The organism is Thermogymnomonas acidicola JCM 13583 (assembly GCF_001316105.1).
In the GTDB taxonomy this organism is placed as follows: Archaea; Thermoplasmatota; Thermoplasmata; order Thermoplasmatales; family Thermoplasmataceae; genus Thermogymnomonas; species Thermogymnomonas acidicola.
On record NZ_BBCP01000012.1, the window covers coordinates 1 to 50,011 of the forward strand.

Consider the following 50,011-nt stretch of genomic DNA (forward strand, 5'->3'; position numbering starts at 1 on the left):
CCTCAGCTTGTCATCCATGTTCTTCAACATGTGCCTGAGCTTTAAAGGGTTTTTGCTGGGCCGCAGAGCGGTGGAATCAGTGTCCTGACCGCATTAGTCACTCCTGAAATGCGGGGGGGAGAAATGATCACCCTTTCATCACTTTCGTGATACCGATTCAAAAACCTAATTATGCGGGGCAGCTGATAAGGTGCCATTGATAACTCCGTACCTTGTGCTCTTCGGTGTGGTGCTCGGGGGTGTCCCTCGCCGCGCCTCCGGGCCCTATAAACGCCATGATAATATCTGAGGCCAGGCGCAGCGTCCTCAGGGCTGTACTGATAGGCTTCGGTGCCATGACAGCGGACCTAATATTCCTGATCATCGTCTTCCTCTTCGGCTCTGCCTGGACCTGTCAAGGTACGATCCGTATATCTACACAATAGGTGGGTCGGCGTTCATAGTGCTGGCCTACCTCACACTCAGGAGCGGGGAGACCGAAAGTGGGGGGGTTAGGGGGGGCATCGGATACCTGAAGGGCCTGGGCGTCGGCATCGGCAACCCTGCCCAGATAGGCTGGTGGCTCAGCGCTGGCCTTAGCACTCTTGAAAGGTTCGGGATATTCCCATTCTATTTCCTCTTTGTCGGCACGACGGTCTGGGTCGTCTCCCTCAGCTACCTGATAAGGCTGGGAGAGCTGAGGTACGGTTCAAGGATGCAGATAGCGGTCAAGGTCTTCAGCACGGCCGTTTTCGCCATATTTGGGGGGGCTGTATTCCTCTATCTCGGTGTCTCCTTACTTCTCTCCGGTATGAGGTAGGAGTGAGCTCCGTGCAGAGCGACGGTAAATGGCCACGGACCTAAAGGCCTCTTGAAAAATGCATTGGCGGCACACGGTGTATTCAGGAGACTAGAAGGCTTGGCGCACCATCTTTACCTCGGGTCTCCATGACTTCGTTGGGGGTCTCACTCATACTCCGGGAGGTCGCTGAAGGCCTTGTCCCCCCCATGTTCCCTAACCCATTCGTCCCTGCTGTACTTTCCCAGAGGTCTTACAGGGTCAAAGGCCTTGCTCCCGCATAGGGGGGGGCACTGGAACAGGAGCTCGTTGAACACATGCGGTCTCAGGATATCCGATGCCCTGAAGACGTGCTCGAACTTCCCATGGCAGTGGTTGCACTCCACCTCCCAGACATGTACGTATTTCGCCATCCCAGACCATACCTGTGCCACACATAAAACATTTCCGACTTGTGTTCCTTGGTGGACAGGCCCTTGAATGCCCCCCGCGTATCGGTCTGACAGTTGAGGACAAGTCCGCATGGCCAGAAATGGCCGGAAACAAGGAGAGGGAAGAAAATGGGGGGGGACAGAAAAGTTAGAGGCCGGTGGCCCGGTCAGTGTGCTATGATCTTGTCCGCAAAGGTCAGGTCCGGGTCAACCGGGGGGGTGTAGCCCTCTGCGTCGAGTATCCTCTGCTTTGCGGGAGGTACCTCAAGGTAGTTCGGCACGAACTCGTTGAGCCTCTTCGTGAAAGGCGGTATGGTCCTGTTATCGTAGAATATGCCCGTCGGTATCCTGTCTCCCCCCCACTCGAGGCTCTTCCTGTAAGCCCTCTCGAACTTCGCCTGTGCCTCCGGGTCGTCGGGCGACGCTATCACCGGGTCCCAGCTCTTGTCGTCCTCCAGCTTGTAAACCCTCTTCCTGTACCACTCCATGGTGTTGATGTTGTTGTATGTGGGGCATGGCTGCAGGACATCAATGAGTGCGGAGCCTCGTGATTTATTGCAGTCTTTATTATTTCCTTGAGCTGCTTCATGTCAAACGAGAATCCCCTGGCAACGAAGGAGTACCCTGCGCTCAGGGCCAGAGTAAGCGGGTTGATCTTGCCGAATATGTTCGCCCTCGTGAGCGACTTTGTCTTCTCACCCATCTCCATCGTCGGTGCTGCCTGGCCCTTTGTGAGGCCGTAGACGGCATTGTCGAAGAGTATCACGGTGAGGCCCGTGTTTCTCCTACCTTCCGCCACGAAGTGGCCGGCGCCGATGCCCAGGAGGTCACCGTCGCCACCCATGACCAGGACCTTGAGGTCAGGGTTCGCGAGCTTGACGCCCGTGGCATAGGGTATGGCCCTCCCGTGGAGGGTGTGGACGCCTGCTATGTTCAGGTAGTGTGGCGTCTTTCCGGAGCACCCTATTCCTGAGACAGAGACCACACTCTTAGTCCATGTCCAGTTCCGTCAGTGCCTGGATGACAGAGGTCAGGATACCAAAGTCCCCCCCGCACCCAGGGCACCAGTCAACCGTTATGTCATTCTTGAAGTTATGCACCATTCACAAGCACCTCCTCAACCTTCTCCTCCTTACCAAATATGATCTCCTTCGCCGCCCTGTATATTTCGTCCTCCGTCATGTGCCTTCCGTTGTACTTCAGTATATGCTTCTTTATCTCTATGCCGGTGTTCATCCTTATTACCCTTGCCGCCTGTGCCAGCATGTTGCTCTCCACGTTTATTACGAGCTTTGCCTTTTTGAGCACGCTGGAGACGAACTCGGACGGGAACGGGGAGAACATCTTCAGGTAAAGCAGGTTTGCGGTCACACCGTCATTCTTAAGGTCTTCGATCACATCGAGTATCGGGCCCTTCTGGCTGCCCCCCCATGTGACGAAGGTCACATCCGCACTGGATGGGCCCATGAGCTGGGCCTTGTCCTCCAGGGGTATCTCCCTGTCAGCAGTGACGAGCTTCTGGAACCTCTTCCTCATCATGGCGTCCCTGATCACCGGGTCCTCCGTCACGTGCCCGAGCTCGTCATGTTCGTCCCCCCCGGTCATCCAGAAGATGTCGCGGCCGAATATGCCGAAACCTGAAATGCCTGTGTCCGTGTCCAGGTCGTACCTCTTGAACGGTTCCTTTTCAACCCTCACCGGGGGGCACTATCTTGACCCTCTTCCTGTCTATTTCAGGTATGAGGTCCATGGTGTTTGCCAGGTTCTTGTCGATCATGTGTATCACGGGCATCTGGTACCTCTGCGCATAGTTCAGTGCCTTCATGGCGTCGTATATGCACTCCTCCACATCACCGGAGGAGAAGACGATCCTCGGGAACTCACCGTGGCCAGTGTTAAGCGCGAACAGGAGGTCTGACTGGCCATTCCTCGTCGGCAGACCAGTGCTAGGGCCCCCCCTCTGGTAGAGTGTGACCACAAGGGGGGGCACCTCATCCATGCCAGCGAAGCCAATGCCCTCGGCCATAAGTGAAAAGCCAGGGCCGCTGGTTGCGGTTGCGGACCTCACGCCTGTGAGCGCCGCACCTGACGCCATTGTGACAGCAGATATCTCGTCCTCCGTCTGCACAACGACTACTCCCGCTTCCTTGAGCTTCTCCGTCTCCTTCTGTATCCATTTCAGCGCCTCGTGCTCCTCGAGTATGGTGCTCTCATCGCTTGCTGGAGTTATCGGGTAATATGTCTGGAACCTGAGGCCACCCAGAACCTTGCCTATTGCTGAACCATCGTTGCCTGTGAGCAGGAACCTCTTCCCCACCTTCAGTTCCGGAAGCTCCTTCCCTGCAAGCCCCTTATTCATGCAGAACTCGTAGGCGGCCTGCACTACCGCCACGTTCAGCTTCACGACCTGCTCCTTGTTCGCGAAGACTGCCTTGACACCCTCTATGGTGTGCTCCACCTTCAGGCCCGCAATACCGAGGGTTATGGCGGCACCGAGCGTGTTGAAGTACCTCGATGCAGGGCCCTCCTTAACAGCGGAGTTCACAAGGTCGTCAAAGGGCACACCGATGAGCCTCGCCCCCCCCTGTCCTCCATGAGCTTCAGGGCGCCCTTGACGTTCCTCTCGTATCCCCCCCCTCCTCCAGGGTCTTCCTTATCCTCTCCGCCGTGTCCCTCATTATCATTCTTGCAGAGGCCAGGTCGCTCCTCTCGAAGGAGAGGTCATAGATCACCTTTGTTCCCTGGGAGACGTCCTCTAAGTGCTCGAATATGGTGTCCGCGTCCAGTGCCACCAGGTAGTCCACCGGGTACCTCAGGGACCTGGGCTGTTTCTCCTTGATCCTGAGGTGTATGTAGCTGTGCCTCCCCCCCTTGATGTTGGAGTGATACTCTCTCACCCCCCAAAGACCCCCCCGTAGCCAGAAGATGCAAAAGCCCTGCTTATCATGTTGGCAGAAGTGTCTATTCCTCCCCCCCCTGAGGGCCTCCTACAGCGAGACTTATGTCAAGTTCAGACATTGTTCTCATGATTTCAATGGAATTAAAATAGTTTGTTAAAAATCTAAGAGGGACACAGAAATATTGCTATCCAGCGTGTATCTTTGGGGGTCAGAAGTAGTCTATGGTATTGTATACCGGTATATCACATAGATGCCTGACATGTGAGGGCGAACGGTGTACGCCCCCCCAGGAGACACCCCCCCTTCGGGCTACAAAACAATAATACCATACAAAAAATAGGGGCACTATGTACAGGGTACTGAAACTGTCAGGCGAAAACAGGAAACTGAAGGACGCAATAGTTTCTGATGACATCGTCGGGAGGCAGACGTTGGTGCTGAAGGCAGGGGGGGAGAGCGTTGGGGGGGAAGAGCCCGGATCAGTTATAATCATCGTGGAAGGTGGCAGCGAGGCCCTTGCTGCAGTGGACAGGTTCGTATCCTCCGGCGCTGAGGAGCTGAGGGACGAGGCTGCCCAGAGGGTGTACTCGAAGGTGAAGGAAGAGGAAGACTCCGCAGAAGGTGGCATGGGCTTCATTTTCGGGTGAAATCTCTTGATAGTCGTAACCGGCATGCCCGGGGCCGGAAAGGATGAGTTCATAGCGGTTGCCAGGTCCGTGGGCTTCATGGACGTGCACATGGGGGGGGAGAGTGTCAGGCACTACGCCAGGCTGCGCGGGATACCCTTCACTGACGGCGATATAGGCAGGTTCGCAGCATCGGAGAGAGAGAAGTACGGCATGGACATCTGGGCCAGGCGGACAGCGGAGATGATAAGGGATCCAGAAAGGACGGTGGTGGACGGCGTCAGGAACATGGAAGAGGTCGATGCATTCCGGGAAAGGGACAGGAACCTGATAGTTATAGCGATTTTTGCCAACAGGGAGGAGCGCTTCAGGCGCATACTGGGCAGGCAGAGGCCAGACGATGTCAGGAGCATGGCGGAACTCGTTCTGAGGGACAAGAGGGAACTGAGCTTCGGCATAGGCTCTGTGATAGCTCTGGCCGACGTAATGATAGTGAACGATGGCACGCTGGAGGAGTTCAGGGAGAAGAGCCGGAAGGTCCTCCAGTCCCTCCCAAGGCCGTGACGCCCACACTACTTCCTTATGGCGTACCTTACAATGGCGTCAAAGAATGTTTTTCCAGGGCCATATATTGAGGCCCTCTCCGCCCCGGCCATCTGGAAGCCGTAGTAAGCCCTCTCCGGGTGTGGCATTAGGCCTATCACATTACCTTCCCTGTTTGATATCCCAGCGATGTTCATTGCTGACCCATTGGGGGGGTTCCAGGGATACCCGGCATCGGTCCCGCCCGGGCTGCAGTATGTGAAGAGCACCTGGCCCCCCCCTTCCTGGAGGCGCTCCAGGACCTGTTCCCGAGATGCTGTGAACCTGCCCTCCGCGTGGGCAACTGGTACCTGGAACACCGTGCCCGCTGGCATAAGGTCCCCCCCGATCACCCTGTTCCTTGACATAACTTTGACGTAAGTGTGCCTGCACTCGAACCTGTTCGACCTGTTGAACGACAGTGAAATGACCCTCTCCTCATATCCAAGATCCGGGAGGAGGTTGGCCTCTGCCAGTACCTGGTAGCCGTTGCACACACCGATCACGGGCCTGCCTTCATCCACAAATCTCTTTACTTGGTTCCCGGCAGCCGCCATAAGCCTGCTTGCGAATATGACGCCTGCCCTTATGTAGTCGCCTGCTGAGAAACCCCCGGGTATGAAGAGGATGTCGAAATCTCCTATCCTGACCTTGCCAGTTTCCACCTGTTTCACGTGCACGTACTGCGGAGATGCGCCGCTCCTCAGGAATGAAAGGTACGCCTCCTCCTCGCAGTTAGTACCCTCCATCCTCAGGACTGCGACCTTCGGGCCATCAGGCATTTAAGTTACTGTCCTCCCCCCCTTCTCTCTTTCGCCTTGGGCCTAAGGCCCTTGTAACCGCACTTGCGGCACCTCTCTGCCTTCGGTGGGTTCCTTGCGTTACACCTCATGCATATCATTTTGTTGAGCCTTCTCTCAACGGCTTCAGGAAATGCCATTGCATTCACCCTTGTGAGATTGACCTCACCGGTTCCCGGGTTAATGGCATCTCTTGTTTTAAACCCTTCTCTAGGCCTATATTATGTGCGGTACTATGATCTCCCAGAGGAGCAGGAATAGCACCAGAACGCCGAGGGCATTGGTGACGTTGCCAGCGACCTTCGGCCTCTTGAATGCCCCCAAGCATCCTGTGCCTCCCCGCTATCACTATTGTATCTTTCAGGAACTGGGCACCGTCAAGGATGGACAGTGGCAGCGCGTTTGTAATGCCGAGGAGGAAGTTGATCCAGAACATCCAGTAGAGGACGTTCAGGGCCCCCCCCAGAAGAACGTTGGGTTCACGGGCACCGAAAACATGGATGCAAGGTAGGAGGGCACCGGGGGGGAGAGGCCGGAGAACGGGAGCCCTATGAACTCTATGAACCCGTCCCACGGGGGGGAGGAGAGCATTGCTGTGCCGAACACCTCGGTCTTCATGTCTGCCAGGGGCACGTACCCTATACCTGCATAATCTATCTCCACCCCCCCAATGAAGCTCTCGTTCTTATAGGCGGGTTTATTGGCCAGTGGATCGTACTTCTCGTAGTAGGAATAGACAGAGACCGTCTTTACATCGTAGTACTTTAGCCCGGGGGGGCTGTTGCCGTACGGAACGAAAACGGTTAGGTTCACAGTACTGCCGGGTGGGATTGCATCCAGAACCTGTGCTAGCCCGGTCTCGTTGTATATGACAGCACTGTTGATCTTGACTATTATGGAGTTAGCCGGTACACCGGCACTGGCTGCAGGGAAGCCATCTATGGTGTCGACAATTGCCACCCCCCGCGTAACCCTTCACAGTGTGCACCTCGCCCTTGTAGTAGACCGAGGCGTTGTACTCCCTGCCTGGCATCAAGGTACTGTTGTAAACAAGGTTGCTGAGGGTGCTCCCAGAGTACGGGCCGAACGATATCAGCTCAGAACCAGAAGGCACTGACGGTGCCAGGGCGCCGTCAGAACTTTCCACAACAACGCCAGGGTGGTGCGGTACCGCCGCTGGAGCGAACGCAAAGAGGATCAGGAGGAGGCAGACTATCGCTATGATTATGTTGGTGCCGGGCCCGCTGGCGTAGATCCTCCTCCTAACGACAGGCTCAGCGTTCTGTAGTTCCTCTTCCTTTGGTTCCACAAACGCCCCTACGGGCACTATGAAGAAGAGACCGCCCACCGATTTGACCTCAAGCTTGTGGCCCTCAGACACGATGCCGTGCATTATTTCATGTACAAATACTCCAACCATGAGTGCAACGATCCCGTAAGAAATGGGTATGACGGGGGGGTTTATGCCAGGGAGTGCCAGTATGAGGCTCAGTGACGGTGCCTGGGAAGGCCTTATGAAAGAGGCAAGGTATGCCCCGTACGCGAGGAAGCCTATGGCGAAGAAGAACGAGAGCAGGACAATCACCACAGAGACCTTCGAATAGGTCCTCCACGGAAAATGGTTGCTGATCGCCTTCAGGATGCCCCTCCTCTTTATTGCCTTAACCATGAGTGCTGGGCCCAAGAGGTCTAGGTGCTTGCTCTCCCTTATCCTGGGGGGGCCAGGTAGAGGATCAGCATGATCCAGAACATTATGACTATCAGTGCTATTTCGAGTCCGCTGATCATTACGTACCACAAAAGAGAAAAGGCATTTATAACATTTGAGCAGTTGCCCATTCTCATCTTTTTCGACAGATAACGGAACTGAGTCTTAACGAAAGACAGAATTTGCATACACCTGTGCGTAAATGACGTATTGAGGAATTAAAATAATAAGCTATGTGACGTATAGAACGTTGAATCATGTCAACATTTTTATACTATATGATTGATATGTAATGTATGAAGGTAACAATTTCGCACATAAAAGCGGATATAGGGAGCCTGCCCGGTCACTCAACGGTATTCAAGCCTGTCGTGGACGAAGTCGAGGGCTATGTGAAGGAGCACGGGAGCAGCTTGTTGAAGTCCTACTATATCTCTCACGTCGGTGATGACATTCAAATAACTATGATTCACACACGGGGGGGACGGATGACGAGGAGGTCCACAGGCTAGCCTGGGAAGCCTTCAAGGCGGGCACCGTTGTTGCCAAGAAGTATGGCCTGTACGGGGCGGGCCAGGACCTGCTGAAGGACTCTTTCTCAGGGAACGTGAAGGGCATGGGCCCTGGAGTTGCGGAGATGGAGATAAATGCGAGACCCTCAGAGCCTTTCATTGTCTTCATGATGGATAAGACCGAGCCCGGTGCCTTCAACCTGCCCATCTTCAGGATGTTTGGAGACCCGTTCAACACACCTGGCCTTGTGATCGACCCGAACATGCACGAGGGTTTCATTTTCGAGATATGGGACATAATAGAGGGAAAGAAGATCAAGCTGGCTACGCCGGAGAACACCTATGACATCCTGGGGCTGATAGGTTCGAAGAGCAGGTATGTGATAAAGAGGGTATACACCAAGAAGACCCATGAGAAGCTGCCGGACGAGAACGTTGCTGTCATTTCCACAGACAAACTCTCCCTCATAGCCGGGGGGGAATATGTTGGTAAGGACGACCCTGCTGGCGTCGTGAGGATACAGTCCGGTCTACCGGCTGCCGGCGAGGTTCTCGAGGCCTTTGCGCACCCCCCCTACCTTGTATCAGGGTGGATGCGCGGCTCATTCAACGGCCCACTGATGCCTGTGGGCATGAAGGATGCGAAGATGACCAGATTTGACGGCCCGCCGAGGGTTGTGGCCCTGGGTTTTGTCTACAAGGACGGTGCACTAAGTGGGCCCGTGGATATGTTCGATGACCCCCCCGCATTCGATGGTGCAAGGAGGACCGCAGTCGAGATTGCTGACTACCTGCGGAGGATGGGCCCATTCGAGCCACACAGGCTGCCTGAGGATGACATGGAGTATACATCGCTTCCGAGGGTGCTCGAAAGGCATAAGTCCAAGTTCGAGCCAATAGAAGATACGCCCAAGGGCAAGAAGGTGAAGGTAGCCACCACAGACGTGGACTGAAGTTCAGGTCCACACCAACATTTTCCATATCCTGAACCTGAATATATTTGATCGTTCACAGATAGGAAGTTCCGGGGACGGTGGTGCGATATATTTAAATACAATTTGTTAAGAAAGGAACGGCCATGTTCTATGGAATCAACAAAATAGGCTTCCGCCTGCGTCTCGCTAAAAAATTTTAAATACAGTCTTTCAATACTAACCCTATGACACACGGTGCCAGAATGGTCACCATGTTTCTCATTATTTCAGTGGTCATAGGGATTGCAGCCACATTCATTCTGTACCACCTCTTCGGTATATTCTTTGGAGGTGATCCGGGACAGCAGGTAGCAGTATTCGCTGCACCCTTCATGGGCACTGGCATCGCCTGTGGTGCTGTTACTCTGATGCTCCTGTACTATCCAGTGGTCAAGAAGGGGGGGTCAAGGTCACTGACGTGGGGAGGATTTCAGATGAACGATAAACTGAAAAAGGAACTGATGTGGGCCATTGCGGTTGTTGTGGTTCTTGTCGGCTCCGCTACTGTTAACTACGTCTACGTAGTTGGCCACGAGTATGATATCGCGAGGCCGGCGAATAGCCCAATACCGCCTAACTCAACGGTTATCCAGGTCATAGGGGGGGCACAGTGGTCATGGACATTTGTCTATCCAAATGGCACAAAGAGTGTTGATGCACTGACACTGCAGGTCAATCACACCTACACCCTGATGGTAAGTTCTCAAGACGTCATACACGACCTACTGATCCCGCAGATGGGAGTACAGGTTTACGCGGTACCCGGCCACAACAACACGGTATCCTTTGAACCAACGAAGGTCGGTACGTACTACTTCGAGTGTGTTGAATACTGTGGGGGGGAGGATCACTATTTGATGCGTGGATTCCTGACGGTGGTGAGCTGATGGGTCAACTCGTAACTCTGCTCAGTGCGGTAATATCTCTATCCGTGGTTGGGGGGGTTCTCCTCTTCTACCTCTACTACTACGTTAACACAAAGAAAATCGCGCTCGAAGAGGAAGCCACTAGGGCGGGATATGAAGATATAGGTACTTATGGAAGGGATAAGAACCTTGGAAACTGAGGGCACTCGATGGATCCATATTCTTCTTTGACGACTCAAAGAGCATAGGCCTTAGGTTCCTGATAACAAGCCTCCTGTTCATGTTCATAGCAGGGGGGGCCTTCGGAGTTATAATGAGGGTCTCACTTGTCTACTACAACCCGATTATAACGCCGCCGATAATATACAACATACTGACAACAGAGCACGCAACCCTCATGATCTACATGTTCGCGCTTGGTTCAGCAACCGGTCTCTCCTTTTACCTCGTTCCAACCATGCTCAAAATCAAGAGAGACAACATGGGCCCATGGTCTTCAGCTGCTTACTGGATCTGGCTGCTTGGCGGCGTCTTCATACTTATCTCGAGAACTTCCACCAGGTGGTACTTCTATCCGCCGCTCGCCTTGCAGCTGGCTCCGTACGGTGCAGGGCCCGATAACTGGCTGGCTGTCATAGGCCTAGAGCTTATATTCGTGGGCATATCCATAGCATCCGCAGTACTACTCAAGATAATATTCCTAGACAGGTCGGAGAGTGTGCCCCTGAGCAGGATGCCTGTATTTGTCTGGGGGGGAGTGGTGTTCACCGTCATAATGATTCTCTCCTCTGCGCCCCCCCGCTAATGGTGGGTCTGGGCATGCTTTTCTACGATTTCTTCAACCCAATATTCTTCACCGCTTCCACGCACTCAGTCCTGCTCTTCGCAGTGCTCTTCTGGTTCTGGGGGGCACCCGATAGTTTACATCGCTGTGATTCCCTTCTTCGGCCTCTTCTATGAGGTCATTTCCAGATTCACAGATGCCAAGGTTTACAGCTACACTTCAGCAGTTTTCGCCCTTGGGCTCCTCATGGTTCTGAGCGAGCTAGTCTGGGGCCACCACCTCTTTAACTCAGGCCTTGGCATAACGTGGGACCTCTTCTTCAGCACCACATCTTTCCTTGTGGTTATTCCTTCGGCGCTCACGGTCTTCAACTGGATCGCAACACTCTGGACTGCTAATCGCATAAGGCTCACGACACCTATGCTCTTCGTCATAAACGGAATAATGGACTTCGTCATCGGCGGCATAACAGGCGTGATGCAGTCTAACGTAGGAGTTAACGAGATAGTGCACGGCACCTACTGGGTCACAGGCCACTTCCACTTCATATTCATCGGTGTCACGATGGGTGGCACCTTTGCGGCTTTCTACATCCTCTTCCCGACACTCTCGGCCGGGAGGGTGTACGATGAGAGGCTCGCCAGGTGGCACTTCTACCTCACCGCAATAGGCTCTTTCCTGATGTCCATATCATGGACAATCGGTGGCTTCCTGGGTATGCCGAGGTACGTTGCGGGTTACTTCCCGTTCTTCATGCCATTCCAGGACGGTGCAGTTACAGGCGGAGTAATCATTGGCATCGGCCAGCTGATCTTCCTCTACAACATAGCGAAGAGCTGGGTCAAGCAGCCCACGACAGATATTTCAAATGCCTTGGAATCTAGAATTGAGTTGCCGAGCCCAGAGGCAGGAGGAGGTGAGTGATTTGGCAAAGCCAGGTTTGGTGTTTGCAGTAACCGTTGTGGTTGTTGTAGCCCTGGCCATATCGTTCATAGCCACAGCCCCCTCAGGCCGGCGGCAGGCCTTTCAATCCAAACGACTACAAGTACACGGTGGACGTTACGATCTGGGCAGACGCTGCGGGTTGGAACTACAACCACGGTGTGGTAAACCCCCCCACACTGTACTTTAAGCCAGGCACAAAGGTTGTGTTCACTGTGATCGAGGAGGACGGCCTTCCGCACACACTGACAATTAACCCTGGCAAGACAGAGAACAGGGGGGGTAATGCCTACACCGTGCTTTCAATAGCACAGATCACACAGACAATAGGCCATAAGTCAACGGGTATATACGTGTTTGACAAGACGGGTTACTACACCTACTGGTGCACAGTGCACCCGACAACCATGGTGGCACTGATAGTGATAACGGACAACCCACCATACATAGGCCTCCCACCAAGCAACAACACAACGAGCTCAAGTGTGGTGACGGACTATTCAATAGTGAACTCTTCCAATTCAATTAACTGTGGGTGCTCCTACACACAGGACATGATTACCTCAGACATTGTCCACCTCGTATCCAGACATAGACCGGTGATTTCATTTGAAGGCTAGGGAATTCCTCGGTATTTTTAAGGTTGAGATAACAGTCCTTATAGATATTGTTGCGGTCTCGGCCTTCCTTAGCGTCCCTGGCAGCACACTTAGGCTTGCCCTCCTCGCACCGCTCCTAGTTTCAGGGTCCCTGGCCTCATTCTCTTCTGCCCTCTTCAACAATATCTACGACCAGGATATCGACGGGAGGATGAAGAGGACAGAGTACAGGACTAAACTGATCAACTGGAAAACAAGGAACCTCTACATCGCTGTGGCAACCCTTATGATTGCCCTCTCCATGGCTATCTCACAGATATACCTGAATACTCTGACATCGCTCTTCATATTCGGTGGGTTCCTGAGCTACTTTGTGCTCTATACCGTGATCCTGAAGAGGCGGACAATATGGAATATAGTAATAGGTGGCATTGCAGGCAGCTTCCCGGCTCTTGCAGGCTGGTCCTCCTTAACCGGGTCAGTGTCCTCAACAAGTCTGTTCCTGGCCTTCCTGGTCTTCCTCTGGACACCATCGCACTTCTGGTCCCTGGCATCGAGCAGGGTTGAGGACTACATCCAAGCGGATGTACCTATGCTGCCGGTGGTCAAGGGGGGGGTTAAGGCAAGCACTAGGTGGATATTCACCAACACGGTCGTCCTGGTTGCATACACACTCATCCCGTTCTTCGTGCATATGGACCTGGGCCGGGCCTATTTCCCAATAGCAATAGCCTCTGATGTGGCGTTCCTCTACCTAACGGGCAGGTTGCTTGTTTCCAGCGATACGCCGTCCCTGAAGAGGGCATTCCACTTTTCCAACCTGTACCTACTGCTGATCCTCGTTTCGGTGTGGCTGGTGGCTGTCGGGTGGTAGATTGAGGACACACACCCTGACAGACCTCCTAATATCCTATGCTTCCCTGGCGGCCTTTCTTGCCTTCGGTACACTGGAGAGGATCGTGATAATATATCCTGACGTAACACTGCAGTTCTACATATCGCTGGCAGTCGCCATCACTCTTCTCTCCTGGCCAGCCTGGAAGCGGTACAGCAGGATCTCTTCCTATTTCGCAGGACTGTCAATGTCCATGTTCATACTTCTGGCCTCGGCCTCTGTGCTCTATCCCCCCCAGCTCATGGTCTTCCCAGTGGTGGGCTTTGCAATCAACGTGAGGGAGTACCTGAAGGACGTACACGGCGTTTACGAGAGGGCCAGGCCGTTTGCCTTCATGGCCATTTACTCCTTCATGTACCTGATAGGTGGTGTAGTCCGCCTGACATACAGCCCTGCAGATATTGGTGTCTCCCTGGCATCCATATACGACGATGTATCTCCTAAAGGTGTCACCGCCTTCTACCAGTGGGGAGTTGTCCTGTTCACCAGGCGGTACACACTCACATCCAGCTTGCAGACCTTCATTCTGTTCACCTTCCTCTCCGCTGTGCTCACGGACAACTACCTCTCGATAATATCGTACCTGAGGGGGCTCCAGGCTCTACGGCATAGGTGGGACTTTCTCCAGTTTCGCATCTGCACTGAGCTGCCAGTGTGAGAGCATAGTGGCCTCCTTTCCCAGCCTGGTCGTCCTGCTTATAAGCGTATTCGTGTTCCCACTGATCATTGAAAGCGCGGCCTTCGTGTCAGCCACGAACTACCTCATCACCTCCAGGTACTCCATGGGTATCGATGTCTTCTCCGGCAGGCTCAGGTTCACGGGCATGAGGAGGTATACGCTGGTCTCAGGGATCCTCCTTGTCCTCTGCATGGCCGCCATTTCCATCGGGGTATCACTTGGTCTCCAGAGAAGCGTCTATTTCTTCTTCGGTTCGGACATGTCACTGTTTGCGCTCTCCCTCCTGTTCTTTGTGAACGGCATGAAGGGCTTCAGGGTGCGGATGGGCAGGGGAACAACATACACGCTTGCGGTCGCTGCCGCCATCTTGATGATCCTGTGGTTTGTTCCACCATTCACTTACAATGCGTACACGTCGCCCGTGTACTTCAGCCTCATGGGTATCAGTGCCTTCCTCTCAGCATTTCTGACCTCCCTGAGTTACCTCTCGCTGGATGAGCAGGCAAGGCACGTATACATGGAGTTTGTCGCCATGATGTTCAGCATGGTCGCACTGGTCGTATTTTACGTGACAGTTGTAGGAGGTAGGGTCGTGTGGGGGGGTGTTCCCGGACGTCCAGCAGGTCGAGTTCTCACTGTACCTGTGGGCACTGACGATTCCCGTAATGTGGCTTGCCACAAACTTCGTCCTGTCCAGGTATTCAAGGGGGGGTCCTGGAGTTGCCAGGCAGCAGGTTGCGTGATCCGCTCATCTTCGCCTCCACAGAGGCTGTGCAGGTCTCGCTCTTCTACCTGCTACTCGGCAGGCCCAGCGAGCTAACGTACCTACTTTACCTGCTCATAACGCCGCTCTTCTTCGTCCTGTGCTTCATCTACGTGAGGGATGTGAGGGAAAACCTCAGGGGAGCCTTCCTGAACAACTGGATATGGTTGCTCGTGGCTGTCATAATCGTGTTCGTATTTGCCTACATAGCGGACAGGCAGCCGGTCTCCTTCATCTTCTCCACCGCATACTATCCGGTGCTGATAGAGGACCTGACTTCCGTTACATCTTTCCTGTGTACCTAGGCAGGAGGGTGGGCATGGGCAGGGCAATCGTGATACAGTCCATAGTGTACACAGTCTTCTACCTCAGCGCTGTGGTGATGCAGCCAGGGGCCTATCCGGGTGCCTATTCAGTGCTCTTCGTCCTCGACATGTTCGCGACCGGCATCTTCTACGGAGGCCTCTACTACCTGAAGAGGAACCCGTACCCCGCAATATGCGCGCACCTGGCCCTGTACCTTATGATACCATTTGTGCCTGCCTCGGGTGGCTGGTTCCCCTATGTGGTCGTGCCGATGTGACCTTCACGCAGCAGGGCCCTGAGTGCGTCCGGAACCCTGGCCTTCTGGCCATTCTCCCTGTAAACCAGGACTGCCCTGGCCCTTGCACACACCTCCGTTCCGTCCCTGTAAAGCGTGTGGCGGAAGGTGAGACTCGTGTTCCCGATGGTTTCCAGCTCTGTCTCCAGTGTTATCCTGTCCCCCCCGAGGTGCACCGGCCTGATATAGTCAACCTCCATGTGCGCCACCACGAAGCTGTGCCTATCGCTCTCATGGGGGGGAAAACCCGCACTTTCCAGGAACATGATCCTCCCCCCCATTTCGAAGTAGTTCTGGTAGACGGAGTTGTTCACGTGGCCCAGGGTATCGAGGTCAGAGTACCTGACCTGTATCTCCATGACCGACTTCCTCGAGGACACGGGTCAGGAAATTGTTCACGTGAGTAAAAATCTGCTCCATGGCCTTTCCCGAGAGTCCATTCGTGTATGCTATCTCTGACCCCCCCTCTATGAGGTCGTGGAACCTCTGGCACTTCACAGTCTCGCTCACTGTACTATGCCTACCGCACAGGATCAGTGCCGGCGACCTGACCAGGTAGAGCCTCCTGAAAAGTGGCTCAGGTCCCCCCCTGGGCTCCAGCATAATGAGGATCGAGCCGTCGGAAATCGCCCTCTCCACCTCGGACTGGCACTGCTCACCCTGGCACATGCGCACTTTACCTGTGAGCTTTGGGTGCTGCTCAACAGCCCTCATGACGCTCCTCATGGCCTCTTCGCCGGACTGCTCCACACAAACCAGAATGGTCTGCTGCTCTTAACGTTAGCTCATCCTAGTGCAAAAACATATATGAATTAGGGATAGAGGTGGGTGGTGCTCGGTTTGGAAGGTCTTGAGAGCAACTGCGGATGGTCAACCGATTCGCTCTTCCCACAGGCATACTTCACACCTCTGGTGAGGCTGCAGGATGGCCTTCATGTGAAGATGGAGAACTGCCTGCCAGGCAACAACGCCGTGTCGAGGGCGCTGCAGGCCATATACGAGAAAAGGGAAAGGAGGGGGGGTGAGGCCAGGAGCGGAATGAGTGTCAGGGCCGATATACATGAGGATGAGGTACTCTCATTCCTCTCCTTCTGCTTCTGGCACGGCTTAAGGCCGGTCATCGCACCGGAAATGCATGTGCCAGGGGGGGGCCTGGAGGGCGCGGTGATGCGTGGCAGGGATGCGGAACTGTTCCTTGACCTCAACGGAGATGAGGAGGGTGCAAGGGCTTATTACAGGTACACCGGCGTGGAGCTGTGGTCCCAGGCTGGTGGGGGGGAAATAACGGACATCGTTGTGCCCGTGAGGGATGGCAGGATCATATCTGGCCTCGGGGGGGCCTTCTTCCGGGAGAGGAACGAGAACATAAGGATCGTTGCGGTCCTCCAGGGGGGGGAGAGGACGGAGGAGCGCTTCGGTGGCATAAGGAGGCATGTGGAGAGCCTCCCTCCGGCTCTGAACCCGTCCGTGATTGACAGGTCATTCACCGTGTCTCCGCAGGATGCGGAGAGAAGCAGGGTGGACCTGTTCAAGTCAAGGGGGGGCCTGATTTCAGGCCCCAGGGGGGGGCAGCTGCGGTGCACGTGGCGAAGATGATACTCAGGGAGGACCCATCTGCATCAGTAATTGCTGTCGTGCCTGACTACCTGTGCCCGGTGTAGGGGGGGAGTGGAAATGAAGGACAAGGCCTCCTCGCTTGACTTCTATGCTTTCCTGCACGCCAACAGGGAAGCCCTGGCCGGCTCGTTCATCAAGAAGGTCTACCAGGTATCCCCCCCGGACAGCTTCCTGTTCCAGCTCCATTCCCCCCCGGTCTCCTCCAGGCTCATGCTCTTCATAGCGCTTAGAAAGGGGGGGATATTCCTGAAGGATGTGGAGAGGCCGGAAGAGCCAACATCACTGGCGATGATGCTGCGCAAGATGCTCGGTGACAGGAAGATACTGGAGGTGCAGCAGGTTAACTTCGACAGGGTCATGCGCTTCTCCCTGTCGGGAAACGGTGAGGTGGTATTCGAGATGTTCAGGGAGGGGAACCTCATCGTGGTACAGGACGGCAGGATAGAGTATGCCCTCAACCCCCCCAGGGAGTGGAGGAACAGGAAGATACTCCGCGGTGAGCCATATGTGCCACCTTCGCTATCGGACCCATCTGCCTTTGGCGCACAGGAGATTTCTTCCATGCTTGCATCCAGCAGTGCAAGCCTCGTGCAGACCGTAGCCACCAGGATGAACCTCGGTGGAGAGTTCGCAGAGGAGCTGATACACAGGATAGCGCTGACAAGTCGGCGCCTGCGGCCCAGAGCCTTGGCCTTTCGGAATCCATTCTAAGGGGGCTTCAGGGACCTACTCGATGAAGCATCGAGGGGCAGGGCATACCTCTACTCCGGCGAGGGCATACTATCCCCCTGTCCTCCTGAGCCACCTGGGAAGGGAGCCAGACCGGGTATATGAGGACCTGAACCTGGCATACTCCGAGTTCCTTGACACCACATCCGTAGCGGATGAGGAATCGCCCCTCAGGAGGCGTATCGAGTCCCAGAGAAGGAGCATAGAGGAGTTCAGGAAGAGGGAAGAGGAGTTCAGGAGACTTGGCTCCGTGGCCATGTCCCACCTGAAGGATCTCGATGCGATAATCAGGCACCTGAGGGAAGGCGATCTCGTCGAAGCGGGGGGGCAGTGCAGGGCGGTATCCCTTGACAAGGCCAGCAGGACTGCTGTTGTCTCCTGCGAGGGAATGGAATTCAGTGTGGATATCCGGAAGAGCGCAGGTGAGAACGCAAGCGCGCTCTTCGGCCAGGCCAAGGAGATGAAGCAGAAGGCAGAGGGGGGGGCAGCAAAGGCGCTTGAGGAGACGCTGAGGCTCGAGGAGGCATCGAGGAAGCGCGAGAACCGGCCCAGGAGGCAGCAGAAGTACTGGTTCGAGGCATACAGGTGGTTCTTCACCTCTGAGGGCTTCCTTGTTGTGGCGGGCAGGGATGCCAGGAGCAATGAGAAACTGGTGAAGAAACACATGACCGACAGGGACCTCTACGTGCATGCGGACCTGTACGGCGCGCCTAGCACCCTGATAAAGGTTGAGGGTGACAAGCAGCCGGGCGAGGCGACAATAAGGGAGGCCTGCGCCTTTGCTGTCTCGTTCTCCAGGGCCTGGCCAGCGGGCGTAAGCTCAGGTTCTGCATACTGGGTTTACCCGCAGCAGGTCAGCAAGACCCCCGAATCCGGTGAGTATGTGGCGACAGGCTCATGGATAGTGAGGGGGGGTAAGCGTAACTACCTCTTCGACCTGCCGCTGGACCTGGACATAGGGATGTACAGTTACCGCGGCGAGGAACTGGTGATGGCATTCCCTCACAGGGAGAAGTGGGAAGGGAAGAGGGTCAGAATCGTGCCCGGCGATGTGAGGAGAAAGGAGGTGGTCGCAAGGGTATCGGAGTTCCTCGGGGTGGACAGAGACGAGGTCGAGAGGGTACTCCCACCGGGGGGGAGCTCGAGGATCCTCTCCATGGAGGGGGCTGCAAAGGAATCAGAGGAGCCTGCCCTTTAGTTCCTCTATTACGGACACGTCTCTCGGGTCCACCTTCCTCTCATGTGCAACCCTGAGGCTTAGGAGGTCACCGTAGTAGATGAGCTCGAATAGCCTGGAGACCCTGTCCACTGAGATTGCCTCTATCCTCTGGAACCTCGATCCTGTTACCTGTTCAGTGACTTCTATCCTCTTCCCTATCCTCGGGTCCTCGGGGGGGCCAGAAAACGAGGAACTTGAACTCTTCCTTCCTGTAAGTGCCCTTCAGCGGGACAGTGTCATTGTGGTTCAGCTCCGGGAAGTAGTTGCTGTAGGCCATTATCTTGGCATTCTCGTTGAACTGAGTCTTCCACCTGTACGCCACGGCCCTGAATGGGAGAAGCCGTATATGACCGGGATCAGCCTTCCAGACACGATCTCTTTGGCCAGGCCACCGATCTCTTCCTGCCTGCCCTCCACGGACCTCATGGCCTCGACCACACGCTCCTTCCTGAACTCCCTGCCGATGAATGTCTCCAGTACTGGTGTGAGCATGTAGCCCAGGGCTGCCCTAGGTTGCAGGCCACCAGGCACCTTCACCACCTTCCTCACCATACTGGACAGCCTGCCCCCCGGAGGTTATAGCCACGACATCCATCCCACGCTCCAGGGCCATCTGGGTGACGCTTATGGTCTCCTCCGTGTTTCCCGAGTAGCTTATGGATATCAGGAGGTCTTCCTTGCCAACGTACTCCGGCAGGCTGTAGTCGTCCACCAGCACCACTGGCACGCTCAGGAACTCAGAGGCTATCCTGCCGACCACTCCGGAGCCACCCATGCCAGAGAATACAATGTGCCTGTATCCGCGTTCCAGCTCAAACGGTGCTGAGGAGAGCACCTGCGCGGGCAGGCTCATGACCTCGTCCGTGTAGTCCATGGCTGGGTAATGACAGATACCTAATTTTAGTTCCGCTCCACAGGGGGGGAGGAGAAAGACACAGGCGAGAAAAAAAATCAGAAGGGCCTAATCACAACAGCAAAACCAAAGGCGGCGGTAACAACGGACGCAACTATTATGGCCAGTTCTATTTTCCTCTCAGTGCTCATCGCCACGATATTTCCTGGATGAATATATTTTTTCTACCGGCAAAAGTGAACTAAATGACACACGGAAACGCAAAACGTCCTGCAGAGTGGAACGGTGCGGATCTATGCTTCTCCCCCCCTCACTGTTCAACTGCAGTGGAGGCAAGCATCATGCCGAAGTAGTGGGCCACGTACCCGTAGATGTAGTGGATGCGAAGCCCCCAGTTCCTTGAGGAGGCCATGGAGCACAAGGAGCTCCCAGTAGCTGTCGGGCTTTGCCCCCCCCTGCACGGTCTCCTCATCTATGTCAAGGAGATGGGCCAGGTCCCCCCCTGAAATGAAGGCCCTCCTGACAGCCTCCTCATAAATGCTGGCCTCCGGTGAGTATCCATAGGGACCATCTGCCGCATGGGTGTGGGCCTGGTCGGCAGAGAAGATAACAGAGTACGCGCCGTCAGCCCCCATCAAGCAACCTCCCCCCCATGTTCTGCCCGAACATGACCAGGCTCTCCCTCGGAAGGTCCCTGGCCTGGGTCAGCACGACTATTTTCCTTGCAGGCATGAAACGTAGGGGTATCATAGAGCCGAAGTCGAGCGGGAATATGCTCTTCTCCCCCCCCTCTCGGTCATGAATGTGATGGAGCATGCGTCCGGCAGGCCAGATATGGAACGGGCGAGTCCAGTGTCTATCCGCCGGGACATCCGGATCCTCCTCCTGCCCGTTGAATAGGACCCTGTGGCCCTCTCGTTGAGGGATACACCTATCCGTCCTGAGAGGCGGAAGGAGTGGGGTGACATCACCAGGGCGGTACCTGCGCTGTCCCTGGCGAGAACCCTAGCCACATGTGAGCTCATGGCCCTGGCGTTCGCGTCAGGGAGGTCGATGAGCTCGTCGCCATGCGGTACGACATGAACGGCGCTTATCACGGCACCTGCAGGCTGGGCTGGCATAAATTGTTTTTGCATACCCATCAGGATACGGCAGGTTGGGGGATCGCAGTGCTTATAAGCTGAGCGGCGTTACCCATTCCGGGGTTTTCGATAAAGAAAATCCTTATATGCGAAAGAAATGTAGAAAAGGACATCAGGTGAAAGTTTATGGCACAGCAGAAACCACACATAAATCTGGTCACGATAGGCACGTGGACCACGGCAAGTCGACACTGGTAGGTCGCCTGCTCTACGAGCACGGAGAGATACCGGCGCACATAATTGAGGAGTACAGGAAGCAGGCAGAGGAGAAGGGTAAGGCGACGTTCGAGTTCGCGTGGGTCATGGACAGGTACAAGGAGGAGAGGGAGAGAGGCGTTACCATTGACCTGGCGCACAGGAAGTTCGAGACAGACAAGTACTACTTCACAATCATCGATGCCCCCTGGCCACAGGGACTTCGTCAAGAACATGATCACAGGTGCAAGCCAGGCAGACGCTGCAGTCCTGGTTGTGTCCGCAAGGGACGGCGAGGGAGTGATGGCACAGACCAGGGAGCACGCATTCCTTGCCAAGACACTTGGCGTGCAGCAGCTCATTGCCGTGGTCAATAAGATGGACGCCACGCAGCCGCCGTACAGCCAGAAGAGGTTCGAGGAGGTAAAGCAGCAGATCGAGAAGCTGCTCACACCCATCGGGTACAGGAATGTGCCCATCATCCCGATAAGCGGTTACAAGGGAGACAACATAACGAAGCCCTCGGAGAACCTGAAGTGGTGGAACGGGCCAACGCTCCTCCAGGCCCTGGACAACCTGAAGGTGCCGGAGAAGCCCATAGACAAGCCGCTCAGGCTTCCGGTCCAGGACGTCTACTCGATCACCGGCATAGGCACTGTGCCAGTGGGCAGGGTGGAGACCGGCGTGCTCAAGGTGGGCGACAAGGTCGTTTTCCAGCCTGCGGACAAGCAGGGCGAGGTCAAGTCCATTGAGATGCACCACGAGCCTCTGCAGCAGGCCGAGCCAGGTGACAACGTCGGTTTCAACGTCAGGGGGGGCATAGCCAAGAACGACATAAAGAGGGGGGGCGATGTCTGCGGCCACGTCACATCGCCGCCCACAGTAGTGAGGGCGTTCACGGCCCAGATAGTGGTGCTCAACCACCCGAGCGCGATAGCAGTTGGCTACAAGCCGGTGTTCCACGTGCACACAGCGCAGGTGGCCTGCAGGTTCGAGCAGATAATTAAGACAGTGAACCCCAAGGACGGCACCACGCTGAAGGAGAACCCGGACTACATAAAGACCGGGGACATAGCCGTGGTCAAGATCGTCCCGGACAGGCCCTTCGTCATAGAGAAGGTGTCGGACATCCCGCAGCTCGGGAGGTTCGCCATCAGGGACATGGGCCAGACGGTTGCCGCTGGCCAGTGCATAGACGTAGAAGCCAAGTAAGGGTGATCCTGTGGTCTCATACAAGGCAAGGATATCACTGAGCGGCACCGAACACAAGGTAGTGGACATGGTCTGCAACGAGATAAAGGGCATAGCCAACAGGACCGGTGTGGAGATACACGGTCCTGTCCCACTCCCCCACAAAGCGCCTTGTGGTGCCGGTGAGGAAGAGCCCGGACGGCGAGGGCTCCGGCACCTGGGACAGGTGGGAGATGAGGATACACAAGAGGCTCATCGACGTCGATGCAGACGAGAGGACACTGAGGCAGCTCATGAGGGTGCCCATCCCTGACGGCGTCCAGATCGAGATCCAGATAAGGAGCTGAATTTTTTCAAAAACACCCCAATGGAATTTTCAATTCTGCCGGGCTGAAACGGATACACTTCTCACCCTTCATCGTTTTCCTGAGGGACACATACCCGGCGCATTCCATCCTCAAGCTTTGGCACAGAGCTTCTCTGTGATCCTTTCCCCTGAATTCATGGCCATTGATCCAACCGTGCCAAGGCTTTCACCTGGCCATGGGTGGGACTCCTCCGTGCGGGCAGCCGGATCGTGGCTCCAAGGGTTGAACCGTTCTCCCAGGTGTGAGTGTGAGGGCCACTGTGGTATGCAGTACCTGTCCAGCGGAACATCCAGTTCAGGCCGCCAATCTCATTGGGGGGGACGGTTGTGTGCCTGGTCATGCTCGGGCGGATCTGGGGGGGGCAGGAGGCGCCACTGGGCCGGTGCCATGGGAAAGGGCATTAGCCCCAATCGCCCCCCTCCACGGGGCATTCACATTATTGTGTATGTGTGCGGAATCCAATGCACTTTCAGAGACTGAGGGCAACTCTGCACTATTAATATAAGGGTAACAGATATGGGTCTGTAACCTTCAAGGGTGTACTTATGGGTAGAAAGGAGGACAACATCCAGAAAGCGCAGTCACTGATTGAAAACCCTGAGAGGATCAGGAACATGGGCATTGCTGCCCACATTGACCATGGCAAGACCACGTTAAGTGACAACCTTATTGCCGGGGGGGCAGGCATGATGAGTGAGGACCTGGCCGGAAAGCAGCTGATGCTTGACTATGATGAGCAGGAACAGGCCAGGGGGGGCATCACGATCAATGCGGCCGTGGCATCCATGGTCCATGAGTTTGAGGGCAACTCATACCTGATTAACCTGATCGACACGCCCGGGCATGTGGACTTCGGCGGCGACGTGACCAGGGCCATGAGGGCCGTGGACGGGGGGGTCATAATCGTTGTGGACTCTGTGGAGGGCGTTATGCCACAGACAGAGACCGTGATAAGGCAGGCTCTCAAGGAGAAGGTCAAGCCGGTACTGTTCATAAACAAGGTGGACAGGCTCATCAACGAGCTGAAGCTCAACGCCGACGAGATGCAGAGGCGCTTCGCGAAGATCATCACTGACGTGAACAGGCTACTTGCCAAGTACTCCCCCCCACCGGAGTTCAAGCAGGCATGGCAGGTCAACGTGCAAGAGGGAAAGGTGGCATTCGGCTCTGCTTCAACAACTGGGCAACATCCGTTCCTGCCATGAACAGGACGAAGATAACGTTCAAGGAGATATATGAGTACGTGAGGGACGGGAGGCAGAAGGAACTGGCCAAGAAGACACCACTGCACCAGACAGTCCTCAACATGGTCATAAGGCACCTGCCGAACCCAAGGGAGGCACAGAAGTACAGGATACCGCAGATCTGGAAGGGGGGGACATTGATTCGGAGATAGGCAAGGCAATGCTGAACTGCGACCACGATGGCCCTGTCAGCATGATGATAACGAAGATGATCATCGACCCACACGCGGGCGAGATCGCTGTGGGACGGGTCTTCAGCGGCAGGCTGCGCAAGGGGAGCGAGCTCTACGTATCCACGGCTGGGTCACAGAAGAGCAAGGTCCAGGTGCTCTCAATGATGGTGGGGCCGGACAGGATACCGGTGGAGGAGATCGCTGCTGGAAACATAGCCGCAATAGTCGGCCTGAAGAATGCACAGGCAGGTGCCACGGTATCGTCAGTGCAGATGGAGCCGTTCGAGCCCATGGTGCACTACAGCGAGCCCGTCGTCACGCTCGCCATAGAGGCAAAGCACACAGCGGACCTGCCGAAGCTTATCGATGTGCTGAGGAACATATCCAAGGCTGACCCATCAATACAGGTGGATATCAACCAGGAGACGGGCGAGCACCTCATTTCGGGAATGGGTGAGCTTCACCTGGAGGTCACGCTGTACAGGATAAGGAACGACTACAAGGTGGACGTCCAGACCTCCGAGCCGATAGTCGTGTACAGGGAAACAGTGGACCACAGGGGGGGCGGCCCGTTCGAGGGGGGGAAGTCCCCCCCGAACAAGCACAATAGGTTCTACTTCGTGGTTGAGCCCCTCGAACAGGGTGTCATAGACCTCATAAAGGACAACAAGATACCACAGGGTTCGAAGTTCAAGGACAAGAAGAGCATAGTGGACTTGCTGCAGCAGGCGGGCATGGACAGGGAGCAGGCCAGGGGCCTGGTTGCGGTTGAGGGCATGAACGTCCTGGTCGATGTTACGAAGGGTATTCAGTACCTTGACGAGACCATGGAGCTGCTCATCGAGGCCTTCACGGAGGTCATGAGGAGGGGGGCCGCTGGCCAACGAGAGGGTGTACGGTGTGAAGTGCTTGCTCGTTGATGCGAAGCTGCACGAGGACAGCATACACAGGGGGGGCCCGGCACAGGTGATCCCTGCAGGCAGGAACTCCATATACGGTGCAATGTGCCAGGCGAAGAGGGTGCTCCTGGAGCCCATACAGAAGGTCTTCATCAACTGCCCCATGGAAGTCATGGGGGCGGTCACCAACGAGATACAGCAGAGGAGGGGGGGCGTGGTGGAAGAAATGAACCAGGAGGGAGATGAGATGGTCATAGTGGCCAGGGTGCCTGTCGCAGGGATGTTCGGCTTCGCCTCCGCCATCAGGGGGGGTGCCACCGGAGGCAAAGTGCTGTGGAGCTCCGAGAACTACGGGTACCAGAGGGTGCCGCCCGAGCTTCAGGACGAGGTGGTAGCCAAGATAAGGACCAGGAAGGGCCTGAAGCCGGAACCATACGATGAAGAGTATTACGCACAGCTCTGACCACACCCATTTTTATTTTTCTTAACCATTGTGGTGCATGGAGTGCAGGGTCTTTTGCCTGGGCTGCGGCAGGGAGAGGCACGGGTTGGAGGCAAGGTGCAGCCACTGCGGCTCGCCATTCGATATTGAGGTCAGTGGCAAGTACTCGGACAGGCTGCAGGACAACTTTCCATACGTCTCAAGGTGGATAAGCCTAGGTGAGGTGCAGACACCCATCGTCAGTGCCGGCGGGGGGGCAGACTTCAAGCTCGATTATCTCTCGCCAACATTCTCCTACAAGGACAGGGGGGGAGCAAGGGCCCTCGTCTCATTCCTCAGGGGGGGCAGGATGGACCACGGCACAATAAATGAGGACTCCAGCGGGAACGCCGGTGCAGCCATTGCAGCCTACGGTTCGGCCGCAGGGTTTAGGGTCAGGATATTCACGGGCTCCAGGGCAAGGGAGGAGAAGATCAGGCAGATAGAGAGCTACGGGGGGGCCGAGGTGGTGAGGGTGGAGGGCTCAAGGGAAGACGTCCAGAGGGCTGCCATGGGGGGGGCGGATGGGGGGGTCTATGCAAGCCATGTCCTCATGCCGGAGTTCAGGGATGGCATAAGGACGCTGGCTTATGAGGTATTCCAGCAGTACAGTGGCTCCATGCCTGACCGCATATTTGTGCCTGTATCCGCAGGCACGCTCCTGCTGGGCCTGCACAGGGGGGGCCTCAGGCACCTCCTGGAGAGCGGAGAGATCGGCAGCATGCCGGAGATCGTGGGCGTGCAGCCGGAAAAGGTGTCGCCGATATGCCACATCCTTGAGGGCAGGCCGTACGAACCGCCTGTTGATGGCCAGTCCGTCGCAGACGCACTTGTCACGCAGAAACCGGTACTCGGGGTGCAGGTGGCTGAGGCAGTGAGGCAGACCGGCGGGACATGCGTGATGGTCTCCGATGAGGAGATAATGTCGGCCCATGCCGAACTCTCAAGGGCTGGCCTATTCTGCGAGGTGAGCAGTGCCACCGTTTACGCTGCATATAAAAAGAGGAAATGGCAGGGGGGAGGTCGCTCCTCGTGCTCACAGGGGGCTGGCCTAAAGACCGTTATGGGTTACTGACCTCGGGGGGGCTTATGCTCCCTTCCAGGGGGCGCCTTCTCCCTCTCTGCAATTACCTTGCCGTTGACGGTGAGGGAGTATGTGACCCTTGTACCTCCCCCCCTCTTCGCGAGTATGGATACGCTGCAGTACTTGGATAGAGATAGGTTGATCGCCCTCAGTGCCTTCTCCGGTTCAACTTCCCCTTCGATGATGTAGTGTATGTTAGCGCTCTTCAGTACCTTTGGGATGGATTCCTCCCTCTCCCCCCGTCAACAACGCACCTGTAGGTCCTGACATTCTGCCTCATCTTGCCCAGCATGCTAAGGACATCGTCGCTGGTGCAGCCTCCCATGGCCAGCATGAGCAGCTCCGTGGGGGGGGAATGGTCCTGCAGGTTGTTTGAAACCGAGTTCTTGATGTGTATCTGCTCCTTCCCTTCTGTTGTGGTCAGGAACCCCCCCTCTCTGTCGCTGTGAAAGAGACCCTCATTCTGGCTCCTGCGGCACCTTCCTCAGAGCCGCCCCCCCTATCTCCCTAAGGGCCGCGATAACAGCGGTGAAGCCGGCAGCCACATCGGGATCCTGAGTATGGCCATCAGCCTCAGCATGCCTATATTGATCGGGTTCTTGGCCCCCCCGGAGACCATGGCATCCCATATGTTCTCGGAGTTGTAAGCTATCGTCTTTATTGAATCTCCCACGGTCTCGTTGGAAAGGGCGTGCAGGAGGCTCATCAGGACATTTGCACCCTTGATCAGTGCGGTTGAGAACTCCTTGGAGCTGAAGAACCTCACTATGAACTCTATGTCGGTGGGCAGGTAGTCTTCGGAGAGGCCCTCCATCATGTCCAGAACCCCAGCCTTCTTCAGCTTTGCAAAGAAGTTCAGCATGGACTCGATCGCGTCCCTGTTTCAATGAGCCCCCCCTTATCAGCGGCTCAATGTCGTCGTTCGCTTCGGTGTTTTGAACCATCTCTTCCTCACTCATTCGAACCACCTCATATGAGACCTCTCACCACACTGGAGAAGTAGGTGCTGGAGTAGGTCCACTTGATCAGGAAGTCAGACATGCTCTCGAAGGTGGCCTTCGGGGGAGCTGCTGTAGGATGAGTAGAAGGTCATGCCCCCCCTCCCCCCCACCGAGGTTGCGGCGTTGAATGCGTTCTCGCCCATGTAGGTAGACGGAGTGTAGTTGCCGCCAACCTCCATTGCTATGCGGTTCGCGATGTAGGTTGCCTGGAAGTGCGCAGCACTGCCCGTCTTGTCGATGGGCAGCTTAGCAGCGTCCCCCCCGGCAACGAACACCTCCGGGTGCTCCTTCAGGTTGAGTGTGTTCCTGTCAACCTCTATGAAGCCCATGTCGTCCCCCCCGAGGACGAATCCTTGACGAACCTCTGGCCCCCCCTGTGCGGTGGGACTGCAACGAGGAGGCTGTAGTTTAGCTTCTCCCCCCCCTTGACTGAGATGACCTCCTTGTTCTTCGGGTTAACCGTATTGACCTCGAACTCCTTGTGAACCTCTATGCCCTTGGAGCCGAGCAGTGAGGCGATCTTGCCTGCAGTCGAGCTGTCAGAATAGATGCCTAAGCTGGGCATCAGGAAGTGTATCTTGGACTTCTGGAGCAGCCCCCTTGGATTCCAGGTAGTCCCTGGCCATGAGGGCGAACTCGAAGGTTGAGGATGGATAGGATATGGGGCCTGCGCACTGCCCGATGACGAGGTTGCCGCCCTGGAAGCTGTCCATGTACTCCTGCAGTTCCATGGCCCTCTGCAGCGTGTAGAAGTGTCTCGCCTCGCCCTCAAAGCCCGGGACCTCCTCAGGTGCCAGCCTGGCGCCACTGGCTATTACGAGATAATCGTAGGACAGTGTCCTCCCGGACCTCAGGGTGACGAGCCTCTGGTCCACGTTAACCCTCACCACCTCCTCTTTCACGTAATCGATCCCGGCGTTGAAGAGGAACTCAGGAGGCTTGTAGCACTCCTTGTAGTCCTTGAGCTTCAATGGGATGAACATGAAGTCTCCCTTGTAGTAGTGCCTCTGTGAGTTGCCAACCACCCTGACCTCAGCCCTCTTGCCAGCTAAGAACTTTAGTTTGTTTGCCACAACGGTTCCAGCAGTCCCATCACCTATTATGAGAACACTAGCCAGGCTTGCCATAGACTTAACACCTACCTCACTTTTTCCACTATGATCTCCCTGTATCCATCGCCATGTGCCACCCCAAGAACCCTGTTACCCGTCTTGATGCTCCAAGACCTTATATCGATCTCGGCACCCGGGTCCGTCACGAGTGCGCTTACCACAGTACCTGCAGGCAAAGGTGTGACCCTCCTCACAAATTCCCTGAGGGGGGCAGGACATTCCATACCTCGGAGGTCCAGCACATGGGACACAGACGGGTACTCCATTGAACAGAGATTACATACATGTTATTAAGAAGTTCCCATCAGGTGCATTCCCCCCCAGAGGCGCAAGGGCAGCCACTGCCCCCCCGGCCACTTCAAAGTGGCGCTCACCTTACCGTGCTCACCCAGCCGGGATCCGGGTGGTCTTGTGGGTGCCATTACGGGGTGGGGGGGAGACCAGTGCGTACATACGACGTTTATCCACTCCTTCCAGCCGGGCGCACGGTTATGCAAGATCAAGATTGGGTCTCCGGAGGTGCTGTGACCACCACAAGGCAAGGCTGTGCCGGGAGCAACCCGCACTGGTGGGATGACGGGTGGCAGATTCAAGCTCATGGCCCTGGCAGAGGTTCCGGAAATGACGTTGTACCGCTGGTGGAAACACTGTGGTCCATGCTGGTTAAAGGCGGCGGCCCAGCCATATGGCCAGGTCAAAGTTCTGCCGCGGCCGGGGGAAGTGAATATTATTTATATCCGGAACAAATCAGCGCCTATGGAAGCCAGGTTCACGGTTGTGTCCAAGGAGAAGGACACAATTGTGCTTGAGATGGTCAATTACGATAACACCCTCCTGAGGCCACTCATGGAGGAGCTCCTTCACGACGAGAACGTCGAGGAATCGAGATACTACATCAAGCACCCCCCTCATCGATAACCCACAGATAACCGTGAAGGTGAAGAGCGGCAAGCCACAGGCCGCAGTGAAGAGGTCCATAAGGCGGCTCATAAAGGTATACGAGGGCATGCACCAGGACCTCCAGAAGGAGCTGAAAAGGCTCTCGGCAGAGCGCAGAAGGGGGGGAAGCCATAGAGAGCAGGAGCCAGTGAAAATCATCTGATGGACACCTTTATCGTGGAGTTTTCCGGAGAGCTGAACGGTGCCCCCCCTGGGGGGGCCGAGCTCAGGGCCCTGCAGGACACATCCGGTGAGTTTAAGGTGGAGAGGGAGGGTGAGAGGTTCGCCCTCATAAGTGGCTTCTCGGACTACCTGAGGGACGCTGCCTTCATCAACCACGTGAGCAGGCTCATGGTGACGGCTGATGACTACACTGCCTGAAGGGGGGGGCCAGCATCCCGGAAGGGCGCTTCTACGTCAGGGTCTCAGACATGAGGGGCTGCCATGACAGCTCCTTTGAGAGGGTTATAGGAGATGTGCTTGGTGCAAGGGGCAGGGTGTCATTCGAGCACCCGGACTTTGTGCTGAGGGCCATACACTCGGACCGTTGGTACCTGGGCCTGGCAGTACACTCCAGGGACCCGAAGCAGTTCGAGGGCAGGAGGGCCCCCCCGCTGAGGCCATTCTTCTCGCCTGTATCGCTCCACCCCCCCAGGTACGCCAGGCTACTCGTCCACATGTCAAGGTGCAGGAAGGGTGAGACGCTCCTTGACCCCCCCTTCTGCGGCACGGGAGGGATCCTCATAGAGGCAGGCCTCACGGGGCGCAGGGTCATTGGCAACGATGTATCCCTCAACATGGCCTACGGTGCCAGGCTCAACCTCAAGTACTTCAGGATCGACGGGACGATCCTGAACACCGACATTTCAAAGCTTGATGTTGACGGCGTTGACGCGATTGCCACCGACATGCCATACGGTAGGAACGCGTCCATAAGAGGGCACAGCAGGGGGGGTGACTTCTACAAGGTGTCGTTTGAGAGGATGCGCTCCCTCCTGAGGAACGGCAGGTACGCATCTGTGATAGTGTCAGACTTGAGCGTCCTGGAAATGGCGGATGGCTTCCGGCTCGTCGACTGCGTGGCCGTGAGGCAGCACAGATCGCTGACCAGGTACTTCTGCTCCCTCCGTGCGGAATAGTTAAGTTAATATAGAAGTGTAAAAATACGTGAGAGGTGCGGATGAATTCGGCCTCACGCAGGATAGCCTCACCCATAGAGACAGAGATGCGCAACTCCCAGCTCAGGAACATGGAGAGGAACAGCAACTCAGTCAGGCAGATGAATGAGGAGATCTCAAGGCTAAGGCAGAGGGAGAGCGAACTGGTTCAGTACGTGGCGAGGCAGAGAGCAGACTTGGAGAACTTCATCAAGGCCAAGGAGAGAGAGGTCAGCATGCAGGTCAGGAACGCCGGCCGGGAGGTCATAAAGGCGCTCCTCCCTTTCCTCGACAGCCTGGAGGCGGCACAGCGCTCCGACCAGACCGGACAGATGAAGGCACTTTACGACCAGGTGATCAACATATTATCTTCGTTTGGATTCAGGGTCATAGAGGCTAAGGGGGAAGAAGTTCAACCCGTACGTGCATGAGGCCATCGCTGTTACCTCGTCCGATGAGGACGGCAACGTGCTTGAAGAGGTACAGAGGGGTTACATGCTCAACGACGAAGTCCTCAGGACCTCAAAGGTAGTGGTTGGGAAGAGGTGATGTGAGATGGGAAAGATAATCGGTATTGACCTGGGCACGAGCAACTCGCTGCCGCCGTTGTTATCTCTGGCAAGCCTGTTGTTATACCAAGCGCAGAGGGTGTCTCCATAGGTGGAAAGTCGTTCCCGAGCTATGTGGCCTTCACCAAGGAGGGGGGGGACCTGCTGGTTGGCGAGCCTGCTAGGAGGCAGGCACTCCTGAACCCTGAGGGTACCGTGTTCGGTGCCAAGAGGAAGATGGGCACAGACTACAAGTACAAGATATTCGGGAAGGAGTACACCCCGCAGCAGATATCAGCCTTCATACTCCAGAAGATCAAGAGGGATGCCGAGGCCTTCCTCGGAGAGCCCGTGACTGAGGCCGTCATAACAGTCCCTGCCTACTTCAACGACAACCAGAGGCAGGCCACAAAGGACGCGGGCGAGATAGCCGGCCTAACTGTCAGGAGGATAATCAACGAGCCCACGGGCTGCGTCCCTGGCCTACGGCATTGACAAGCTGAACGAGAACCTCAAGATCCTCGTGTACGACCTGGGTGGAGGTACGCTGGATGTGACCATAATGGACTTCGGCGACGGCGTCTTCCAGGTTCTCTCCACTTCGGGTGATACTCAGCTGGGTGGCCAGGACATGGACGAGGCCATCATAAGGTTCCTCGCTGAGGACTTCAAGAAGAAGGAGGGCATAGACCTCCTGCAGGACAGGAACGCATATATCAGGCTCAAGGACGCAGCAGAGAAGGCGAAGATAGAGCTGTCGTCCACACTGCAGGCGGAGATCGACCTGCCATACATAACCGCCACTCCGCAGGGGGGGCCCAAGCACCTTAGGTACACGCTCACAAGGGCGAAGCTGGAGGAGCTTGTTAGGCCCATAATAGAGAGGTCAAAGGGCCCGCTGGACAAGGCGCTGGAGGCGGCCAAGCTCACGAAGAACGACATCAACAAGATAATCCTCGTCGGGGGTCCAACCAGGATGCCCATAGTCAGGAAGTACGTGGAGGACTACTTCGGAAGGAAAGCCGAGGGTGGCGTGGATCCCATGGAGTGCGTGGCCATAGGGGCTGCCATACAGGGCGCGGTGCTGGCCGGGGAGATAAAGGACATAGTCCTACTGGACGTCACGCCCCCCTGACCCTGGGCATAGAGACCCTGGGCGGTGTAATGACGCCCATAATACCGGCAAACACCACAATACCCACGAGGAGGTCGCAGATCTTCACCACCGCTGCGGACAACCAGACGGCAGTGACCATCCACGTGCTCCAGGGAGAGAGGCCGATGGCTGCCGACAACGTATCACTGGGCATGTTCAACCTCGTCGGCATACCCCCAGCCCCGAGGGGGGGAATACCGCAGATAGAGGTCACATTTGACATAGACGCCAACGGCATCCTGCACGTCTCAGCTGTGGACAAGGGATCGGGCAAGCAGCAGAGCATAGTGATAAACGCAAAGAACAAGCTCACGAAGGAAGAGATAGAGAGGATGAAGAGGGAGGCAGAGCAGTTCGCGGAGCAGGACAGGAAGAAGAAGGAGCTCGTGGAACTGATAAACAACGCGGAGAGCCTCATATACACATCGGAGAAGACGCTGGACGAGCTGGGCAGCAAGGTTGACGATGAGACGAAGAACAAGGTCAGGAACACCATAAAGGAGCTGAGGGAGGCTATTGAAAGCAAGGACGAGGCCAAGATCAGGCCCATCTACGACAGGCTGAGCAAGGAGATACAGGAGGTCGGCATGAAGGTATACCAGCAGGCCTCCGCAGGCCAGGCTGGCCAGCAGGAGCAGCAGTCGGGGGGGCAGTCCAGCCAGGGCGGGCAGGGTACCAGCGGCGAAAAGGTCGTCGACGCCGACTACAAGGAGAAGTGAAGGAATAGCAGATGGCAAAGGACTACTACAAGATACTGGGTGTAGACAGGAACGCAACGAAGGAAGAGATCCAGAGGGCGTTCAGGCAGCTTGCCAAGAAGTACCACCCTGACGCCAACCCGGACAACCGGAAGGAGGCGGAGGAAAAGTTCAAGGAGATCAGCGAGGCCTACGAGGTGCTCTCCGATGACAACAAGAGGCGCATGTACGACCAGACAGGCACAGTGGACTTCGGTGGCGGCAGGCAGGACTTCACCTGGCAGGACTTCACGCACTTCGATGACTTCTCCGACCTCCGTGACATATTCGAGAACATATTCGGCTCATTCGGCTCCAGCACATTCTTCGGGGGGCTTCAGGAACACAGGCCCAAACTTGGACATGGCCATAGAGGTGCCGGTTACCCTCAGGGACGTATACACCGGTTCGAAGAAGGAGGTCAGGTACAGGAGGAACGCCACCTGTGAAGCCTGCCACGGCACGGGCTCCGCCACAGGGCGTCTCGTGACCTGCAGCAGGTGCAACGGTACGGGCCAGGAGAGGATAGTGCAGGGGCAGGGCTTCTTCAGGATGGTCTCAGTTACCGTGTGCAGGGACTGCGGCGGTAGGGGCCAGGTGCCCGAGAAGGTCTGCACCAGGTGCGGTGGCTCCGGGGGGGCAGTGCCCCAGACCGAGACGCTGGAGGTCTCCATACCGAGGGGTGCGCCCGATGGGCTGAGGCTCAGGGTAAGGTCAAAGGGCCAGTCATACCAGGGGGGAGGACGGGCGACCTCTACATAGTCCTCAGGGTATCGGAGGATGGCTCTGTGAAGCGCGTTGGGGGGGACGACCTTTACGTGGACCTGGAGGTATCGTTCCCAGAGGCGGCCCTCGGCGCGGAGAAGGAGGTCGACGTCTTCGGCCAGAAGGTGCAGGTGAAGATCTCCGGGGGGGACGCAGCCCAACGAGAACATTAGGCTGAAGGGCCTCGGCATGCCACACCTGAACTCAAGGGGGGGCTCTGGGGGACCTCTATGTAACCGTGAGGCTAACCGTGCCCAAACACCTGACCCAGAGGCAGAGGGAGCTGCTGGAGGAGTTCATGGGGGAGCAACCCCCCCACAAGAAGCACTCCTGGATAAGGGGGGGCTGAAACTTACAAAGAAAAATATAAATTTTACCTCAAGCATGGGAAAGACGGATGAAGATACTGATAGCGTTCGACAACTCCAGCGCCTCTAGGCAGGCACTGCTTTTTCACTTAAGTTCAGGCCTGTGGTCGAGGAGTACATCGTGGCCTACGTGATGCCCCCAGATCGTCGGGGGCGGCACCGACCTTCGATGCGTACGTCCCGGCAACGGTCTACGAGAGGCAGGAGCAGAACGCAGAGACGATCCTGGATTCAGCCCGGGAACTCGTGAAGGACAGCGGCATAAACCTCACACTTGTGAAGATCGATGCGGCTGGTGACCAGGTCGCAAGGGCACTTTACAGGAATGCGCTTGAGAGGGGGGCGCGGACCTGATAATAACAGGTACAAGGAAGCTCACGGGCCTGAGCAGGGTCCTACTGGGCTCTGTGAGCTCTGAGCTGATAAAGGTGAGCAGGATACCTGTGCTTGTTGTACCTCCGCCGCCGGAATAGGTCCCATCCATCATGTGGGGCACTGGCAGGGAAGTTGTTTTATGCACAAACTCAATACCCCCCCTATGGATCAAGGGTAAAGAGTGAAGGGGATCACAGGCGCATGGCCCCCCCGGCAGCTTCCCGCTGCAGAGGCCTCAGGGAGGGCATTCCCAGGGGCCAGTCCAAGGATCACCTGGCAAACGGAGGATGTGTATGGGAAGCATCAGGCCATCAAACATAAAGAGGATCGCTGAGGATCTGGTGGAGAAGAACCCCCGGTTACTTCACCGAGGACTTCTATAAGAACAGAGAGATGCTTAAGGGAGTGATAACGGGGGGGTCAGCAAGAGGACCGAGAACCTCATAGCGGGCTACGTGACCCGCTACGTCCTGAAGAAGAAGGCCAGGCAGAAGAAGGAAGAGGAGGAGGGCCTGGCCTCCTGACCTGGCACTTTGTTCCAAAACGGTTCTATATTGGTCTCCAGATCTGGCACTGATGGCTCTATACATCAGTGCGGCCTTGGGGGGGACACTACTCATCCTAGTAGTTGACCTCGTGCTCGAATCTCTCTGCATATACGCGGCAGCAAGGATAGTGGCTGGGGGGGAAAGGGCCACATTTGGCAGGTCTGTGGTGGCAGCCATTGTGGCGCCTGCCGTCCTACTCTTCCTCCTGGGAGCGTTAGGCCTCGCTTCCGCTGTGGTGCCATTCTTCGTCATAGTCCTGCCCATAGCCCTGATTGTCCTGATAGTTGTGCTGAGCTGGGTCTACGCGGAGATATTCCGTACTGGCCTTGTGGGCGGATTCGTCATAGGCCTGCTCGCAACGGTGTTCACTTTCCTCACGGTTTTCATAGTCTCTGCGTTCCTGGTGTCTGTGCCATATGTCCACATACCGGTGGTGCACCCGAGGCCAATGGGAGATATTATGTATACAATATTATCTTTTTAACATAACAAATATTAATATACCGTCATTGGGATCTCAGGTTATGGAAAAACAGGTCTCCGGTTTCTACGGCGAGATGTACTCGTTTGTCAAGAAGCACGCTGCAACCGATAACGACTTCATCAACAGGTTCGCAGAGGGAAGGGTATCGGAGAGCGAGTTCCTGAGGTTCGCTGTTGAGTTCTACCATTTCACGAGGGAGTGGCCGGCAATATTATCCACCCTCCTTGTGAACACGCCTGATGAGAACGATGCTGCGTCCCTCACAACGATACTCGTCTCCGAACTCGGTGACACAGACCCGTGGAAGAGGCATGAGCTCCTGTACAGGAAGTTCCTGAGGAGCATAGGCCTCGAGCCCAGGGAGCTGGTTGGCCAGCGCAAGCTGCCCACCACCCAGGCATGGCTGGACGGCATGAGGAACTACTTCTCTGGCGACCACTTTGAGGCGCTGGGAGCGGAGTTCGGCCTTGAGAACATGGCGATTCCGATGTGGGACAAGCTCCTCCCCCGGCCTGAGGAAGTGGAAGGAGAGGGGGGGAGGCAGGTACGCGAACATGGACATAGAGTACTTCACGTTCCACAGGGAGCTGGAGGAGCACCACGAGGAGGCAATGGAGAACGTGCTGGGCCAGCATGTGAACGATCCAGTGGCCAGGGCAAAGTTCAGGGCCGGTGCGGACGGCATCCTGAAGCTAGAGGAGGCATTCTGGCTGGGCCTTGCGGACAGGAAGTAACTGTTTTTAAGAATCCTTTATTCAAGTGTCCGTGAAGCTGATACTCCTGAGGCACGGCCAGACGGACCAGAACAGGAGTGACAGGTGGCAGGGTGTCCAGGATCCCGATCTGAATGAGGTGGGCCTCAGGCAAGCGGAGCTGGCCTCAGCTGCACTGAGGAAGTACGGCATCTCCAGGATATTATCGAGCCCTCTCAAGAGGGCGAAGCAGACAGCGGCAATAGTGGCCAGGGAAGCGGGGGGGCTCACTGTCCGGGAAGACCCAAGGCTGGTTGAGAGGAACCTGGGGCCCTTTGAGGGCCTGACAACGCATGAGATCCTGAGAATCACGGGCCTCAGGAGCTTCTCGATAACCTCAAGGGAGATCGACGCCTACGCTGGGGGGGTTGAGAAGTGGTCCCAGGTCGTCGAGAGGTCGCGCTCCTTCATAGGATCTGTCTCGGTCCTCGATGGCGTTACCCTAGCTGTTACCCATGGTGGCTTCATGCAGGCTGCCGTGGACATACTCCTGGGCGATGGCCACTCCCCTGTCAGGTTCGGGAACTGCGGGTACCTTTACGTGCACACTGTGGACAGCCTGGTCCTTGAGCATGAGGTGGTGAGGCTTGAGGAATACGTGCACTGACAGTGCTGGCTGGAAGAGCATTGACGAGATGAACTCCGAGCTAATTGAGTGCGTGGCCTGCCCCCCCAGGCTGGTGAAGTTCAGGGAAGAGGTAGCGCAGAGGTACAAGAGGTACAGGGAGAGGTTCTGGTCAAGGCCAGTGCCCGGTTTCGGCGACATCTCAGGGCGTATCCTCATACTCGGCCTGGCCCCCCCGGCGCTGCCGGGGGGGCAACAGGACAGGCAGGGTATTCACAGGCGACAGGAGTTCCGACTTCCTTGTCTCGTGCCTCCATGAGTCGGCATTACAAACAAGCCGACATCGGAGAGCAGGGATGACGGCCTACAGTACAGGGACGCATACATAACCGCGGCAGTGAAGTGCGTCCCTCCGGACAACAGGCCAGAGAGGGAGGAGATGGAGAGGTGCTCAAGGTACCTTGACTACGAGATCTGCAGCATGGGGGGGAACCTGAAGGCTGTAGTTGCTCTCGGCTCCATAGCGTTCAGCGCTTCAAGTCGTACGCGAAGAGGAGGGGTGCCGATACCAGGGGGAATGAGGTTTGAGCACGGCAAGTCATACAGTGTGCTGGGGGGTTAGCTCTTCTGCCTGTACCACCCCCCCAGCCCGAGGAACGTCAACACGGGAAAACTCACCAGGGACGCATTCATAAGGGGGCCTCAAGGAGGTGCTTCAGTACGTCTCAGCCCAGGACAAGTGACGCAGCCTCCTCCGCCAGTTGCCTGATTGACCTGTAACTGAGGGGAGACCCCCCCATGGGCACGCTTACTGTGAAGGTGAAGCCGCCGTGGTCGAACCTGTACAGCACGGGGGGGGTCATCTCTCCGGAGAGCAGGGCCATACCATCTCTCACTCCCAACCGGAGGAAGTTACCGTCCCTGAAGGCATACAGGGAATGGCTGATGGCAGTGCTGTCTGTGAAGTCTATCCAGCCCTCCGCGCTGCCCTGCCTGTAAACTGCTATGCAGTGGGAGGCCTGGCCCTCCCTGTACACGCCGAAGGAATCGAGCACCAGGGCACCATCACCCAGCTCGATCTCCCTCCCTATGGGCCTCCAGAGCATCCTCGATACCCTCTCCTCCTCGAACCATCCGGTGCCCGCATGCCTGGCCAGAAAGGACCTCTCCACAAAAGTCTCCGGGACCGGGTTCCCTATACCGTAGAGGCCCTGGACTATGGCTCGGAGAACGCCGGTGCCACCCCCCCTGTACCTTATCTCTGCATGGGTGTAGCCTGCCTGCAGGGACGCTGCCTGCTCACCCCCCCTGTAGTCCCTGCCTGTGTGCACAGTAATCGTTCCGACTGAAAATGCCACGACATTGCTGTAAGAGTCAACGAACGATGACATGAGGTTCTTAGGAAAACCCGGGTAGAACCAGTCCAGGTAGAACTCCTTGACCGTGAAGGGGGGGTGGCCAAGGGCAACGCCCTCGATCCTTAGAGATGCCCACCTCTCGCCCTCCGGCCTTAAGGTCAACTCACCTGCAGAGGCATGTCCCAGTGCCGGGAAAGGCAGCCTCATCCTCCTTATGGAGGATTCATCACCTGCTTTACCTGCATCAGTGCTGTATCTCTTCCACCTCATTTGTCCCTTTCTTCCTCTTTGTGCCGGCCTTCTTCTGCGTGGCGGGCTGGGCCATGCTCATGACCTTCTCGCTTATCTCGCTGAACATGCCCCCCCTGACCTCAACAAGGGTCCTGGCCATCTCCTCCCTGACCTCCTCAACCTCATGGCTGAAGTCCGGGAGTTCCTGCTTCTGGCTGAGCGCACTCTGGATCTGGCCCCTGAGGCCCTCTATCTCCTCCCTCTCCTTTGCAAGCATCTCCATTATACGATCCAGCTTAGCGGTCACATCCGCCTTGAAGGACATGCAATGTAACAACAACAGGATAAATATAAATGTATGCTAATTGTCCGACGCCACCCTGGATGGGATTGCGTTGCTGAAAGTTTTTAATTGCCGGTGGCTTATGAAAACGATGCTCTTCTCCGAAGCTACAGAGGTCTTTGAGAAAATGTCCAGGACCACGAAGAGGCTCGAGCTCACCTCACTCCTCTCCGAGCTTTTGAAGCGGGCAGGAGACGACCTTGAATACCTTGTATACCTGGTGCAGGGAAAGCTCCTTCCTGACTACAGGGGGGGCGTTGAGCTGGGCATGGCGGAGCAGCTCATCCTCCGTGCACTGTCGGAGGTCTCCTCGCTGGACGGCGAGGAAATAGAGGAGATGTACAGGAAGACAGGTGACCTTGGCGAGCTCGCAGGCCAGGTTGTCTCCTCAAGGGCCCAGGGCACCCTTTTCAGGCAGGAGCTCACCGTCAAATATGTGTACGATTCGCTCATGAAGGTCGCGACGTCGAGCGGGCAGGGCAGCATCAGGGTAAAGATGTCGATATACAAGGACCTCATAATGAACTCCGACCCAAGGGATGCGGTTTACATAACAAGGATAATAAACGGGAAGCTGAGGCTCGGCGTTTCCGATGCGACCATACTTGATGCCCTCACGCTCTCCTTCGCGGAGCCGGGCCTGAGGGATGGGGGGGTATCTGAAGCCTATAACTTCTACCCGGACCTTGCATATATAGCGCGGCTCCTGAGGGAGGGTAGGATAGATGATGTACTGAAAATAGGCCCGCAGCCAGGTGTCCCGGTGAAGGTAATGCTGGCGGAGAGGCTGAGCAGCGTCCATGAGATCATGGAGAAGATGGGCGGGAGGGCCGCATTCGAGTTCAAGTATGACGGCATAAGGGTGCAGGTGCACGTCTTCGGTGGGCAGGTCCGCATATTCTCCAGGGGGCCTGGAGGAGACCACCGGCCAGTTCCCGGACATCGTCAGGGCCGTAAAGGAGGAGGTGAAGGTGGAGAGCGCCATACTTGACGGCGAAGCAGTGCCAGTTAACCCTGAGACGGGTGAGATCTACCCTTTCCAGGTGGTTTCACAGAGGCGCGGGAGGAAACATGACCTGGAGAGGGTGAGCGAGGAGGTACCGATAGTGGTCTTCTTCTTCGACATCATATACCTGAACGGTAGGCAGCTCCACAGGGAGGCCTATGGGGGGGAGAGGAGGAGGCTCCTCAGGGAAACGGTCAGGGAGAGCGAGAGGCTCAGGATAGCGAGGACACTTGTTTCCTCAGACGAGGGGGGGGAGGTGGAGAGGTTCTTCAACGAGAGCATAGAGTACGGATGCGAGGGCCTCGTGGCGAAGAGCCTCTCCGAAAACTCAATTTACAGGGCAGGAGCCAGGGGGTGGCTCTGGATCAAGCTGAAACGGGACTATGAGGCGGAGATGAGCGACTCGCTTGACCTGGTGGTTGTGGGCGCATTTAGTGGCCACGGCCGCAGGGGGGGAGGCACGTACGGGGGGGCACTCCTCATGGCCGCTTACGACCAGGAGAAGGACGAGTTTGTGACCGTCTGCAAGCTGGGCTCTGGCTTCAACGACGAGATGCTCTTCTCCCTCCCGAAGATGTTCCAGCAGCTGGTCACAAAGGAAAAGCCGGCAAGGGTGAACTCGATCATGGAACCGGACTTCTGGATCTACCCCTCAGTGGTGCTGGAGGTCAGGGGGGGGCAGAGATCACGCTCAGCCCGGTGCACACCTGCGCCATGGGCACGGTCGCTAGGGACTCCGGCCTGGCGCTGAGGTTCCCACGCTTTACCGGAAAGATCAGAAACGATAAGAAGCCTGAAGACGCAACCAGCGTAATGGAGATCCTGGAAATGTTCAGGAGCCAGAAAAAGAAATCAGTGGGCGAGTAGTTCACTCGTCCTCGTTGTCGTAGTTCCTTCTGTCGAAGGAGCCGTTTCTCCTCCCCCCCTCGAACCTCCTCGGGCCGCTCCTGTAGTGGCCGCCGTTCCTGAACTGGGCTCGTACTCCTTCTCGCTCATGTCGAGTTCCTCGTTCACTTCATCGACGGCCTCCGGGCCCTCCTTTATGGAGCCGTACTTGCCCACATTGAGCCTCATGTGGCCCTTGACCAGGGTTATGTAGCCGTTGTCGATGTATATGGTCTGTCCCTGGGAAGCCTGACTTGCCTGGTCACCCCAGAGCGACAGCGTTATCTTCCCCGTGTCGTCTGCGATCACGACTTCGGTCACGGACTTTTCCTCGCCGAACCTGGTCTGGATCACCTTTGGCTCACCGACGTTCAAAACCTTCCCCCCCAAAACATTGACCCTTCTGGATGAAGGGCTCAGGTCCTTTATCTTGGTCACACCTTCCATTCCTATTCTTCCTCTGTTTGGTTTTTATAATTCAACCATGTATGTGCAGTGACTATTTAACCTTATGGTATCTCTCCCTTCTGCGCATCCGGACTGGCATGGCTGGCCACCATGGAGCTGGTACGGCAGCGTACACTAGATCCCATCCAGGCCCTCGATCCTCTTCCTGATGCCAAGCAGCCATGGAATCGCATCAGTTATGAACGAGGGCCCGTGGTGCGCAAGGAAGTCCAGCTTCCCGGGAGTTATGAAGACGTTCCCCTTCCTGAAGGCCCTGGTCTGTGCCAGCCCCCTCCTCCTCATCTCGGCCTCGAACTCCTCTCGCTTGAAGTTCGAGAACATCTTCGGCTCGTATATTATGACCTCCGGGTCGATGGCAGCGGTCTCCGCATCGTCTGGCTTCAGCCACTCGCTGTCCCTCCTGCCGTAGACGGACTCAAAGCCGCAAAGGTGCAGGGCATCAGTTATGTAGCTGCCTATGCCGAAGGAGACCGGGCCCCCCAGGTCGATCTCCACGTACGCGGGAATGCGCTCGCCATCGTACGGATCGGGCATGCTGCCCTCAAGCCTGCACATGAGGTCCATGGCCTGCACAGGGCAGCCCAGGACGGCACCGACCCTCTTCACCATGTCGAGGATTCCGGGAACGCTAGAGGGCAGTTCCAGGGTGAAGGTGGTGAACTCCCTGGAGACCTCCTCCATGGACCTTGCCTGGTAGCCTGAAACCGCGAGTATCAGGTCAGGCCTCACCTCCCTGAGGACCTCTGGCCTGGCATGCGAGTAACTCCCGACCCTCCTTACCCTCTTTGCTTCTTCCGGCCTCTGGCAGAAGGCCGATACGCCGACAAGCCTCGAGCCCTGCCCCCCCAGCATAAATACCGTCTCCGTTATTGCAGGACTCAGGCTAACTATCCTCTCAGGGTGCTCGGGCAGTTCCCTTGGCCTGAACACCGGCTCATAGAACACAGGCACATGACGGGATGAAAACGTGGGAGAAAAAGATCGTTGTCCAGGATTGCAGCAATTTGGCCATCCTAGAACGTCATGACAGCGTATCCCTGCTTGATGTAGTTGGCGATGACAGGGCCCACGGGCTCCATGGGTATACTCTTCTGCAGGAGCAGGTCCTTTATCCCATTGTTTTCAGCGACCCTGGAACATGCAAGGACGTTTATGCCGGCATCCCTCAGGTTCTTGACCCCCCCGGCCTCGAACTCCTTGTCCCCCCCTGAGGCAATGGCCTTCTCGCTCGGGCCGAAGAATATGACCTTCACGTCGCTGAACAGGCCCCCCCCTTCTTCGTGTTCGCTGCGAAGTTCATGCCCGATATGGCCTTCTCCTTGCCCTCCATGCCGGAGGATATTATGACGAGAACCTTGTCCGTCATATGTGTGCATTGGAGGCCACTAGATAAACTTATACCGTCATCCGGGTAGCAGGGTCTCAGAGCCTGCCAGGTGATGGGAAAAAAGGTTAAGGTGGAACCCATGACAATCACCATGGTGGAGATCGACGAGGTCAGGATAGATTTCCCGCAGGGCTGCAACGTGATACTGGGGGGGTACTCGCACTTCATCAAGACCGTGGAAGACCTCTACGAGATAGTGTCATCATCCGTTCCAGGAGCAAAGTTTGGCCTGGCCTTCTCCGAGGCATCCGGAGACAGGCTGATCAGGTACGAGGGCACCGACCAGGAACTCATCAACGTTGCAGTGGAGAACCTGAAGCGGGTGTCGGCGGGCCACACCTTCATGGTAGTGCTGAGGAATGCATATCCAATCAACGTGCTGAACGCAGTCAAGATGTGCCAGGAGGTGGGATCAGTGTTCGCGGCCACTGCGAACCCACTGAGCGTGATAGTGGCAAGGACTGAGCGCGGCAACGGAGTCCTCGGAGTCGTTGACGGCTACTCGCCCCTTGGCGTCGAGGGAGAGGAGCACAGGAGAAAGAGAAAAGAATTGCTTAGGAATATAGGTTACAAGCTCTGACGGGGGGGCTCGTGGTGTAACGGATCATCATTTAGGCCTCCGGAGCCTACGATCCGGGTTCGAATCCCGGCGAGCCCGTCTCCATTTTTGGAATAGAGAGGAGAATGCGGAAGGTGCAGGCACGCACTGGGGGGGAAGGTATAGCCTTTCACTTTCTGGATTCCCCCCCTGTACCCTGGTTTTTTTATCCACGCCTTGCGTTACCAGTGCGATGATATTCAGGGCAGAGTCTTCGATGGGGAGACCGTGCTGGAAAGGGCGGAGGTATCCGTGAACGAGGCAAGCGGCGAGATCGAGTACGTTGATGAGACCAGGCAGGGCACGAACCAGGTGAACGGTAAGGCCATTGACAGGGACATCACGGTACTGCCGGGACTCATAGATACGCACATACACTTCTTCGGGACCGCATCGCATGACCTCGCTGACTGGGTTCTGGAGCCTGTGGAGGTACTGGTCGTGAACAGCGTCAACGATGCCAGGCACCTCATACGCGCTGGGTTCACCACTGTCAGGACGCTGGGTGATAAGGTTTCGCTGGGCCTGAGCAGGGCGGAGAAGGTCGGATCGCTGTACGGCCCCCCCAGGATAGTCTCCGCAGGCTTTTCCATAGCGGAGACCGGTGGGGGGGACGACGACCCCAAGTTCCTCCCTTACGAGGTGGCGAAGGCCCTCTCATATTCCTATTACTGCGATGGCCCGTGGGAGTGCAGGAAGGCCGTCAGGCTCAACATTCGTAACGGGGGGGCGGAGGCCATCAAGGCCTATGCCTCCAGGAGCTTTGTGGGTGGTGGGCAGATAAAGCCGGAGCTGACTGTGGAGGAGCTGTCGGCCATAGCGGAGGAGGCGCACAGGGCCCACCTAAAAGCGGCCGCACACGCCTACGGCGAGGAGGCCATCAGGAACACGGTGGATGCCGGCTTTGACAGTGTTGAGCATGGCCTGGGCCTGACGGAGGACCTCGCGGAGGAGATACGGAAACGGGGGGGCATGTTTTACACTCCCACGCTCTCTGCATACATGAGGGAGCGCAGAGACAGGGTCCCATACAGGGACGAGATGATCGAGAGGCACATCTCCAGGGAGATGGAGATCGCAACAGGGGGGGTGGGCCTCAGGATAGCCTGCGGTACAGACTACGTGGGCACAAGGACGGAACCACACGGTATGAACTACCGCGAAGTCCTGTACCTGCAGAGGTATCTCGGGCCAGTTGGCGCTCTGAGGGCCGCCACGTCCACAGCTGCCGACTGCATAGGCAGGCCAGACCTGGGCCGCCTGGCCAGGGGCAAGAGGGGAGACATCGTTGTGGTGAGCGGCGACCCCCCCACAAAGGACGCATCGAACCTGGAGCCAGACAGGATCCTCTTTGTGGCAAAGTCCGGGAAGACAATGTTGGAACGCGGTGCCTGATGCCCTTCTGCCCATTCCCGGTGCATTTTCCAGGGGGGGCCCGGTACCCCTGGAATACCGGTATCAGTGCCCACGTGGAAGGCAACGTGGCCCACGGAGGGCGGGTGCATGTCCCTGTGCACTCACTCCACACAGCATGACATCCTGGATATATCACGTGCAAACGCCTGCGCTGCCAGTTTTATGCCCTCAGAGATAGAGGGGGGGAATATGTGGGCCGTGGAGATGATGTCGTCCGTTGTGTAGCCGTACTTCACCGCATAGGCTCCCTCCGTGATTATGTCCGTGGCGTTCGGTGCCAGCGCATGGACCCCCCAACAATCCTGCCGCTGTTCGGGTCAATGACGATCTTGATCATTCCACCACCCTCTCCCATTATTGTCGCCTTCGTGAGCTGTGACAGGGGGGGCAGGACCCTGCAGGAACAGGCGCCTGCCATTTTCGAGTACTCCTCCTCCGTAACACCGACACCGGCGACCTGCGGGTAGGTGAAGACGGCCCATGGGGGGGTGGAACTGTAGTCTATCCTCATGTCATCGCCGAACATGTTGCTCACCGCAACCACACCTTCCCTTGCTGCCAGGGTCTCGAGGTACATCTTCTTGGAGACGCAGTCACCCGCAGCGTATATACCCTCTCTGGACGTCCTCATGTCCGTTCCAGTCATAATGTATCCAGCCCTGTCAGTCTTGACACCGGCAGCCTCCAGGTTGAGTGCATCTGTGTTCGGGACCCTGCCTGTGGCAACCAGTACCTCATCCACCTCTATTTCCTCGGTGCCCCCCCTGTGTGTCAGCACCTTCACAGCCTTCCTCTCTCCCTTCTTACTCACACTCATGACCCTGGCCTTGAGGTAGAACCTCATGCCCTCCTCTTCCAGCCTCTTCAGTACAGCATCTCCTATCTCGGGTTCCGTCTGCGGGAGGAGCCTTTCCATGGCCTCAACCACAGTGACCTCGGAACCAAGGTGGGCAAGGGCCTGCCCGATCTCGAGGCCTATGGCACCGCCTCCTATTACGAGGAACGAGGCCGGTAGGCGGTCCAGGTCCCACACGGTATCGCTTGTCAGGAATCCGGACTCGCGCAAACCATCTATGCTGGGCACTGAGGGCCGTGAGCCGGTGGCTATGAGTATGTTGGGCGCAGATGCCCTGGCCTTGACACTGCCACTGGCGTCATAGATCTCAACAGTCCTGCCATCTAGGAACCTGGCCTTCCCCCCCTCTATTGCTGTGACGTTATCGTATGCCTCGATGACATTCACATATTTCTTTTCCCTCGCTTCCCTGACGTAGGACCTGAGGCCATCCATGATCCTACTGAAGTCGTAGTTCACCTGCGAGGGCACTATGCCCTCAATCCTGGGGGTGCTGCGGGTAGTACACTGAATGGGATGCTTCCAGGAGGTACTTTGAGGGGACGCAGCCCACATTTACGCATGTCCCTCCTATTTTCCCGTAACCCACCATGCCTATGCTCATCTGCCCGCCGCTGAGCTCCGAGGCCTTTATCGCTGCTGAGAAGGAGGCCGCCCCCCCCACCCGATGATGAGTAGGTCGAAGTTCTCTTCCTTAACCATCCCGGGTCACCTCACCTCTCCGTCACAATCGCACGGTACCTGTACGGCTGCCGGAACACCCTGGCCCTCAGTATTTCCTCAGGCCTCACCATATCTGGATCGATGTAGACCTGAGCCTTCCCGTCCTTCAGCAATACATCTGCCCTGACTACTCCGGGTACCTCCTCTATGCCCTTCCTCACCGTCAAAACACACTCATCGCAGGTCATTCCGAAGATCCTTATCTCGACCCTCCTGGGTTCCATAACTGGTCATTACACTTGCCTTAATATAGGGGAAAGTAAAGATTCCTTTACCTGTAGCCTGACCTCTGGCACCTGGCCATTGAACACACACCACAGCAGGCGTTGGGTTCAAGGCGCCACTGCGCAGCCCCCGGTCTTCCACGTCTACTGTGACTGGGTCAAGGCCAATATGGAGGGCGATCGGGCTCACGGGAAAAAGGCCGTACTGTGCGGGTAGACAATAAGGGCCGTGAGGGTCTAGATACAGGGCAGGGATGAAAACCAGATTGCGGGTGCCGGGATTTGGACCCGGGGCACGAGCTTGGCAAGCTCGCGTGTTACCAGGCTACACCACACCCGCTCAGCAGTCTGATAGCTAAGATCAAATTAATTTTATGCTAACACGCCAGCATGGCCCGGGGGTTCGGGAAAGCTGTGCGGCATTACCCTGGGGGTAAGGGTAGCGCAGTGAATGGTTGTCCGAAGTGAGGTTGGCTTCAGAGGCACGCCCTCTGGACTGAACGAGCGCCATAAACAGGGGCCACATGTCAACGGGTTCCGACCGGAACATTGTGCATGTTCTTAGTGAGATTAGCTACAACTCCCATGCTATGGTTGTAGCAAAGCGGTGCCAACCTTATAAATCAATATATAAATATTGTGCAGGCCACATTTGTTAAGATCCCGTCTAGAATAGGTTCCATGGATGATCATCATTATTCCAGTGAGTTTGTGGTGGTTGTCAACCAACGCACTAAAACAATCTGAGAATATTTCGCTGAATAGCATACAAAAATATTTTAATACTCTTAGTTTTCATAGTTAAAGGAAACAGGTGATTCCTGAGATGATGGTATCTGAAGAGAGAGTGAAGCATCCCGAAGTCAGATTCGCTGATGACTTCGAGATCAGTAAAAATGCGCCGTTCAAGACTGTCGATGAGTTCTTGGACAGCATGGGACACCTAATCACCCTGATATGCTCCTCATAAGGGTCACGATGAGCCTATGCCCCATCTGCGTCGACGACGAGAAGTTCGACCAGATGAGGATACCTGCAATCGTATATGAGCAGGCCGGTGAGGTCAGGCTCATAAAGGAGTGCGCGGAGCACGGCATAACGAAGGAGAAGTACTGGGAAGACTATGAGATGTACAAGGAGGCAAAGAAGTGGCAGGACGGCGGTGTGAGGATACTTAACCCGCACGTTGCCTATCTCGAATCGAAGATAGTGTGCCCGACGCACTGCGGGCTGTGCATAAAGCACAAGTCACACACCGGCCTTGGAAACGTAGTTGTGACCAACAGGTGCGACCTCTCCTGCTGGTACTGCTTCTTCTACGCAAAGGAGAACGAGCCCATATACGAGCCCACGCAGGACCAGATAAGATGATGCTCCGCAGGATGAGGAACGAGAAGCCTGTGGGTGCCAATGCAGTCCAGATAACCGGTGGGGAGCCAACAATACGTGATGACATAATAGACATAATCAAGATAGCCAGGGAGGAGGGTTACGAGCACATACAGCTGAACACGAACAGCATAAGGGCTGCATTTGACCCCGACTTCCCGAAGAGGATAAGGGCAGCAGGATCAAACGTCATATACACAAGCTTTGATGGCCCGACACCCAGATCGAACCCGAAGAACTTCTGGGAGATACCTGCTGCACTGGAGAACTACAGGAAGGCGCCGCTCGGCGTTGTCCTCGTCCCGACGGTTATTGGTGGCATCAACGACATGTACCTGGGGGGGGACATAATACGCTTCGGCCTCTCCAACATAGACGTAGTGAGGGCGGTTAACTTCCAGCCGGTAAGCCTGGTCGGCAGGATGCCTGACAGGATGAGGGAGAAGCAGAGGGTGACCATACCTGGCTGCATAAAGAAGATCGAGCAGCAGACGGACGGGCTGATAGGCAGGGAGGACTTCTTCACCGTTCCGTCCACAACGAAGGTCTCGAACTTCGTGGAGCAGCTGAAGGGCCAGGAGACATACAAGCTCTCCATCCACTTCGCGTGCGGCATGGGCACCTACATCTTCAAGGACGGTGACAGGATCATACCGGTGACCAGGTTCATAGACGTCAAGGGAATGTTCGAGTACATAGGTGAGCTAGCAGACGAGATAAAGCTCCAACTTCAAGACACTCAGCAAGGCCATGACAACGACTAAGCTGCTGATGAAGCTGAAGAAGTTCGTTGACTACGAGAAGGCGCCCAGGGACTTCAAGCTCAAGGACATGGTCTACAACGCGTTCACGGAGGGCGACTACCATGGCCTCAAGGCGTTCCACTACAAGACGATGTTCATAGGCTTCATGCACTTCATGGACCCGTACACATACGATGTGGACCGTGTGGAGAGGTGCGACATCCACTACGCCATGCCTGACGGCCGTGTGGTGCCTTTCTGCGCCTTCAACGTGATACCCGAGCTCTACAGGGATGCCACCCAGAGGAAGTACTCGATACCTGCGAAGGTGTACGAGGAGAGGACAGGGAGGAAGATAAAGCAGGACAAGTACTTCAGGGACTACACGCTGGAGGAGAAGAAGCAGATCATAGCCTTCTACGAGAGGAGCATAGGCAGGAAGCTCAGGGACGACGAGATAGGCATGAACCTTGAGGACCCCGTTCCTGTGATATCCTCAACCAAGCCTGAGTGAGTGGGCCACACTCCAATTTCTTTCATTCCCATTCATTTCAGGCAGCAGGTAACTCCACCTTTAATTTCGTGTTTTCAGATGCGTTCTCACAGCTGCAGGAACCGGGACTTTACATGCTATCCTGTCGGTGTGAAGGGACATCCAGCAGAAACTCCGCCTGCAGGCTACACGTCAAAAACCAGGAAGGCGTATCCCTTCTCTGGCGATATCTCGATCATATGGTACGTGGGGGGGGCCTTAAGTGCATACCTGACCTCTGCCCCCCCCTCGGGCAGCGGGGATCCAGAAAGCTCAAGGGATGCGCTCCAGCCCTCCTTGAGGTAGAGCACGTCGCAACCGAAGTAGAGGACCGAAGTGGTCTCGAAGAGGTATATCACCCTTGATAGGGCCTCAACGAACACGTCCTCAACGCTGTGTCCCTCCACGTCCACTATGGTGCTGGATACGGGATAAAGGTTTGCCGTGTCGTAGAAGAGGTCGGCTGCCGCATACACTGAGTTGGCAAGCAGCTCCTCGTACGTGTTCCCGAAGACCCTCACGGCCACGTCAGCGGTGTGATCGACTATCTCGTACCTCAACAGGATTTGCATACGGCTAAATTATAAAAATTTATTGTGTTACCATCAGAGCAAAAGGCCGGCCGGCGCGTTTCCAGTCCACGCCGGGTCCAACGGTGTGCCTGCAGGCCCCCATCCTTGATCAGGCCCATCCTGCCATCCCCGTCCAGG

Annotated in this window: 51 protein-coding genes, 2 tRNA genes and 17 pseudogenes; 40 read left to right on the forward strand and 30 right to left on the reverse strand. The window is 56.3% G+C overall.

Annotated features, from left to right (window positions below; genetic code table 11):
* Window positions 1-239 precede the first annotated feature (239 nt).
* Both JCM13583_RS13130 and JCM13583_RS13135 read left to right on the forward strand, forming a co-directional pair.
* Complete coding sequence (locus tag JCM13583_RS13130) at window positions 240-425, forward strand: hypothetical protein (RefSeq protein WP_162509770.1); 186 nt, start codon at window positions 240-242, stop codon at window positions 423-425.
* Window positions 426-442: 17 nt separating this feature from the next.
* Complete coding sequence (locus JCM13583_RS13135) at window positions 443-799, forward strand: hypothetical protein (RefSeq protein ID WP_162509771.1); 357 nt, start codon at window positions 443-445, stop codon at window positions 797-799.
* Window positions 800-945: 146 nt separating this feature from the next.
* Here JCM13583_RS13135 and JCM13583_RS09900 read toward each other — a convergent pair whose 3' ends face one another.
* The 3 genes and pseudogenes from JCM13583_RS09900 to JCM13583_RS09910 form a co-directional block, all read right to left on the reverse strand.
* Complete coding sequence (locus JCM13583_RS09900) at window positions 946-1,191, reverse strand: hypothetical protein (RefSeq protein ID WP_075057567.1); 246 nt, start codon at window positions 1,189-1,191, stop codon at window positions 946-948.
* Window positions 1,192-1,376: 185 nt separating this feature from the next.
* Window positions 1,377-2,312, reverse strand: a pseudogene (locus tag JCM13583_RS09905) (2-oxoacid:ferredoxin oxidoreductase subunit beta).
* Window positions 2,302-4,227, reverse strand: a pseudogene (locus tag JCM13583_RS09910) (2-oxoacid:acceptor oxidoreductase subunit alpha). The pseudogenes JCM13583_RS09905 and JCM13583_RS09910 overlap by 11 nt, the downstream one beginning before the upstream one ends.
* A 229-nt stretch (window positions 4,228-4,456) precedes the next feature.
* On the opposite strand from JCM13583_RS09910, the gene JCM13583_RS09915 reads away from it, so the two are divergent.
* On the forward strand, window positions 4,457-4,756 hold the full coding sequence (locus JCM13583_RS09915) for a hypothetical protein (RefSeq protein ID WP_075057568.1): 300 nt from the start codon (window positions 4,457-4,459) through the stop codon (window positions 4,754-4,756).
* Window positions 4,757-4,762: 6 nt separating this feature from the next.
* Window positions 4,763-5,299, forward strand: coding sequence for a flagellar hook-basal body complex protein FliE (gene fliE, locus JCM13583_RS09920; RefSeq protein ID WP_075057569.1), 537 nt, complete (start codon window positions 4,763-4,765; stop codon window positions 5,297-5,299).
* Between the two features lie 8 nt (window positions 5,300-5,307).
* Here fliE and purQ read toward each other — a convergent pair whose 3' ends face one another.
* From purQ to JCM13583_RS09945, 5 genes are read right to left on the reverse strand one after another with little or no spacing between them, the layout of a single operon-like run.
* Window positions 5,308-6,099 carry a phosphoribosylformylglycinamidine synthase subunit PurQ gene (gene purQ, locus JCM13583_RS09925; RefSeq protein WP_075057570.1) on the reverse strand — a complete coding sequence of 264 codons (792 nt, stop codon included), beginning with the start codon at window positions 6,097-6,099 and terminating at the stop codon, window positions 5,308-5,310.
* A gap of 5 nt (window positions 6,100-6,104) precedes the next feature.
* Window positions 6,105-6,257 (reverse strand): 50S ribosomal protein L40e, encoded by a 153-nt coding sequence (locus tag JCM13583_RS09930; RefSeq protein ID WP_075057571.1) that lies wholly within the window; start codon window positions 6,255-6,257, stop codon window positions 6,105-6,107.
* Window positions 6,258-6,262: 5 nt separating this feature from the next.
* On the reverse strand, window positions 6,263-6,553 hold the full coding sequence (locus JCM13583_RS09935; RefSeq protein WP_075057572.1) for a hypothetical protein: 291 nt from the start codon (window positions 6,551-6,553) through the stop codon (window positions 6,263-6,265).
* Window positions 6,554-6,567: 14 nt separating this feature from the next.
* A complete protein-coding gene (locus JCM13583_RS09940) occupies window positions 6,568-7,077 on the reverse strand; it encodes a PDZ domain-containing protein (RefSeq protein ID WP_075057573.1) in 510 nt (169 codons plus the stop codon).
* Entirely contained in the window at window positions 7,019-7,786 is a 768-nt protein-coding gene (locus tag JCM13583_RS09945; protein ID WP_162509772.1) for a site-2 protease family protein, read from the reverse strand. The genes JCM13583_RS09940 and JCM13583_RS09945 overlap by 59 nt, the downstream gene beginning before the upstream one ends.
* A 335-nt stretch (window positions 7,787-8,121) precedes the next feature.
* Here JCM13583_RS09945 and JCM13583_RS09955 point away from each other — a divergent pair.
* From JCM13583_RS09955 to JCM13583_RS10005, 11 genes and pseudogenes are all read left to right on the forward strand, one after another.
* A pseudogene (locus tag JCM13583_RS09955) lies at window positions 8,122-9,290 on the forward strand (fructose 1,6-bisphosphatase).
* 206 nt (window positions 9,291-9,496) lie between these two features.
* Complete coding sequence (locus JCM13583_RS09960; protein ID WP_162509773.1) at window positions 9,497-10,198, forward strand: cytochrome c oxidase subunit II; 702 nt, start codon at window positions 9,497-9,499, stop codon at window positions 10,196-10,198.
* Window positions 10,199-10,457: 259 nt separating this feature from the next.
* Window positions 10,458-10,982 (forward strand): cbb3-type cytochrome c oxidase subunit I, encoded by a 525-nt coding sequence (locus JCM13583_RS09970; protein WP_075057578.1) that lies wholly within the window; start codon window positions 10,458-10,460, stop codon window positions 10,980-10,982.
* Window positions 10,983-10,996: 14 nt separating this feature from the next.
* Window positions 10,997-11,137: a hypothetical protein gene (locus tag JCM13583_RS14220; RefSeq protein ID WP_171823583.1), complete on the forward strand. Its 141-nt coding sequence runs from the start codon at window positions 10,997-10,999 to the stop codon at window positions 11,135-11,137.
* On the forward strand, window positions 11,109-11,885 hold the full coding sequence (locus tag JCM13583_RS09975; protein ID WP_075057579.1) for a cbb3-type cytochrome c oxidase subunit I: 777 nt from the start codon (window positions 11,109-11,111) through the stop codon (window positions 11,883-11,885). Before JCM13583_RS14220 ends, JCM13583_RS09975 begins: the two co-directional genes overlap by 29 nt.
* A 128-nt stretch (window positions 11,886-12,013) precedes the next feature.
* A complete protein-coding gene (locus tag JCM13583_RS09980; protein ID WP_075057580.1) occupies window positions 12,014-12,523 on the forward strand; it encodes a hypothetical protein in 510 nt (169 codons plus the stop codon).
* Window positions 12,513-13,376 carry a heme o synthase gene (cyoE, locus tag JCM13583_RS09985; RefSeq protein ID WP_075057581.1) on the forward strand — a complete coding sequence of 288 codons (864 nt, stop codon included), beginning with the start codon at window positions 12,513-12,515 and terminating at the stop codon, window positions 13,374-13,376. Before JCM13583_RS09980 ends, cyoE begins: the two co-directional genes overlap by 11 nt.
* A gap of 1 nt (window position 13,377) precedes the next feature.
* The gene (locus JCM13583_RS09990) at window positions 13,378-14,055 is read left to right on the forward strand and encodes a hypothetical protein (protein ID WP_075057582.1); all 678 of its coding nucleotides are present in this window, start codon (window positions 13,378-13,380) and stop codon (window positions 14,053-14,055) included.
* Window positions 14,056-14,062: 7 nt separating this feature from the next.
* Window positions 14,063-14,896: a hypothetical protein gene (locus JCM13583_RS09995; RefSeq protein ID WP_075057583.1), complete on the forward strand. Its 834-nt coding sequence runs from the start codon at window positions 14,063-14,065 to the stop codon at window positions 14,894-14,896.
* A complete protein-coding gene (locus JCM13583_RS10000; RefSeq protein ID WP_075057584.1) occupies window positions 14,848-15,144 on the forward strand; it encodes a hypothetical protein in 297 nt (98 codons plus the stop codon). The genes JCM13583_RS09995 and JCM13583_RS10000 overlap by 49 nt, the downstream gene beginning before the upstream one ends.
* An 8-nt stretch (window positions 15,145-15,152) precedes the next feature.
* Complete coding sequence (locus JCM13583_RS10005; protein WP_162509775.1) at window positions 15,153-15,422, forward strand: hypothetical protein; 270 nt, start codon at window positions 15,153-15,155, stop codon at window positions 15,420-15,422.
* On the opposite strand, the gene JCM13583_RS10010 is transcribed toward JCM13583_RS10005, so the two are convergent.
* Both JCM13583_RS10010 and JCM13583_RS10015 read right to left on the reverse strand, forming a co-directional pair.
* Complete coding sequence (locus JCM13583_RS10010) at window positions 15,401-15,820, reverse strand: acyl-CoA thioesterase (protein ID WP_171823584.1); 420 nt, start codon at window positions 15,818-15,820, stop codon at window positions 15,401-15,403. The genes JCM13583_RS10005 and JCM13583_RS10010 overlap by 22 nt on opposite strands.
* Window positions 15,774-16,190 carry a hypothetical protein gene (locus JCM13583_RS10015; RefSeq protein WP_075057587.1) on the reverse strand — a complete coding sequence of 139 codons (417 nt, stop codon included), beginning with the start codon at window positions 16,188-16,190 and terminating at the stop codon, window positions 15,774-15,776. Before JCM13583_RS10015 ends, JCM13583_RS10010 begins: the two co-directional genes overlap by 47 nt.
* Window positions 16,191-16,268: 78 nt before the next feature.
* Between JCM13583_RS10015 and JCM13583_RS10020 the strand changes: the two genes are divergently transcribed.
* From JCM13583_RS10020 to JCM13583_RS10030, 3 genes are all read left to right on the forward strand, one after another.
* On the forward strand, window positions 16,269-17,036 hold the full coding sequence (locus JCM13583_RS10020) for a hypothetical protein (RefSeq protein ID WP_162509776.1): 768 nt from the start codon (window positions 16,269-16,271) through the stop codon (window positions 17,034-17,036).
* A 72-nt stretch (window positions 17,037-17,108) separates the two neighbouring features.
* Entirely contained in the window at window positions 17,109-17,768 is a 660-nt protein-coding gene (locus JCM13583_RS10025; protein WP_162509777.1) for an NFACT family protein, read from the forward strand.
* Between the two features lie 22 nt (window positions 17,769-17,790).
* On the forward strand, window positions 17,791-18,984 hold the full coding sequence (locus tag JCM13583_RS10030) for an NFACT family protein (RefSeq protein WP_075057590.1): 1,194 nt from the start codon (window positions 17,791-17,793) through the stop codon (window positions 18,982-18,984).
* On the opposite strand, the pseudogene JCM13583_RS13140 reads toward JCM13583_RS10030, so the two are convergent.
* From JCM13583_RS13140 to JCM13583_RS10060, 3 genes and pseudogenes are all read right to left on the reverse strand, one after another.
* A pseudogene (locus tag JCM13583_RS13140) lies at window positions 18,964-19,879 on the reverse strand (bifunctional phosphoglucose/phosphomannose isomerase). The gene JCM13583_RS10030 and the pseudogene JCM13583_RS13140 sit on opposite strands and share 21 nt — an antisense overlap.
* A 296-nt stretch (window positions 19,880-20,175) precedes the next feature.
* Window positions 20,176-20,493: a hypothetical protein gene (locus JCM13583_RS10055; RefSeq protein ID WP_075057594.1), complete on the reverse strand. Its 318-nt coding sequence runs from the start codon at window positions 20,491-20,493 to the stop codon at window positions 20,176-20,178.
* Window positions 20,494-20,604: 111 nt separating this feature from the next.
* Complete coding sequence (locus tag JCM13583_RS10060; protein WP_162509778.1) at window positions 20,605-20,955, reverse strand: hypothetical protein; 351 nt, start codon at window positions 20,953-20,955, stop codon at window positions 20,605-20,607.
* 171 nt (window positions 20,956-21,126) lie between these two features.
* Here JCM13583_RS10060 and tuf point away from each other — a divergent pair.
* The 4 genes and pseudogenes from tuf (at window position 21,127) to JCM13583_RS10080 (ending at window position 26,626) form a co-directional block, all read left to right on the forward strand.
* Window positions 21,127-22,407 (forward strand): annotated as a pseudogene (gene tuf / locus JCM13583_RS10065) (translation elongation factor EF-1 subunit alpha).
* A 67-nt stretch (window positions 22,408-22,474) separates the two neighbouring features.
* Window positions 22,475-22,733: pseudogene (locus tag JCM13583_RS10070) on the forward strand (30S ribosomal protein S10).
* A 566-nt stretch (window positions 22,734-23,299) separates the two neighbouring features.
* Window positions 23,300-25,533: pseudogene (locus JCM13583_RS10075) on the forward strand (elongation factor EF-2).
* A gap of 37 nt (window positions 25,534-25,570) precedes the next feature.
* Window positions 25,571-26,626 (forward strand): pyridoxal-phosphate dependent enzyme, encoded by a 1,056-nt coding sequence (locus tag JCM13583_RS10080; protein ID WP_075057596.1) that lies wholly within the window; start codon window positions 25,571-25,573, stop codon window positions 26,624-26,626.
* On the opposite strand, the pseudogene JCM13583_RS10085 reads toward JCM13583_RS10080, so the two are convergent.
* From JCM13583_RS10085 to JCM13583_RS10110, 6 genes and pseudogenes are all read right to left on the reverse strand, one after another.
* Window positions 26,620-27,059, reverse strand: a pseudogene (locus tag JCM13583_RS10085) (OsmC family protein). The gene JCM13583_RS10080 and the pseudogene JCM13583_RS10085 sit on opposite strands and share 7 nt — an antisense overlap.
* Window positions 27,060-27,134: 75 nt before the next feature.
* On the reverse strand, window positions 27,135-27,497 hold the full coding sequence (locus tag JCM13583_RS10090) for a DUF1641 domain-containing protein (protein ID WP_075057597.1): 363 nt from the start codon (window positions 27,495-27,497) through the stop codon (window positions 27,135-27,137).
* 171 nt (window positions 27,498-27,668) lie between these two features.
* Window positions 27,669-27,965 carry a hypothetical protein gene (locus JCM13583_RS10095; protein ID WP_075057598.1) on the reverse strand — a complete coding sequence of 99 codons (297 nt, stop codon included), beginning with the start codon at window positions 27,963-27,965 and terminating at the stop codon, window positions 27,669-27,671.
* On the reverse strand, window positions 27,953-28,201 hold the full coding sequence (locus JCM13583_RS10100) for a hypothetical protein (protein WP_075057599.1): 249 nt from the start codon (window positions 28,199-28,201) through the stop codon (window positions 27,953-27,955). Before JCM13583_RS10100 ends, JCM13583_RS10095 begins: the two co-directional genes overlap by 13 nt.
* A complete protein-coding gene (locus JCM13583_RS10105) occupies window positions 28,176-28,763 on the reverse strand; it encodes an NAD(P)/FAD-dependent oxidoreductase (RefSeq protein ID WP_075057600.1) in 588 nt (195 codons plus the stop codon). Before JCM13583_RS10105 ends, JCM13583_RS10100 begins: the two co-directional genes overlap by 26 nt.
* A gap of 11 nt (window positions 28,764-28,774) precedes the next feature.
* A complete protein-coding gene (locus JCM13583_RS10110) occupies window positions 28,775-29,014 on the reverse strand; it encodes a sulfurtransferase TusA family protein (protein ID WP_075057601.1) in 240 nt (79 codons plus the stop codon).
* Between the two features lie 490 nt (window positions 29,015-29,504).
* On the opposite strand from JCM13583_RS10110, the pseudogene JCM13583_RS10115 reads away from it, so the two are divergent.
* From JCM13583_RS10115 to JCM13583_RS13155, 13 genes and pseudogenes are all read left to right on the forward strand, one after another.
* Window positions 29,505-29,850 (forward strand): annotated as a pseudogene (locus JCM13583_RS10115) (DNA-directed RNA polymerase subunit L).
* The gene (locus tag JCM13583_RS10120; protein ID WP_075057602.1) at window positions 29,850-30,068 is read left to right on the forward strand and encodes a hypothetical protein; all 219 of its coding nucleotides are present in this window, start codon (window positions 29,850-29,852) and stop codon (window positions 30,066-30,068) included. The pseudogene JCM13583_RS10115 and the gene JCM13583_RS10120 overlap by 1 nt, the downstream one beginning before the upstream one ends.
* A gap of 95 nt (window positions 30,069-30,163) precedes the next feature.
* A complete protein-coding gene (locus tag JCM13583_RS10125; RefSeq protein ID WP_171823585.1) occupies window positions 30,164-30,826 on the forward strand; it encodes a hypothetical protein in 663 nt (220 codons plus the stop codon).
* 35 nt (window positions 30,827-30,861) lie between these two features.
* Entirely contained in the window at window positions 30,862-31,275 is a 414-nt protein-coding gene (gene grpE, locus JCM13583_RS10130) for a nucleotide exchange factor GrpE (protein WP_162509779.1), read from the forward strand.
* Complete coding sequence (gene grpE / locus JCM13583_RS13145; protein WP_162509780.1) at window positions 31,268-31,393, forward strand: nucleotide exchange factor GrpE; 126 nt, start codon at window positions 31,268-31,270, stop codon at window positions 31,391-31,393. Before grpE (JCM13583_RS10130) ends, grpE (JCM13583_RS13145) begins: the two co-directional genes overlap by 8 nt.
* 6 nt (window positions 31,394-31,399) lie before the next feature.
* Window positions 31,400-33,267: pseudogene (gene dnaK / locus JCM13583_RS10135) on the forward strand (molecular chaperone DnaK).
* Window positions 33,268-33,278: 11 nt separating this feature from the next.
* Window positions 33,279-34,399, forward strand: a pseudogene (locus JCM13583_RS10140) (DnaJ domain-containing protein).
* A 369-nt stretch (window positions 34,400-34,768) separates the two neighbouring features.
* The gene (locus JCM13583_RS13150; RefSeq protein WP_162509788.1) at window positions 34,769-34,891 is read left to right on the forward strand and encodes a universal stress protein; all 123 of its coding nucleotides are present in this window, start codon (window positions 34,769-34,771) and stop codon (window positions 34,889-34,891) included.
* Between the two features lie 195 nt (window positions 34,892-35,086).
* Window positions 35,087-35,317 (forward strand): annotated as a pseudogene (locus JCM13583_RS10150) (30S ribosomal protein S17e).
* A gap of 52 nt (window positions 35,318-35,369) precedes the next feature.
* Window positions 35,370-35,825: a hypothetical protein gene (locus tag JCM13583_RS10155; RefSeq protein WP_162509781.1), complete on the forward strand. Its 456-nt coding sequence runs from the start codon at window positions 35,370-35,372 to the stop codon at window positions 35,823-35,825.
* A 40-nt stretch (window positions 35,826-35,865) separates the two neighbouring features.
* A pseudogene (locus JCM13583_RS10160) lies at window positions 35,866-36,559 on the forward strand (iron-containing redox enzyme family protein).
* 31 nt (window positions 36,560-36,590) lie between these two features.
* Complete coding sequence (locus JCM13583_RS10165; RefSeq protein WP_171823586.1) at window positions 36,591-37,184, forward strand: histidine phosphatase family protein; 594 nt, start codon at window positions 36,591-36,593, stop codon at window positions 37,182-37,184.
* 28 nt (window positions 37,185-37,212) lie between these two features.
* A pseudogene (locus JCM13583_RS13155) lies at window positions 37,213-37,911 on the forward strand (uracil-DNA glycosylase).
* On the opposite strand, the gene JCM13583_RS10180 reads toward JCM13583_RS13155, so the two are convergent.
* Window positions 37,868-38,770, reverse strand: a complete 903-nt coding sequence (locus tag JCM13583_RS10180; RefSeq protein ID WP_075057608.1) for a hypothetical protein — start codon at window positions 38,768-38,770, stop codon at window positions 37,868-37,870. The pseudogene JCM13583_RS13155 and the gene JCM13583_RS10180 sit on opposite strands and share 44 nt — an antisense overlap.
* On the reverse strand, window positions 38,745-39,056 hold the full coding sequence (locus JCM13583_RS10185) for a hypothetical protein (protein ID WP_075057609.1): 312 nt from the start codon (window positions 39,054-39,056) through the stop codon (window positions 38,745-38,747). Before JCM13583_RS10185 ends, JCM13583_RS10180 begins: the two co-directional genes overlap by 26 nt.
* Before the next feature lie 109 nt (window positions 39,057-39,165).
* Here JCM13583_RS10185 and JCM13583_RS10190 point away from each other — a divergent pair.
* Window positions 39,166-40,947: pseudogene (locus JCM13583_RS10190) on the forward strand (ATP-dependent DNA ligase).
* Here JCM13583_RS10190 and JCM13583_RS10195 read toward each other — a convergent pair.
* The 3 genes from JCM13583_RS10195 to JCM13583_RS10205 form a co-directional block, all read right to left on the reverse strand.
* Window positions 40,933-41,412, reverse strand: coding sequence for a single-stranded DNA-binding protein (locus JCM13583_RS10195; RefSeq protein WP_171823587.1), 480 nt, complete (start codon window positions 41,410-41,412; stop codon window positions 40,933-40,935). The pseudogene JCM13583_RS10190 and the gene JCM13583_RS10195 sit on opposite strands and share 15 nt — an antisense overlap.
* A 135-nt stretch (window positions 41,413-41,547) precedes the next feature.
* Entirely contained in the window at window positions 41,548-42,285 is a 738-nt protein-coding gene (locus JCM13583_RS10200; RefSeq protein WP_162509789.1) for an ABC transporter substrate-binding protein, read from the reverse strand.
* 161 nt (window positions 42,286-42,446) lie between these two features.
* Window positions 42,447-42,686 carry a DsrE family protein gene (locus JCM13583_RS10205; protein WP_171823588.1) on the reverse strand — a complete coding sequence of 80 codons (240 nt, stop codon included), beginning with the start codon at window positions 42,684-42,686 and terminating at the stop codon, window positions 42,447-42,449.
* Window positions 42,687-42,911: 225 nt separating this feature from the next.
* Between JCM13583_RS10205 and JCM13583_RS10210 the strand changes: the two genes are divergently transcribed.
* The 3 genes from JCM13583_RS10210 to JCM13583_RS10220 all read left to right on the forward strand — a co-directional run bounded on the left by JCM13583_RS10210 (window position 42,912) and on the right by JCM13583_RS10220 (window position 44,813).
* A complete protein-coding gene (locus JCM13583_RS10210) occupies window positions 42,912-43,400 on the forward strand; it encodes an adenosine-specific kinase (RefSeq protein WP_075057613.1) in 489 nt (162 codons plus the stop codon).
* Between the two features lie 5 nt (window positions 43,401-43,405).
* Window positions 43,406-43,478: transfer RNA gene (locus JCM13583_RS10215), tRNA-Arg, on the forward strand.
* A 168-nt stretch (window positions 43,479-43,646) separates the two neighbouring features.
* A complete protein-coding gene (locus JCM13583_RS10220; protein WP_171823589.1) occupies window positions 43,647-44,813 on the forward strand; it encodes an amidohydrolase family protein in 1,167 nt (388 codons plus the stop codon).
* A gap of 122 nt (window positions 44,814-44,935) precedes the next feature.
* Here the strand turns inward: JCM13583_RS10220 and JCM13583_RS13160 are convergent, their stop codons facing one another.
* From JCM13583_RS13160 to JCM13583_RS10235, 5 genes and pseudogenes are all read right to left on the reverse strand, one after another.
* A complete protein-coding gene (locus JCM13583_RS13160; RefSeq protein ID WP_162509785.1) occupies window positions 44,936-45,115 on the reverse strand; it encodes a hypothetical protein in 180 nt (59 codons plus the stop codon).
* Window positions 45,091-46,161 carry an NAD(P)/FAD-dependent oxidoreductase gene (locus JCM13583_RS10225; RefSeq protein WP_171823590.1) on the reverse strand — a complete coding sequence of 357 codons (1,071 nt, stop codon included), beginning with the start codon at window positions 46,159-46,161 and terminating at the stop codon, window positions 45,091-45,093. Before JCM13583_RS10225 ends, JCM13583_RS13160 begins: the two co-directional genes overlap by 25 nt.
* Window positions 46,162-46,168: 7 nt before the next feature.
* Window positions 46,169-46,392: pseudogene (locus tag JCM13583_RS13165) on the reverse strand (FAD-dependent oxidoreductase).
* Between the two features lie 11 nt (window positions 46,393-46,403).
* Complete coding sequence (locus JCM13583_RS10230; RefSeq protein WP_075057611.1) at window positions 46,404-46,637, reverse strand: heavy-metal-associated domain-containing protein; 234 nt, start codon at window positions 46,635-46,637, stop codon at window positions 46,404-46,406.
* A 267-nt stretch (window positions 46,638-46,904) separates the two neighbouring features.
* Window positions 46,905-46,977: transfer RNA gene (locus JCM13583_RS10235), tRNA-Gly, on the reverse strand.
* Window positions 46,978-47,571: 594 nt separating this feature from the next.
* Between JCM13583_RS10235 and JCM13583_RS10240 the strand changes: the two are divergent.
* Window positions 47,572-49,283, forward strand: a pseudogene (locus JCM13583_RS10240) (radical SAM protein).
* 164 nt (window positions 49,284-49,447) lie between these two features.
* On the opposite strand, the gene JCM13583_RS10245 reads toward JCM13583_RS10240, so the two are convergent.
* A complete protein-coding gene (locus JCM13583_RS10245; protein WP_075057612.1) occupies window positions 49,448-49,861 on the reverse strand; it encodes an archease in 414 nt (137 codons plus the stop codon).
* Window positions 49,862-50,011 lie beyond the last annotated feature (150 nt).

Bases quoted from the DNA above. Each gene is read 5' to 3' on its own strand.
- JCM13583_RS10095 (WP_075057598.1), bottom strand. From the start codon at position 27,965: ATGGGCTTCATAGAGGTTGACAGGAACACACTCAACCTGAAGGAGCAC.
- JCM13583_RS10080 (WP_075057596.1), top strand. From the start codon at position 25,571: ATGGAGTGCAGGGTCTTTTGCCTGGGCTGCGGCAGGGAGAGGCACGGG.
- purQ (WP_075057570.1), bottom strand. From the start codon at position 6,099: ATGCCTGATGGCCCGAAGGTCGCAGTCCTGAGGATGGAGGGTACTAAC.
- JCM13583_RS10210 (WP_075057613.1), top strand. From the start codon at position 42,912: ATGGTGGAGATCGACGAGGTCAGGATAGATTTCCCGCAGGGCTGCAAC.
- JCM13583_RS10090 (WP_075057597.1), bottom strand. From the start codon at position 27,497: ATGCTGAACTTCTTTGCAAAGCTGAAGAAGGCTGGGGTTCTGGACATG.
- JCM13583_RS10155 (WP_162509781.1), top strand. From the start codon at position 35,370: ATGGCTCTATACATCAGTGCGGCCTTGGGGGGGACACTACTCATCCTA.
- JCM13583_RS14220 (WP_171823583.1), top strand. From the start codon at position 10,997: ATGCTTTTCTACGATTTCTTCAACCCAATATTCTTCACCGCTTCCACG.
- JCM13583_RS09900 (WP_075057567.1), bottom strand. From the start codon at position 1,191: ATGGCGAAATACGTACATGTCTGGGAGGTGGAGTGCAACCACTGCCAT.
- JCM13583_RS10195 (WP_171823587.1), bottom strand. From the start codon at position 41,412: ATGGAAGGTGTGACCAAGATAAAGGACCTGAGCCCTTCATCCAGAAGG.
- JCM13583_RS10230 (WP_075057611.1), bottom strand. From the start codon at position 46,637: ATGGAACCCAGGAGGGTCGAGATAAGGATCTTCGGAATGACCTGCGAT.
- JCM13583_RS09935 (WP_075057572.1), bottom strand. From the start codon at position 6,553: ATGTTCTGGATCAACTTCCTCCTCGGCATTACAAACGCGCTGCCACTG.
- JCM13583_RS09970 (WP_075057578.1), top strand. From the start codon at position 10,458: ATGTTCATAGCAGGGGGGGCCTTCGGAGTTATAATGAGGGTCTCACTT.
- JCM13583_RS09960 (WP_162509773.1), top strand. From the start codon at position 9,497: ATGACACACGGTGCCAGAATGGTCACCATGTTTCTCATTATTTCAGTG.
- JCM13583_RS10120 (WP_075057602.1), top strand. From the start codon at position 29,850: ATGGACACCTTTATCGTGGAGTTTTCCGGAGAGCTGAACGGTGCCCCC.
- JCM13583_RS10185 (WP_075057609.1), bottom strand. From the start codon at position 39,056: ATGTCCTTCAAGGCGGATGTGACCGCTAAGCTGGATCGTATAATGGAG.
- JCM13583_RS09930 (WP_075057571.1), bottom strand. From the start codon at position 6,257: ATGGCATTTCCTGAAGCCGTTGAGAGAAGGCTCAACAAAATGATATGC.
- JCM13583_RS10105 (WP_075057600.1), bottom strand. From the start codon at position 28,763: ATGGCAAGCCTGGCTAGTGTTCTCATAATAGGTGATGGGACTGCTGGA.
- JCM13583_RS10180 (WP_075057608.1), bottom strand. From the start codon at position 38,770: ATGAGGTGGAAGAGATACAGCACTGATGCAGGTAAAGCAGGTGATGAA.
- JCM13583_RS10110 (WP_075057601.1), bottom strand. From the start codon at position 29,014: ATGGAGTACCCGTCTGTGTCCCATGTGCTGGACCTCCGAGGTATGGAA.
- JCM13583_RS09945 (WP_162509772.1), bottom strand. From the start codon at position 7,786: ATGGTTAAGGCAATAAAGAGGAGGGGCATCCTGAAGGCGATCAGCAAC.
- JCM13583_RS10200 (WP_162509789.1), bottom strand. From the start codon at position 42,285: ATGCTGGGGGGGCAGGGCTCGAGGCTTGTCGGCGTATCGGCCTTCTGC.
- JCM13583_RS10100 (WP_075057599.1), bottom strand. From the start codon at position 28,201: ATGCCCAGCTTAGGCATCTATTCTGACAGCTCGACTGCAGGCAAGATC.
- JCM13583_RS09915 (WP_075057568.1), top strand. From the start codon at position 4,457: ATGTACAGGGTACTGAAACTGTCAGGCGAAAACAGGAAACTGAAGGAC.
- JCM13583_RS10030 (WP_075057590.1), top strand. From the start codon at position 17,791: ATGAAGCATCGAGGGGCAGGGCATACCTCTACTCCGGCGAGGGCATAC.
- JCM13583_RS10055 (WP_075057594.1), bottom strand. From the start codon at position 20,493: ATGGGGGCTGACGGCGCGTACTCTGTTATCTTCTCTGCCGACCAGGCC.